General features: G+C 48.9%; 71 protein-coding genes and 1 other annotated feature (1 of these 72 running past the window's edge). Of the genes, 3 read left to right on the forward strand and 68 right to left on the reverse strand.

Translation table 11 applies throughout. From position 1 onward, the window contains the following. Window positions 1-82, reverse strand: the 5' portion of a protein-coding gene (locus NYE70_RS14110; protein WP_211025631.1) for a hypothetical protein. Its footprint begins 128 nt before the window's first position; 82 of the gene's 210 nt are visible here — the first part of the coding sequence; the start codon lies at window positions 80-82; its stop codon lies off the left edge, out of view. 200 nt (window positions 83-282) lie between these two features. Beyond that, window positions 283-897: a stage II sporulation protein M gene (locus NYE70_RS14115; RefSeq protein ID WP_211025629.1), complete on the reverse strand. Its 615-nt coding sequence runs from the start codon at window positions 895-897 to the stop codon at window positions 283-285. Window positions 898-1,023: 126 nt separating this feature from the next. On the opposite strand from NYE70_RS14115, the gene pdaB reads away from it, so the two are divergent. Further along, entirely contained in the window at window positions 1,024-1,833 is an 810-nt protein-coding gene (gene pdaB, locus NYE70_RS14120; protein ID WP_341046450.1) for a polysaccharide deacetylase family sporulation protein PdaB, read from the forward strand. Between the two features lie 52 nt (window positions 1,834-1,885). On the opposite strand, the gene NYE70_RS14125 is transcribed toward pdaB, so the two are convergent. Then, window positions 1,886-2,479: a KinB-signaling pathway activation protein gene (locus tag NYE70_RS14125; protein WP_341046452.1), complete on the reverse strand. Its 594-nt coding sequence runs from the start codon at window positions 2,477-2,479 to the stop codon at window positions 1,886-1,888. A 127-nt stretch (window positions 2,480-2,606) separates the two neighbouring features. Here NYE70_RS14125 and gerD point away from each other — a divergent pair, with 127 nt between their 5' ends. Continuing rightward, window positions 2,607-3,434 (forward strand): spore germination lipoprotein GerD, encoded by an 828-nt coding sequence (gene gerD, locus NYE70_RS14130; RefSeq protein ID WP_211025623.1) that lies wholly within the window; start codon window positions 2,607-2,609, stop codon window positions 3,432-3,434. 62 nt (window positions 3,435-3,496) lie between these two features. Here the strand turns inward: gerD and NYE70_RS14135 are convergent, their stop codons facing one another. The 65 genes from NYE70_RS14135 to NYE70_RS14455 form a co-directional block, all read right to left on the reverse strand. Next, on the reverse strand, window positions 3,497-4,612 hold the full coding sequence (locus NYE70_RS14135) for an Mrp/NBP35 family ATP-binding protein (RefSeq protein ID WP_290407430.1): 1,116 nt from the start codon (window positions 4,610-4,612) through the stop codon (window positions 3,497-3,499). Between the two features lie 60 nt (window positions 4,613-4,672). Beyond that, window positions 4,673-5,443, reverse strand: coding sequence for an N-acetylmuramoyl-L-alanine amidase CwlD (gene cwlD, locus NYE70_RS14140; RefSeq protein ID WP_213656566.1), 771 nt, complete (start codon window positions 5,441-5,443; stop codon window positions 4,673-4,675). A gap of 280 nt (window positions 5,444-5,723) precedes the next feature. Continuing rightward, complete coding sequence (gene sat / locus NYE70_RS14145; protein WP_290407429.1) at window positions 5,724-6,893, reverse strand: sulfate adenylyltransferase; 1,170 nt, start codon at window positions 6,891-6,893, stop codon at window positions 5,724-5,726. Between the two features lie 39 nt (window positions 6,894-6,932). Beyond that, on the reverse strand, window positions 6,933-7,625 hold the full coding sequence (locus NYE70_RS14150; RefSeq protein WP_290407435.1) for a phosphoadenylyl-sulfate reductase: 693 nt from the start codon (window positions 7,623-7,625) through the stop codon (window positions 6,933-6,935). A 261-nt stretch (window positions 7,626-7,886) separates the two neighbouring features. Continuing rightward, a complete protein-coding gene (rpsI, locus tag NYE70_RS14155) occupies window positions 7,887-8,279 on the reverse strand; it encodes a 30S ribosomal protein S9 (RefSeq protein WP_120463601.1) in 393 nt (130 codons plus the stop codon). A gap of 20 nt (window positions 8,280-8,299) precedes the next feature. Then, a complete protein-coding gene (rplM, locus tag NYE70_RS14160) occupies window positions 8,300-8,737 on the reverse strand; it encodes a 50S ribosomal protein L13 (RefSeq protein WP_211025615.1) in 438 nt (145 codons plus the stop codon). Between the two features lie 247 nt (window positions 8,738-8,984). Beyond that, entirely contained in the window at window positions 8,985-9,314 is a 330-nt protein-coding gene (locus tag NYE70_RS14165) for a TFIIB-type zinc ribbon-containing protein (protein ID WP_213656564.1), read from the reverse strand. Window positions 9,315-9,430: 116 nt separating this feature from the next. Then, the gene (truA, locus tag NYE70_RS14170) at window positions 9,431-10,240 is read right to left on the reverse strand and encodes a tRNA pseudouridine(38-40) synthase TruA (RefSeq protein WP_211025639.1); all 810 of its coding nucleotides are present in this window, start codon (window positions 10,238-10,240) and stop codon (window positions 9,431-9,433) included. A gap of 130 nt (window positions 10,241-10,370) precedes the next feature. After that, window positions 10,371-10,736: a 50S ribosomal protein L17 gene (rplQ, locus tag NYE70_RS14175; RefSeq protein WP_211025610.1), complete on the reverse strand. Its 366-nt coding sequence runs from the start codon at window positions 10,734-10,736 to the stop codon at window positions 10,371-10,373. Window positions 10,737-10,771: 35 nt separating this feature from the next. Then, on the reverse strand, window positions 10,772-11,716 hold the full coding sequence (locus tag NYE70_RS14180; protein ID WP_211025608.1) for a DNA-directed RNA polymerase subunit alpha: 945 nt from the start codon (window positions 11,714-11,716) through the stop codon (window positions 10,772-10,774). Window positions 11,717-11,846: 130 nt separating this feature from the next. Next, on the reverse strand, window positions 11,847-12,242 hold the full coding sequence (rpsK, locus tag NYE70_RS14185; RefSeq protein ID WP_091234561.1) for a 30S ribosomal protein S11: 396 nt from the start codon (window positions 12,240-12,242) through the stop codon (window positions 11,847-11,849). 19 nt (window positions 12,243-12,261) lie between these two features. Then, on the reverse strand, window positions 12,262-12,630 hold the full coding sequence (gene rpsM, locus NYE70_RS14190) for a 30S ribosomal protein S13 (RefSeq protein WP_211025606.1): 369 nt from the start codon (window positions 12,628-12,630) through the stop codon (window positions 12,262-12,264). A 20-nt stretch (window positions 12,631-12,650) separates the two neighbouring features. Further along, entirely contained in the window at window positions 12,651-12,764 is a 114-nt protein-coding gene (rpmJ, locus tag NYE70_RS14195; protein ID WP_003333770.1) for a 50S ribosomal protein L36, read from the reverse strand. Window positions 12,765-12,916: 152 nt separating this feature from the next. Next, window positions 12,917-13,132, reverse strand: coding sequence for a translation initiation factor IF-1 (gene infA / locus NYE70_RS14200; RefSeq protein ID WP_006676514.1), 216 nt, complete (start codon window positions 13,130-13,132; stop codon window positions 12,917-12,919). A 2-nt stretch (window positions 13,133-13,134) separates the two neighbouring features. Next, window positions 13,135-13,449 carry a KOW domain-containing RNA-binding protein gene (locus NYE70_RS14205; RefSeq protein WP_211025604.1) on the reverse strand — a complete coding sequence of 105 codons (315 nt, stop codon included), beginning with the start codon at window positions 13,447-13,449 and terminating at the stop codon, window positions 13,135-13,137. 3 nt (window positions 13,450-13,452) lie between these two features. Continuing rightward, entirely contained in the window at window positions 13,453-14,205 is a 753-nt protein-coding gene (map, locus tag NYE70_RS14210) for a type I methionyl aminopeptidase (RefSeq protein WP_341046464.1), read from the reverse strand. 4 nt (window positions 14,206-14,209) lie between these two features. Then, on the reverse strand, window positions 14,210-14,854 hold the full coding sequence (locus tag NYE70_RS14215; protein WP_211025600.1) for an adenylate kinase: 645 nt from the start codon (window positions 14,852-14,854) through the stop codon (window positions 14,210-14,212). 95 nt (window positions 14,855-14,949) lie between these two features. Next, entirely contained in the window at window positions 14,950-16,251 is a 1,302-nt protein-coding gene (secY, locus tag NYE70_RS14220; RefSeq protein ID WP_211025598.1) for a preprotein translocase subunit SecY, read from the reverse strand. After that, on the reverse strand, window positions 16,251-16,691 hold the full coding sequence (gene rplO / locus NYE70_RS14225; RefSeq protein ID WP_211025596.1) for a 50S ribosomal protein L15: 441 nt from the start codon (window positions 16,689-16,691) through the stop codon (window positions 16,251-16,253). Before rplO ends, secY begins: the two co-directional genes overlap by 1 nt. A 108-nt stretch (window positions 16,692-16,799) precedes the next feature. After that, on the reverse strand, window positions 16,800-16,985 hold the full coding sequence (rpmD, locus tag NYE70_RS14230) for a 50S ribosomal protein L30 (RefSeq protein WP_211025594.1): 186 nt from the start codon (window positions 16,983-16,985) through the stop codon (window positions 16,800-16,802). A gap of 12 nt (window positions 16,986-16,997) precedes the next feature. Beyond that, a complete protein-coding gene (rpsE, locus tag NYE70_RS14235) occupies window positions 16,998-17,495 on the reverse strand; it encodes a 30S ribosomal protein S5 (RefSeq protein ID WP_211025591.1) in 498 nt (165 codons plus the stop codon). A 25-nt stretch (window positions 17,496-17,520) separates the two neighbouring features. Beyond that, window positions 17,521-17,889 carry a 50S ribosomal protein L18 gene (gene rplR, locus NYE70_RS14240; protein WP_211025637.1) on the reverse strand — a complete coding sequence of 123 codons (369 nt, stop codon included), beginning with the start codon at window positions 17,887-17,889 and terminating at the stop codon, window positions 17,521-17,523. Between the two features lie 83 nt (window positions 17,890-17,972). Then, window positions 17,973-18,515, reverse strand: coding sequence for a 50S ribosomal protein L6 (gene rplF, locus NYE70_RS14245; protein ID WP_211025589.1), 543 nt, complete (start codon window positions 18,513-18,515; stop codon window positions 17,973-17,975). 30 nt (window positions 18,516-18,545) lie between these two features. Continuing rightward, window positions 18,546-18,944, reverse strand: coding sequence for a 30S ribosomal protein S8 (gene rpsH, locus NYE70_RS14250; protein ID WP_211025587.1), 399 nt, complete (start codon window positions 18,942-18,944; stop codon window positions 18,546-18,548). Between the two features lie 31 nt (window positions 18,945-18,975). Beyond that, window positions 18,976-19,161, reverse strand: coding sequence for a type Z 30S ribosomal protein S14 (locus NYE70_RS14255; protein ID WP_009226651.1), 186 nt, complete (start codon window positions 19,159-19,161; stop codon window positions 18,976-18,978). A gap of 49 nt (window positions 19,162-19,210) precedes the next feature. After that, a complete protein-coding gene (rplE, locus tag NYE70_RS14260; protein ID WP_211025585.1) occupies window positions 19,211-19,750 on the reverse strand; it encodes a 50S ribosomal protein L5 in 540 nt (179 codons plus the stop codon). A 33-nt stretch (window positions 19,751-19,783) separates the two neighbouring features. After that, on the reverse strand, window positions 19,784-20,137 hold the full coding sequence (rplX, locus tag NYE70_RS14265) for a 50S ribosomal protein L24 (protein ID WP_211025583.1): 354 nt from the start codon (window positions 20,135-20,137) through the stop codon (window positions 19,784-19,786). A gap of 39 nt (window positions 20,138-20,176) precedes the next feature. After that, window positions 20,177-20,545, reverse strand: a complete 369-nt coding sequence (rplN, locus tag NYE70_RS14270) for a 50S ribosomal protein L14 (RefSeq protein ID WP_211025581.1) — start codon at window positions 20,543-20,545, stop codon at window positions 20,177-20,179. Window positions 20,546-20,581: 36 nt separating this feature from the next. Further along, window positions 20,582-20,845 carry a 30S ribosomal protein S17 gene (rpsQ, locus tag NYE70_RS14275; RefSeq protein ID WP_211025579.1) on the reverse strand — a complete coding sequence of 88 codons (264 nt, stop codon included), beginning with the start codon at window positions 20,843-20,845 and terminating at the stop codon, window positions 20,582-20,584. A gap of 50 nt (window positions 20,846-20,895) precedes the next feature. Continuing rightward, entirely contained in the window at window positions 20,896-21,096 is a 201-nt protein-coding gene (gene rpmC / locus NYE70_RS14280) for a 50S ribosomal protein L29 (RefSeq protein WP_044482515.1), read from the reverse strand. Then, on the reverse strand, window positions 21,086-21,520 hold the full coding sequence (gene rplP, locus NYE70_RS14285) for a 50S ribosomal protein L16 (RefSeq protein WP_059040326.1): 435 nt from the start codon (window positions 21,518-21,520) through the stop codon (window positions 21,086-21,088). The genes rpmC and rplP overlap by 11 nt, the downstream gene beginning before the upstream one ends. 2 nt (window positions 21,521-21,522) lie before the next feature. Next, entirely contained in the window at window positions 21,523-22,191 is a 669-nt protein-coding gene (gene rpsC / locus NYE70_RS14290) for a 30S ribosomal protein S3 (RefSeq protein ID WP_211025577.1), read from the reverse strand. 13 nt (window positions 22,192-22,204) lie between these two features. Then, a complete protein-coding gene (gene rplV / locus NYE70_RS14295; protein ID WP_211025575.1) occupies window positions 22,205-22,537 on the reverse strand; it encodes a 50S ribosomal protein L22 in 333 nt (110 codons plus the stop codon). Between the two features lie 35 nt (window positions 22,538-22,572). Next, a complete protein-coding gene (gene rpsS, locus NYE70_RS14300) occupies window positions 22,573-22,851 on the reverse strand; it encodes a 30S ribosomal protein S19 (protein WP_211025573.1) in 279 nt (92 codons plus the stop codon). A gap of 76 nt (window positions 22,852-22,927) precedes the next feature. Beyond that, window positions 22,928-23,758: a 50S ribosomal protein L2 gene (gene rplB / locus NYE70_RS14305; protein ID WP_211025571.1), complete on the reverse strand. Its 831-nt coding sequence runs from the start codon at window positions 23,756-23,758 to the stop codon at window positions 22,928-22,930. A 27-nt stretch (window positions 23,759-23,785) separates the two neighbouring features. Continuing rightward, a complete protein-coding gene (rplW, locus tag NYE70_RS14310) occupies window positions 23,786-24,076 on the reverse strand; it encodes a 50S ribosomal protein L23 (RefSeq protein ID WP_211025569.1) in 291 nt (96 codons plus the stop codon). Next, on the reverse strand, window positions 24,076-24,699 hold the full coding sequence (rplD, locus tag NYE70_RS14315) for a 50S ribosomal protein L4 (RefSeq protein WP_211025567.1): 624 nt from the start codon (window positions 24,697-24,699) through the stop codon (window positions 24,076-24,078). The genes rplW and rplD overlap by 1 nt, the downstream gene beginning before the upstream one ends. A 26-nt stretch (window positions 24,700-24,725) precedes the next feature. Continuing rightward, complete coding sequence (rplC, locus tag NYE70_RS14320) at window positions 24,726-25,349, reverse strand: 50S ribosomal protein L3 (RefSeq protein ID WP_213656562.1); 624 nt, start codon at window positions 25,347-25,349, stop codon at window positions 24,726-24,728. 43 nt (window positions 25,350-25,392) lie between these two features. Next, complete coding sequence (gene rpsJ / locus NYE70_RS14325; protein WP_009226637.1) at window positions 25,393-25,701, reverse strand: 30S ribosomal protein S10; 309 nt, start codon at window positions 25,699-25,701, stop codon at window positions 25,393-25,395. A 271-nt stretch (window positions 25,702-25,972) separates the two neighbouring features. Further along, the gene (locus tag NYE70_RS14330; protein ID WP_341046485.1) at window positions 25,973-27,316 is read right to left on the reverse strand and encodes a globin-coupled sensor protein; all 1,344 of its coding nucleotides are present in this window, start codon (window positions 27,314-27,316) and stop codon (window positions 25,973-25,975) included. A 203-nt stretch (window positions 27,317-27,519) separates the two neighbouring features. After that, entirely contained in the window at window positions 27,520-28,710 is a 1,191-nt protein-coding gene (gene tuf / locus NYE70_RS14335; RefSeq protein ID WP_211025561.1) for an elongation factor Tu, read from the reverse strand. 104 nt (window positions 28,711-28,814) lie between these two features. Continuing rightward, entirely contained in the window at window positions 28,815-30,893 is a 2,079-nt protein-coding gene (gene fusA / locus NYE70_RS14340) for an elongation factor G (protein WP_211025559.1), read from the reverse strand. A gap of 44 nt (window positions 30,894-30,937) precedes the next feature. Further along, complete coding sequence (gene rpsG / locus NYE70_RS14345) at window positions 30,938-31,408, reverse strand: 30S ribosomal protein S7 (protein WP_044482526.1); 471 nt, start codon at window positions 31,406-31,408, stop codon at window positions 30,938-30,940. Window positions 31,409-31,474: 66 nt separating this feature from the next. Next, window positions 31,475-31,897: a 30S ribosomal protein S12 gene (rpsL, locus tag NYE70_RS14350; protein ID WP_211025557.1), complete on the reverse strand. Its 423-nt coding sequence runs from the start codon at window positions 31,895-31,897 to the stop codon at window positions 31,475-31,477. A gap of 140 nt (window positions 31,898-32,037) precedes the next feature. Continuing rightward, complete coding sequence (locus tag NYE70_RS14355) at window positions 32,038-32,289, reverse strand: ribosomal L7Ae/L30e/S12e/Gadd45 family protein (RefSeq protein WP_211025555.1); 252 nt, start codon at window positions 32,287-32,289, stop codon at window positions 32,038-32,040. 228 nt (window positions 32,290-32,517) lie between these two features. Further along, window positions 32,518-36,132, reverse strand: a complete 3,615-nt coding sequence (gene rpoC, locus NYE70_RS14360) for a DNA-directed RNA polymerase subunit beta' (RefSeq protein WP_341046489.1) — start codon at window positions 36,130-36,132, stop codon at window positions 32,518-32,520. 84 nt (window positions 36,133-36,216) lie between these two features. Then, a complete protein-coding gene (gene rpoB / locus NYE70_RS14365) occupies window positions 36,217-39,762 on the reverse strand; it encodes a DNA-directed RNA polymerase subunit beta (protein ID WP_211025549.1) in 3,546 nt (1,181 codons plus the stop codon). A gap of 324 nt (window positions 39,763-40,086) precedes the next feature. Further along, window positions 40,087-40,692 (reverse strand): class I SAM-dependent methyltransferase, encoded by a 606-nt coding sequence (locus NYE70_RS14370; protein WP_341046490.1) that lies wholly within the window; start codon window positions 40,690-40,692, stop codon window positions 40,087-40,089. 204 nt (window positions 40,693-40,896) lie between these two features. Further along, window positions 40,897-41,262, reverse strand: a complete 366-nt coding sequence (gene rplL, locus NYE70_RS14375) for a 50S ribosomal protein L7/L12 (protein ID WP_211025545.1) — start codon at window positions 41,260-41,262, stop codon at window positions 40,897-40,899. A gap of 57 nt (window positions 41,263-41,319) precedes the next feature. After that, complete coding sequence (rplJ, locus tag NYE70_RS14380) at window positions 41,320-41,823, reverse strand: 50S ribosomal protein L10 (RefSeq protein ID WP_211025543.1); 504 nt, start codon at window positions 41,821-41,823, stop codon at window positions 41,320-41,322. A gap of 37 nt (window positions 41,824-41,860) precedes the next feature. Further along, window positions 41,861-42,012, reverse strand: a sequence feature (ribosomal protein L10 leader region). Window positions 42,013-42,094: 82 nt separating this feature from the next. Then, window positions 42,095-42,787: a 50S ribosomal protein L1 gene (rplA, locus tag NYE70_RS14385; RefSeq protein ID WP_211025541.1), complete on the reverse strand. Its 693-nt coding sequence runs from the start codon at window positions 42,785-42,787 to the stop codon at window positions 42,095-42,097. A 165-nt stretch (window positions 42,788-42,952) separates the two neighbouring features. Continuing rightward, entirely contained in the window at window positions 42,953-43,378 is a 426-nt protein-coding gene (rplK, locus tag NYE70_RS14390; protein WP_044482537.1) for a 50S ribosomal protein L11, read from the reverse strand. A 71-nt stretch (window positions 43,379-43,449) separates the two neighbouring features. After that, window positions 43,450-43,983, reverse strand: coding sequence for a transcription termination/antitermination protein NusG (nusG, locus tag NYE70_RS14395; RefSeq protein WP_044482538.1), 534 nt, complete (start codon window positions 43,981-43,983; stop codon window positions 43,450-43,452). A gap of 23 nt (window positions 43,984-44,006) precedes the next feature. After that, window positions 44,007-44,198 carry a preprotein translocase subunit SecE gene (gene secE / locus NYE70_RS14400; RefSeq protein ID WP_211025536.1) on the reverse strand — a complete coding sequence of 64 codons (192 nt, stop codon included), beginning with the start codon at window positions 44,196-44,198 and terminating at the stop codon, window positions 44,007-44,009. A 21-nt stretch (window positions 44,199-44,219) separates the two neighbouring features. Next, complete coding sequence (rpmG, locus tag NYE70_RS14405; RefSeq protein ID WP_071784256.1) at window positions 44,220-44,369, reverse strand: 50S ribosomal protein L33; 150 nt, start codon at window positions 44,367-44,369, stop codon at window positions 44,220-44,222. 866 nt (window positions 44,370-45,235) lie between these two features. Next, complete coding sequence (sigH, locus tag NYE70_RS14410) at window positions 45,236-45,889, reverse strand: RNA polymerase sporulation sigma factor SigH (protein WP_373316857.1); 654 nt, start codon at window positions 45,887-45,889, stop codon at window positions 45,236-45,238. A 158-nt stretch (window positions 45,890-46,047) separates the two neighbouring features. Further along, a complete protein-coding gene (locus tag NYE70_RS14415; RefSeq protein ID WP_211025532.1) occupies window positions 46,048-46,569 on the reverse strand; it encodes an NYN domain-containing protein in 522 nt (173 codons plus the stop codon). A gap of 6 nt (window positions 46,570-46,575) precedes the next feature. Then, the gene (rlmB, locus tag NYE70_RS14420; protein WP_213656558.1) at window positions 46,576-47,334 is read right to left on the reverse strand and encodes a 23S rRNA (guanosine(2251)-2'-O)-methyltransferase RlmB; all 759 of its coding nucleotides are present in this window, start codon (window positions 47,332-47,334) and stop codon (window positions 46,576-46,578) included. Window positions 47,335-47,365: 31 nt separating this feature from the next. Beyond that, window positions 47,366-47,920 (reverse strand): Mini-ribonuclease 3, encoded by a 555-nt coding sequence (locus tag NYE70_RS14425; protein WP_341046500.1) that lies wholly within the window; start codon window positions 47,918-47,920, stop codon window positions 47,366-47,368. After that, on the reverse strand, window positions 47,905-49,314 hold the full coding sequence (cysS, locus tag NYE70_RS14430; protein WP_341046502.1) for a cysteine--tRNA ligase: 1,410 nt from the start codon (window positions 49,312-49,314) through the stop codon (window positions 47,905-47,907). Before cysS ends, NYE70_RS14425 begins: the two co-directional genes overlap by 16 nt. Window positions 49,315-49,405: 91 nt before the next feature. After that, window positions 49,406-50,062 carry a serine O-acetyltransferase gene (cysE, locus tag NYE70_RS14435; RefSeq protein ID WP_211025526.1) on the reverse strand — a complete coding sequence of 219 codons (657 nt, stop codon included), beginning with the start codon at window positions 50,060-50,062 and terminating at the stop codon, window positions 49,406-49,408. A gap of 422 nt (window positions 50,063-50,484) precedes the next feature. Continuing rightward, complete coding sequence (gene gltX / locus NYE70_RS14440) at window positions 50,485-51,945, reverse strand: glutamate--tRNA ligase (protein ID WP_341046503.1); 1,461 nt, start codon at window positions 51,943-51,945, stop codon at window positions 50,485-50,487. A gap of 29 nt (window positions 51,946-51,974) precedes the next feature. Next, complete coding sequence (ispF, locus tag NYE70_RS14445) at window positions 51,975-52,463, reverse strand: 2-C-methyl-D-erythritol 2,4-cyclodiphosphate synthase (RefSeq protein WP_341046504.1); 489 nt, start codon at window positions 52,461-52,463, stop codon at window positions 51,975-51,977. Continuing rightward, complete coding sequence (gene ispD, locus NYE70_RS14450; protein ID WP_211025520.1) at window positions 52,460-53,179, reverse strand: 2-C-methyl-D-erythritol 4-phosphate cytidylyltransferase; 720 nt, start codon at window positions 53,177-53,179, stop codon at window positions 52,460-52,462. The genes ispF and ispD overlap by 4 nt, the downstream gene beginning before the upstream one ends. Window positions 53,180-53,274: 95 nt before the next feature. Then, window positions 53,275-54,363: a PIN/TRAM domain-containing protein gene (locus tag NYE70_RS14455; RefSeq protein WP_341046506.1), complete on the reverse strand. Its 1,089-nt coding sequence runs from the start codon at window positions 54,361-54,363 to the stop codon at window positions 53,275-53,277. 205 nt (window positions 54,364-54,568) lie between these two features. On the opposite strand from NYE70_RS14455, the gene NYE70_RS14460 reads away from it, so the two are divergent. Continuing rightward, window positions 54,569-54,964 (forward strand): DUF1573 domain-containing protein, encoded by a 396-nt coding sequence (locus tag NYE70_RS14460; RefSeq protein ID WP_211025516.1) that lies wholly within the window; start codon window positions 54,569-54,571, stop codon window positions 54,962-54,964. Window positions 54,965-55,148 lie beyond the last annotated feature (184 nt).

Consider the following 55,148-nt stretch of genomic DNA (forward strand, 5'->3'; position numbering starts at 1 on the left):
CAAGCAGCATCTCATCCAGCTCCTTGCGAAGAACATAATCGAGCTCTTTGCATTCCTTTTCGTTAAATAACATTCCCAGCATAACATCAACAGCTCCTTTTTCATTTTAAATACGATGTTTACAAGGACTTGGGTTAGGACGTAATCAGGGGCTATTAGATCTGTATACGATCTTTACATATCCTGGGTATTGTTTAACCTTTTACCTGCCTGCATAAACTCGTTCTTTTGGACCGCTTTAATGTTATGCTCACTTTCCGGGAAAATTATGACAACCAAGTCTTAACGAACTAAATGATAAGTAACTGTACTTTCAATAACTGCGGCAACTAGCAAAAATATTACAATCCAAAAAGCCCCGCGCCCCGCCGCACCGAAGAAGCCTCTCCAGTCCACAGTCCGGTCCTCCCTATCTCTTGCTCCTAACTCACCAATTCCTTTCAGCGTGAGATATCCAAACTGAAGTCCATAGGCCGAAGCAATCAGGATTGCAGGAATCTCGATGATCCCATGCGGCAGCAAGCCCAGCACAATCAGATCAAACAGGTTCTCCCCTTGTTCCGCCGCTAAAGCTACTATTAATCCCAGCACCATCCCGTTCATCAGCAGGAAAAAGGCCGGAAGCACTCCAAGAAACGCCCCAAGCAATATAATCGCGACGCTCTTAACCGCATTGTTTATAAATATAAATTTGAAAAAGCTAAGCTCCGGCACCGACGATTGCGACAGCTCGCGGCTATATTCTCGAAGACCTTCCAATTGAGGGGCTACCAGCCTTACAATAGCTTCCGATCCCGCCGCCCCCAGCACAATCCCCACCGTAAATAATGCAAGCGATAAGAAGATCATTTTTTTGTAGCTGACTAAATCCTTGATGAATCGACGTAATGATAACATATCCATAAAGCCTCCCAATTTCTATTCCGATTCTTATCCCACCGGGGTCATAAAGCAAAAAGGTACGAGCATACATTAGTACAAGCGGGTCACATTTCAATCTCAGACGAGAGGGGCAACCATCGCATGAACAATTTCTTCTATGTCCTGAACGGGAAGAAAATCAAAAGGTTTTTCTTTGTTTTCGCCGCAGCTTTATTTGCAGCAGGTGTGATTTATGTGGAACAAGGCCATGTTACCGTCTTTTCCGAAGAGAGCAGCCCGACAGCTATTTATAGTGTGTCCACAGAGAAAAAGGTCATCGCCTTAACCTTCGACGTCAGTTGGGGAGATAAACGCGCGGAGCCGATTCTAAATGTACTGAAGGACAAAGGAGTGCTGAAAGCTACCTTCTTCCTCTCCTCCCCTTGGAGCAAAAGCCACCCCGAACTTGTGAAGGCCATTCAACAACAAGGTTATGAAATCGGCAGTCATGGTCACAAGCATACCAACTACAGCGAATTGAGCGAAGAAGAAATTTCTAAGCAACTGACTTCGGCCCATACTATTTTAACCGATCTTACCGGAAAAGCACCAAACCTGCTCCGGCTGCCTAACGGGGACTTCGACAAGCGGGTGTTAAAAATCGCCGACAACCTCGGTTACAAAGTAATTCAATGGGATACCGACTCCCAAGACTGGATGAATAAAGGAACCGAAACGATCGTAAAACGCGTGGTCGGAAAAGCACACCCTGGAGACATCGTGCTGCTGCACGCCAGCGATTCCGCAAAACAAACCCACGAAGCACTTCCAGTAATCATCGACGAGCTGCGAAAAAAAGGATATGAGTTTGTGTCGGTATCGGATTTGCTGCAGGAAGCCGGACTTCAAGGAAGCCAAGTTCGTGATCAAGCCTGGCTCCAAGAGCAGATGGATACGGCAGCCGGAATGTAATTCAGGAATAGAGGGAAAATAAAAAGCCCGGTGCGGTTACCGGGCTTTTTTCTCATGCGGTTTGCGTTCTTGGTTTCAATACTCGGTGCAGGATTAAAATCTGGTAAGCGTTGCATGCGATTAACGGAGCGACGATCCAGGCGGTAGCCTGATCGACGCCAATCTTCAGTACCCCGACGGTTTCAACGATCGTCACTGCGATCATAAAAAACAGAGTCGGGATCCAGGCCGATCGGTTGGTCATTTTAGACTTAAAGTAAGCTACGACACAGGCGATCAGTAGCAGCAAGATGCCAAGCACCAAGTCGGATGTTCCTTTTCCTTCCCGCCCTACAAAAGTACGGAAGAATAATAGCTCCAATAAAGCCAGGGCGGCAAGAATGAGCTGAATATACTGCCAAGTCGTACGCGAAAAGACGCCTGTTCCTATGTAATTGATCATCATATAAGCGAAGAATCCCATTTGGGAATATACGCTGACCATGATGCCGACGCCGAGCAAAATGCCGACATTCACCAGTAAATCGGCGGTTCCATTCAGTTCCATCGTGTTCGTCCACTGCAATAGCAAGCCGACGACCAGGGACCCGATGGCTCCAACTACCAAGGTTGTCCAAAATAAAAACAGCCAGTTTTTTAAATTCAACCACGTCACCCCCACTATCGAAACATTTTACCAACGATCCCGCTAAAAAACCATTGTTTTCGGTTGGATAAATCTTTTTTTACGGCCGCATACTAAGCACAGCGACAAGCACAAGGAGGAAGGAACCATGAAACGGCTGGGTTATCGATGGTTTGTATGCATTTTATGTTTATTTACTCTTCCGCTGGCGGCCTGCGGTTCTGAACAAAGCGCTTCCTCTTCTCAAGGTGGAGGCGGCTATAAAGACACGAAATCGATGGTTATCGACATCTTGAAGACCGATGACGGCAAGAAGGCCATATATGAAGCATTAAGCGGAAGCAGCGGCGGTGGCCAGGGAGGCAGCAGTTCCGGGTCCGGGTCAAGCTCCGACTCCGGCTCCGATTCGGAAAGTGAAAGCGGGTCCGGTGGATCCGGCGAATCGGGTGGATCCGGCGGTTCTGGAGGAGGAAGCGGGGGCGGAGGCTTCGGCATCAAAATGATTCTTCCCGGTCAATCGTCGGAACAAATCCGTATGGCAGTCAAGGAAACCATCACAGCACCCGAGTATAAAAAAGAACTGGAAAAAATCATGACCGACCCGCAATTTGCCGGGGATTTTGCCAAAGCAGTGAATTCACAGAGCAAGCAGATGCATATGGAGCTTATAAAAGATCCGACTTATCAAAAGTCGGTCAGCGAAATCATGAAATCACCTGAAGTCATGAAGATGTTCCTCGACCTCACCAAAACATCCGATTTCCGGAAACAATCCATGACTGTCATGCAGGAGGCTATGCAAAGCCCGTTGTTCAAGATGGAAGTCATGGAACTTCTCAAAACCGTGGTTCAGGAGCAGCTTCAACCTAAAGTGGAGAAGTCCCCTAAAGCCGGCGAAGGAGAAGGTGGCCAGGAGGGCGGGAACCAGGAAGGTGGAGGAGGAGGCCAAGGCAGCGGAGGAGGAGGTTCTTCTTAGAGCGTTCCCTTCGGATAAAAGATCTTAAATCGACCTACATCAAGAAAGACTGACCCCTGGGGTCAGTCTTTTGTGCATCGTTCTATGATTTGTAACGCAACATCTTTGTACATCTGTCCTACAGGCGTGTCAGCCTTATAAACGGACGGTGAGAAGTCCGGTTCCGAAGGATGGTTGTCCGGCGCACTAACCGGGATTTGAGCCAAAAGTCCGGTATGCAGTGTCTCCGCCAGTCTTCCGCCGCCGCCGCGTCCAAAGATGTAATCCTTCTGTCCGCAGGAAGTACATTCGTAGTAAGCCATATTCTCAACTACCCCAAGCACTTCATGCTCGGTCTTTATTGCCATAGCACCAGCACGCGCAGCGACGAAAGCCGCGGTAGCATGAGGCGTAGTTACTATGATTTCCCGGCTTTGTGGGATCATCTGATGCACGTCGAGTGCGATGTCCCCTGTACCCGGCGGCAAATCAAGCAACATGTAGTCCAGCTCGCCCCAAGTCACATCGTTGAAAAATTGACGGAGCATTTTTCCGAGCATCGGACCGCGCCAAATGACGGGATTGTTATCCTGGATAAAGAATCCCATGGACATCACTTTGACCCCGAACCGTTCCACCGGAATGATCGAGCCCTCTTCTATCGATGGAGCGGTTTCAATTCCCATCATATCCGGTACGCTAAAGCCATAAATGTCAGCATCAATCAAACCTACCCGCTTACCAAGTCTGGCCAGGGCTACCGCAAGATTGACGGTCACGGTCGATTTACCGACGCCCCCTTTGCCGCTCGCGATCGCTATAAAATTCACGCCGGCTTGAGGATCCAATATTGGAAGGTGCTCCAAACCGGCTCCGCGTCCCTTAAACGACGCGCTCCCCTCTTCCGGTTCAGAAACCGGGGAGTTTGCCGGATAACCTGCTAGATCCCGCTCGTGTTCCGAAGCTTCCCGAAAACGGAGATGTACATCCTCTATGCCCGCTTCCGCCAAGCGAAACCGTATTTCTTCGGCTGTCTTTTGCTGCTGGTCTCCATCCTTCTCCAGACATACGACGGTAAGAGACACCCGGTCCTCTTTGATCATGATGTCCCGGATCCACTGCAGCTCAATCAGACTCCGTTGTAATGCCGGCTCAGCCACCGGCCGTAAAACCGCCTCAAGTTGCTCCTTCGTTATCAATGACAGCACCTCGACTTTAGTGATATCGTGAATATATCCAATATGACAATTATTATATCACTACTTGTCGATATCTGCTGTCTTTCCACTTCCTTCTCCAGAGCTATACCTCAGAATACCTTGATAAATGGATGCAGCCACTTTGCGCTGATAACGATCATCGCCAAGCAACCCGGATTCTTCAGGGTGAGATAAGAACCCCACCTCCACAAGCGCTGCCGGAATCTTCAGTGCCTCCAGCACGTAAACCGGCTTGTCTGATTGTTTGGCTACCCGATCCGTATTCTCCAGATTTCGCTTCAGTTCCTGTTGAATCAGATCCGCCAGATTAGCGCTGTTCCCGTTATTCAGGTAATAAAAAGTTTGCGCACCCCGCCAGCGAGGAGAAGGAACACTGTTCATATGGATACTCACAAACAGCTTGGCCTGCTGCTCTTCAATGAACCGGACGCGCTGTTTCAAGTCCTCCGTCTTCCTCTTCTTATATCCCTTAGTATCGGCCCCGGCCAAATCCCGATCTTCCTCCCGGGTCATGACGACAATAGCTCCGGCCTGCTGTAAATAATCGCGTAAATAGAGCGCGACTGCCAGGTTGATATCCTTCTCGATAATCCCTTGTTTGCTCACGGCCCCTCCGTCCGGACCGCCATGTCCGGCATCCAGCACAATCGTCTGTCCGGCAAGCGGCAGGCTCCAATAATTCCAAACCTTTGCCGTCGGAATCTCATAAATCGCCAGACCTGCAAGCATCCCTAATAACGCGATGCCGACCACCGCCTTTTTAATATGGCTGAGAGAGATCCATACCGTAACCTTATCTCTGGAGCCCATAAAAAAGCCACCTCCGTCCCGTAATGACATTAATCATCATATGGGACGAGGTGGACAAATATGACCATCAACTTTTGATCACGATGTAACACAAGAAGCGTAATCGACATCGAATCTTGAATTCAGCTGCTCCTTCCGGTGCTCACGTAGGTTCTGCCTACGCTCCGCTCCTCACTCACATCTTCATCCAACCTTCTCGGTGCTGAAAAGCCGACTTTTGATCACGATGTAACACAAGAAGCGTAATCGACATCGAATCTTGAATTCAGCTGCTCTTGTATTAGATAACTACTTGATGGCTCATGCCTTCGATTAAGACTCTGGCTACTTCAGGACGCGTAAATTCAGGCGGCGGGCAAATTCCCTCGCGGAGCAATCCTCTCACCTTTGTCCCCGACAGAGTCATATGATCTTCCTTCGGGTGAGGGCATGTCTTACTGGATGCCATATTTCCGCACTTCGTGCAGAAAAAGCTATGCTCAAAGAACAGAGGCGAAATCCCCAGTTCTTCCGCAGTAAAGTTCGAGAAAATCTCTTGCGCTTCATAGGTACCGTAATAATCACCTACGCCGGCGTGGTCGCGCCCGACAATAAAGTGCGTGCAGCCATAATTTTTACGTACCATCGCATGGAAAATCGCTTCTCTCGGTCCCGCATAACGCATTGCAGCAGGGAATACGCCAAGGAAGGTACGATCTTGCGGATAATAATTTTCCAGAAGGACGAGATAACTCTTCATTCTTACGTCAGCCGGAACATCATCCGATTTGGTCTCCCCCACGAGAGGATTGAGGAACAACCCGTCCACGATTTCCAGTGCGCTCTTCTGAATATATTCATGGGCGCGGTGAACCGGATTACGCGTTTGAAAACCGACGACACGGTTCCAGCCTTTCTCAGCAAAGATGCGGCGGGTCTCCGCCGGATCATAATAAAACTCGCCAAAACGTTCAGGCTTAGGACGGTTCAGCACCGTGACCTCGCCCCCGACATAAATAGGCGAACGGCTATAAAGCTTCTTTACCCCCGGATGCTCTAAATCATCCGTTTTAAATACATTCAGGGCCTCTTCCTTTTGGTCCACCTTATAAATGCTGCCTACATTCAAAAGGCCGTAAATGATCCCGTCCTGCTCTCCTACAAGCGCAACCTTCTCCCCAATTACCAAGCGCTCGGATTCTTCCTCACTAACGGACAACGTAATCGGAATACTCCATACCGTGCCATCAGCCAGTCGAATATTATGCACGACCGAGCGATAGTCTTCCTCGTTCAAAAAACCGGTAAGCGGCGAAAATGCCCCGACGCCGATCAAATCGAGATCCGAAATGGTCCATGTGTTAATTGAAATGGATTGCAGTTCCTTAGCCTGTGTCAGCAAGCGTTCCCGTTCTTCGCCAGCCGCCAGCCGGTTTACCAGGCTTCCGCCATGCGGTAAAATCGCCGTCATTTTCATCTCTCCTCATTTATGCAAAGCATTCATTATATTTTATTTATGAAGTCCACATTCCGTTTTTTCAGAACCTGCCCAACGTCCTGCACGAGGGTCTTCGCCCGGCATTACCTGACGGGTGCAATATTCGCAGCCGATACTCGGGTAATTACGATCATGCAAAGGATTATAGATGACATCATTCTCACGGATATAATTCCAAACATCCTCGTTAGTCCAGCTTGCCAGCGGATTGAATTTCACCAAACCGAATTTTCCGTCATACTCGATCTTCTTCGCATTGGCACGCGTCGGTGCCTGATCCCGTCGGATCCCTGTAATCCATGCCTCATATTGAGATAAAATCCGGGTCAAAGGCTCCACTTTACGGATGTTGCAGCAGGCATTGGGATCGGTCTTCCACAGTTCTTCCCCATGCCGTAATGCCTGTTCCTCAGGTGTAATCACAGGAGATACCCGTACAAACTCCAAACCATACTTGGATGCCATGGCATCTCTAGTCTCGTAGGTTTCTTTAAAGTGAAAGTCCGTGTCGAGGTAAAAAACATCCGTAGATGGACTTACCTTCTGCAGCATATCAACCAGCACTACATCTTCCGCACCAAAGCTGCAGGCAAAAGTAATGTTTGGAAATGTTTCGACCGCCCATTTAATAATTTCTTGGGGTGTTGCCGATTCCAGCTCCTCCGCTTTCGTCGTAATCAGTTTTTCTTTCTCCAGCAAATTCATCATCATTCGCCCCTCCGCTTGTAAAGAAAATAAACGATTCAACATGACATCAATATAATACCGACTAAACAGATTTGAATTATAGTTTAAAGTATAGGGCATTCTTCTGATAAGTCAATAAAAAAGACCCAATTTCCCGGAAGAAAGTTAGGTCTGAGCGTGAATTCAGCTTGTTTATCGATGGAGCGAGTTGGACAAAAAACGAAAAAGCCCTTGGCCGATAAAGGCCAAGGGCTGTAATTCCTTGTTGAACAAGAAATATTAACGTTTCGAGAACTGTGGTGCGCGACGAGCGGCTTTAAGACCGTATTTTTTACGTTCTTTCATCCGTGGGTCACGAGTCAGGAAGCCTGCTTTTTTGAGCGCAGGACGGAATTCAGGGTCTGCTTTAAGCAATGCACGGGAAATACCGTGACGGATTGCGCCAGCTTGACCGGAGATACCGCCGCCATGAGCGATTACGATTACATCGTAGCTGCCCAGCGTCTCAGTCAAATTCAGAGGTTGTTTAACGATCAGTTTGAGGGTTTCCAAACCGAAATATTCATTGATATCGCGTTTATTGATGACAATGCGTCCTTCACCCGGTACAAGGCGAACACGAGCTACCGAATGTTTACGACGACCTGTCCCATAGTATTGTACTTGTGCCATGAAACTGTCCTCCCTTTTAATTATCCGCGAAGTTCGTAAACTTCAGGTTTTTGTGCTGCATGTGGATGCTCTGTGCCGGCATAGACTTTCAGTCTCAGCTTCATTTTCTCGCCTTGACGAGTTTTAGGCAGCATGCCGTGTACAGCAGATTCGATTACACGTTCTGGTTTAGTTCTCAAGAGATCCTTAGCAACTGTCACTTTCAGACCGCCTGGATGCAGGGAGTGACGATAGTATTTCTTGTTTTCCATCTTCTTACCAGTCAAAGCAATTTTCTCAGCGTTGATAACAACAACGAAGTCGCCGCCGTCAACGTGTGGAGTGAATTGTGGTTTGTGTTTGCCGCGGATCAGAGCAGCGGCTTCGCTTGCCAAACGGCCCAGCGTTTTGCCTTCGGCATCAATGATATGCCAGTTGCGCTCAACTTCACTTGGCTTCGCCATATAGGTGGTACGCATGAAAAGATCCTCCTTCATTCTCGTTCGAAATGGTTCTTAGAAGCGTAAAACGATCTGGCCTTCGGGTTCCGTGACCGCTTCCCGCCATTTATCTGTCATCGTTTTATTTGCTTATTTAATGTTGTAAAGCTTTGTTAGATGGTCTTCTCAACTGGGGGCTGTGGGATAGCCGTTAAGAAAACACAACTTTTATTTTACAGGATCGGTGGTACATGTGCAAGTATTTTTTCATAAGCAATACGAAGTTTTAATCGAAAAGATCTCCGAATACATCCAGGACGGATTTCTTCTTCTTATGCTTATAATGACCCTGCGGATATCCCTGCTTGTAGCCTTGCTGCTGAATTCTCGGATCCGGGTTACGATAATCTTTCTCTCTTTGTTCATATGCATGTCCATCGTCATGGCGATCATACCATTCATTGAACGCAGGCCGGATCTCCCGGATCTCGCTCATCAGCTTCTCCAGTTCTCCACGATCTAACCAGACACCCTTGCAATCCGGACACACATCGATCAAAACACCGTCTTTCTCGACTTCTCTCATACGAACATCATTGCAAACTGGACACTTCATTGGGTATTCGCCCTCCTAAGGTTCGTTTATAGAGTTTAATTCCTCTAATAATTTTTGCACTTCTGTTTTGTTACGTATGAAAACAATGGCGGTTTCGTTAAAAAGACATATCTTCCCTATGATAATGTGTTATCCGATACTGCAGGAAAATCCCGAAGCTCATTATACTCCACTTTCCACAGCATTAAGCCTTTACTTTCGGCCGTCGGGCCGGCAGCAGCCCGGTTTTTAGCCTCCAGAATGCGGCCCATCTCCTCAGGAAGACGTTTCCCTTCTCCTACCTGCAGCAGCGTCCCCACTATGATTCTCACCATATGCTGCAGAAAGCCATTGCCGGTAATATAGATATGGATAATCCCCTGCTCATGAGATCCGGCCCCCTCTTTACCGGGGTCTACCTCGATCCTGGCCTCATAAATCGTTCTTACATGACTTTGCTTGGTCGAATGTCGGGAAGCGAATGACGTATAATCATGGGTTCCAATTAAATAAGCCAAACCCTCCCTCATCGCCATAACATCGAGGTAACCGGGATGATGCAGTTGATACGGCTGCTCGAACACATCAAAGACCCTGTTTCCGTTAATTGAATACCGATACGTTTTGCGTTTGGCAGAGCGTCTGGAGTGAAACTCTAGAGGCACCTCCACTGCATCGGTGATCCGAATATCGTAAGGAAGACGTCCGTTCAAAGCGTGACGCCATCTTTCTACCGGAATTTGCGAAGACGTTTGAAAGTGAAAGGTTTGCCCACGTGCATGGACTCCGGCATCCGTCCGTCCTGATCCATGGATTTTCACTTCTTCCCCCGTTAACTGACGGATAGCGGCTTCGAGCTGATCTTGTACCGTGTTCCCATCAGGCTGCGTCTGAAATCCAAAATATCGGGTCCCATCATAACTGAGGGTCATCAGTAAATTGCGCAACATGCAGCCCTCCTTCCAGCCTAATAAAAGTTTCACTCCCGTCAAACCCAAAAGAAAAACTCTCCTAAGCCAAGCCTAATGCGGCGAGCCGTCAGAGAGTTTCACTGTGGTTGGGGAGCTTCCCCGAAAATTAAGCCCGGTCTACCAGTTCCAAGTAAACCATAGGGGCAGAGTCACCGCGGCGCGGTCCCAGTTTCATGATACGAGTGTATCCGCCTGGACGCTCGGAATAGCGAGTAGCCAGCTCCGAGAACAGCTTTTGGATTGCGTCAGTTTCACCATCGATCGATTCGCGGCGAACATAAGCAGCAACTTGACGACGGGCATGCAGATCTCCACGCTTAGCTTTGGTGATCAGCTTCTCGGCGATAGAACGAACTTCTTTCGCCTTAGCCTCAGTCGTTTGGATGCGTTCGTATAAGAACAGGTCCGTTACCAGATCGCGGAACAAAGCTTTACGCGCACTGGAATCGCGGCCCAACTTTTGGTATGCCATGAGTTTTCCCTCCTTCGCTAGAACGATTAAACAGTCTATTCTTCCGTACGTAGGCCCAAACCAAGCTCTTCGAGCTTCTCTTGCACTTCTTCCAAAGATTTGCGTCCGAGGTTCCGGACTTTCATCATATCTTCTTCAGTTTTGGTAGTGAGCTCTTGTACCGTGTTGATACCGGCACGTTTGAGGCAGTTATAGGAACGGACGGAGAGATCGAGCTCTTCAATCGTCATTTCAAGCACTTTCTCTTTTTTGTCTTCTTCCTTTTCGACCATGATTTCCGCGTCCTTCGCTTCGTCCGTGAGACCCACGAACAGGAAGAGATGCTCAGTCAAAATCTTAGCACCGAGACTAACCGCTTCTTCAGGTCTAATGCTGCCATCGGTCCATACTTCAAGCGTGAGCTTGTCATAATTGGTCACTTGGCCAACACGTGTATTCTCTACAACGTAATTGACGCGAGCAATCGGGGTATAGATCGAGTCAACGGGAATGACACCAATTGGTTGATCATCACGTTTGTTCTTATCTGCCTGAACATAACCGCGACCGCGGCCGGCATAGATGCGCATGTGGAGTCTCGAACCCGGTTCAAGCGTTGCAATATGCAAATCCGGATTCAGAATTTCTACGTCGCTGTCGGCACGGATATCACCTGCAGTGATGACCCCTTCGCCTTCCGCATCGATTTCGAGAATTTTCTCTTCATCGGAGTGGATTTTGAGCGAAAGTGCCTTCAGATTCAGGATGATTTCCGTGACGTCTTCCATTACGCCCGGAATAGTCGCGAATTCATGCAGAACACCATCGATTTGGACCGAGGTTACCGCAGCACCCGGCAGAGAAGAGAGCAAAATCCGGCGAAGCGAGTTGCCCAGTGTTGTGCCATATCCACGCTCAAGTGGTTCTACTACAAATTTCCCATAGGTGCCTTCATCGTTAACGTCTACGGTCTCGATTTTCGGCTTTTCGATTTCTATCACGAAATTACCCCTCCTTCAAAACGTCGTTCCTTAGAAACTGTCATGTTTTCTGAAGTCTATCATGTAGTATGCCTAAACAACCATTGTTACCAACATATGCTGTTGTTATACCACACTAGAGGCGGCTTCATTATACACGACGGCGTTTCGGAGGACGGCAACCGTTATGAGGAATCGGAGTTACGTCTTTAATCATGTTAACTTCGAGGCCTGCAGCTTGCAAGGAGCGGATAGCGGCTTCACGACCGGCTCCAGGACCTTTAACCATAACTTCGACGCTCTTCATGCCATGTTCCATAGCTGCTTTTGCAGCCGATTCCGCTGCCATTTGAGCGGCGAACGGAGTGGATTTACGGGAACCTTTGAATCCAAGGCCGCCGGAGCTTGCCCAGGAAATTGCGTTGCCGTGCGGATCCGTAATTGTAACGATCGTATTGTTGAAGGTGGAGCGGATATGTGCCACACCAGTTTCAATATTTTTGCGGTCACGACGTTTAGTACGTACGACTTTTTTTGGTTTAGCCATTGTCTGTTATCCCCCCTTCTTATTTCTTCTTGTTCGCTACAGTACGACGAGGACCCTTACGAGTACGGGCATTCGTTTTAGTACGTTGTCCACGAACCGGCAATCCACGACGATGACGAACACCGCGGTAGCAGCCGATTTCAATCAGACGCTTAATATTTAAGGAAATTTCACGACGAAGGTCACCTTCAACCTTGACCGTCTTGTCGATCGTTTCGCGTAGTTTGCTAACCTCATCTTCCGTCAAGTCACGAACACGAGTGTTCGCACTGATGCCTGTTTCAGACAGGATTTTCTGAGAAGTCGTTTTACCGATTCCGAAAATGTAAGTTAAGGCGATCTCAACGCGTTTATCACGTGGCAAATCCACACCAGCTATACGTGCCATTTTACGCTACACCCCCTTCTTTAACCTTGTTTTTGTTTGTGTTTCGGATTTTCGCAAATCACCATTACATTGCCTTTGCGACGAATGACTTTGCATTTTTCGCAAATTGGCTTCACAGAAGGTCTTACCTTCATGTTGATTACCTCCCTAAAGTTTTGCGAAGCAAAACTCTCTTCGTAGGATGAATATGAACTAAGTTTTACGGATGTAAAACGAACTTCCCAAAGTGCTTAAATTACTCAACCTGAATATCATAACATAAAACTGTTCCAAATGGTATTGGAATCTATTTGCGGTACGTAATACGACCTTTACTTAGGTCATAAGGTGACAATTGAACAACCACTTTGTCTCCCGTCAGGATCCGGATAAAGTGCATCCGCAATTTCCCGGAAACATGCGCGAGAATTTGATGACCGTTCTCAAGCTCTACTCTAAAAGTAGCATTAGGCAACGGTTCGATAACCGTACCTTCAACTTCAATAACATCTTCCTTGGCCACTGTCATTCTCCTTTCTCTTCGGCGTTTGAGTTGGCGGATTCCATATATACGTTCACTGCATAGCGCAATTTCCCGTTCGTTACCCGACCGCTTTCTTGCAAACTATGAACTACTTCGCTGCTGATCATCGGCTGAAGCTCGAGATGCTGCAAATTTTTCCGTTTAGGCTGGTCAAACTTTCGTTTGTCTCCATCCGCAATAAGTACGAATCTTTCATCCACAATCCCGATGATCACATAAACGGTACCTGCGTCTCTACCCCTCAGTGTTTTCACGATTTGGCCAACTTGAGGCTCTGGATGGTGTTTCACCTTCATCACCTACGCATCCAGCTTCGTGAGAATTTCCAGTCCGTCAGCGGTAACTGCCACCGTATGCTCAAAATGAGCGCACAAGGAGCCGTCAACGGTAACGACTGTCCAATCATCTTCCAACGTTCTCACATACCGCGTACCGGCGTTGACCATCGGTTCGATCGCCAGCACCATGCCGGGTTTCAACCGCGGCCCACGATCCGGTGTGCCGTAATTCGGAATTTGCGGTTCTTCATGAAGCTCTGTTCCTATGCCGTGACCGACATATTCCCGAACCACCGAGAATCCCGCATCTTCGATAAACTGCTGGATCGCATGCGAAATGGTGTACAAGCGTACATCAGGTTTGACAAGTGCAAGGCCTGCATAGAGAGATCCTTCGGTAACATCCAGAAGCCGTTTGGCTTCATCGGATATAGTCCCGACCGGATAAGTCCAAGCCGAATCACCGTGGTAACCGCGATATTCGGCGCCAATGTCAAGGGTGATGATGTCGCCTTCGTTCAATTTGCGTTTGCCGGGAAATCCATGTACCAATTCTTCGTTGACCGAAGCGCAAATGCTGTAAGGAAAACCGTTATAACCTTTGAAAGACGGCACAGCGTTTTGACTGCGAATGAACTTGTCGGCGATTTGATCGAGTTCCCCCGTCGTAATTCCAGGCTCAATCGATTGAGCTATGAGCCTATGCGTTTCCGCTACGATTCGCCCCGCTTCTCTCATGAAGCCCAGTTCACTTTCGGATTTACAAATGATCATTAAGCTAACCTCGCAGTATGGATACGATCTCTGACGAAACCGTTCCGATTTCCTGTTCTCCATCTACTTGACGCAGCAGGCCCTTATCTTCATAGAACGTGAGGAGAGGTGCCGTTTTGTTGATATATTCGTCCAGCCGAGTTCCTACGCTCTCTTCGTTATCGTCGGAGCGCTGGTACAGCTCGCCGCCGCACTTATCACAAACACCTTCCTGAACAGGAGGATTAAAGATCACATGATAAGTGGATCCGCAAGACTTACAAATGCGACGTCCCGTAAGACGCGCCAGCAACTTGTTCCGGTCCACTTTCAGGTTGATGACATGATCCAGTTTTTTATCTAATCCGCTAAGCAGATCCTCCAGCGCTTCCGCTTGCGAAAGGGTTCTTGGAAAACCGTCCAATAAGAAACCTTTTTCGCAATCGGACTGCTGCAGACGTTCGCGGACGATACCGACCGTTACATCATCAGGCACCAGAAGGCCTTGATCCATGTATTCCTTCGCCTTGATTCCAACAGGAGTACCCTGTTTGATTGCAAGACGGAACGCATCACCGGTGGAGATGTGAGGAATGCCGAATTCGTTTACGATGACCTCTGCTTGTGTTCCTTTTCCTGCTCCAGGAGGTCCCATGAATAGAATGTTCATGTCTATCACTCCCTCCAAGAATGAATCAACTATAAGAAACAGAACAATAGGCGCCAGGTGAGTTCAGAATCGAGCTCGTACCTGGAACCTATCGCTTACTTATTGATAAAGCCTTTATAGTGGCGTTTGATCAATTGGCTTTCGATTGTCTTCATCGTATCCAGTGCAACACCGATTACGATCAGGATCGAAGTACCCCCGATTTGAACGCTTTGTGGCAGTCCGGCCAATGCACCAAGGCCCATTGGAAGGATCGAGATCAACGCAAGGAAAATAGCACCCGTCATCGTCAAACGGGTCAAAACCCGAGTGAGATAAGTCGCTGTCGTTTTCCCTGGACGGATCCCCGGAATGTATCCGCCGTTCTTCTTCATGTTGTCAGCCATCTGCTGCGGGTTCATCTGTACGAAAGTATAGAAGAATGTGAAACCGATGATCATGACGACATAAAGCACCATGCCGAGCGGGGCGCTGGTTGCCAGGTTCTTAGTAATCCATTGTGCCCAAGCATGCGTCGACCAAAAGCTGGCGAGCACAGCAGGGAACTGAAGCAAGGAAACCGCAAAGATTACCGGAATTACACCCGCTGCGTTAATTTTGAGCGGAATATGTGTATTCTGGCCACCGTACATTTTGTTACCTACAACCCGTTTAGCGTATTGTACCGGAATCTTCCGGATCGCTTGTTGAATGTAGATAACACCAATAACGATCAAAACACATACAAGCACGATTGCAATCGACTTCACCACGTTCATGAAGGCTTGACCTTCCACGATGAACTCGGATTTGGAAATCGTTTGGATCTGCGAAGGAATCCCCGCAACGATCCCGGCAAAGATAATCAGTGAAATTCCGTTACCGATTCCTTTTTCCGTGATCTGTTCGCCCAGCCACATCAAGAAGGACGTACCTGCTGTCAAAACAATTGCAATCACCAGATAGTCCGCAAAGCTTGCATTTGGCACCATCTCGACATTGTACATCCGGTTAAAACCGACCGACGTAGCGAATGCCTGGATTATCGCCAAAATCACCGTACCATAACGGGTAACCTGAGCCATCTTCTTCTTACCGTGCTCGCCTTGTTTCGCCCATTCCGCGAATTTCGGAATGACGTCCATGGAGAGCAACTGAACAATAATGGAGGCCGTAATGTACGGCATAATCCCGAGCGCAAAGATCGAGAAGTTCTTGAGTGCGCCGCCCGAGAAGGTGTTCAAAAGCCCGAACAGATTATTCGCCGCATTACTATCCATTGATTCAAACACCGAAGTATCTACACCCGGAACCGGAACAAACGAACCGATCCGATAGATAAGGAAGATAAACAGTGTGAAGAGAATACGGTTGCGCAGGTCTTGAACATGCCAAATGTTCTTAATGGTTTTAAACATTAGATCACCTCGGTTTTACCGCCGGCAGCCTCGATTTTCTCTACCGCAGATTGAGAGAACTTATTCGCTTTAACTGTCAGTTTGACAGTAACTTCACCGTTGCCAAGAACCTTGATTCCGCTTTTTGCGTTCTTCACGATTCCTTGTTCAAACAACAGTTCAGGAGTTACTTCCGTACCCGCTTCAAAGCTGTTCAGTTCTTCGATGTTCACAATCGCGTACTCTTTCCGCGTCGGATTGTTAAATCCGCGTTTTGGCAAGCGACGATACAACGGGTTTTGTCCGCCTTCGAAGCCCGGACGTACACCACCGCCGGAACGAGCGTTTTGACCTTTGTGACCACGCGTAGATGTTTTACCCATACCGCTACCTGTACCGCGACCTACGCGTTTGCGTTCTTGGCGGGATCCAGGAGCTGGGGAGAGCTCATGTAACTTCATCGTTCGTTGCACCTCCTTATTTATTGTTTGGCATTTGAGCGTGCCGATAATCCGGTTCTCGGATTATCTAGGCGGGCTCAATGCGACGATTCGCAGCTAGTGCTAGGATTATTCGGCGATTTCTTGAACCGCAACCAAGTGGCTTACTTGATTAACCATACCACGAATGGCAGGGCTATCGTTGTGAACCACGGATTGGTTAATTTTGCGAAGTCCCAAAGTTTTTACGGTAGTACGTTGGTTCTCCGGACGACCGATCAAACTACGCACGAGGGTAATTTGCAGTTTAGCCATGAGATTCCCTCCTTAACCGAGAAGTTCTTCGACGGATTTACCGCGTAATTTCGCAACATCCTCAGCACGCTTCAGGCGGGACAAGCCCTCTAAAGTCGCATTGACCATGTTGATGGAATTCGAAGAACCTAAAGATTTTGTCAAAATGTCGCCAACGCCTGCAAGTTCAAGTACGGCACGAACAGGACCGCCAGCGATAACCCCGGTACCTTCCGATGCTGGTTTCAAAAGCACACGGCCAGCACCGAAATGACCAACTACTTGGTGAGGGATCGACGTTCCTACGAGTGGAACATGCACAAGATTTTTCTTAGCATCTTCAATTCCTTTGCGAATCGCATCTGGAACTTCGCCTGCTTTGCCGATACCGGCGCCAACCCAGCCTTTGCCGTCGCCGACAACCACGAGTGCGCTGAAACTAAAACGGCGTCCGCCTTTAACTACTTTAGCTACGCGGTTAATGTTTACAACTCTTTCAGTCAGTTCTAAAGTGTTCGGATCTACACGCAAGTCGTTAACCTCCTTTTAAAATATTTTAGAATTCAAGGCCTGCTTCGCGCGCTGCATCAGCCAGCGCTTGAATACGTCCATGGTACAGATATCCACCGCGGTCGAATACAATGCCTTTTACGCCTTTTTCTTGGGCGCGTTTTGCAACCAGTTCACCGACTTTACGTGCAGATTCCACGTTACCGCCGTTGCTGATTTCGCTGCTCAATTCTTTATCGATGGTCGAAGCAGATGCGATCGTTACGCCAGCTACATCGTCAATCAGTTGAGCATAGATATGTTTGGAAGAACGGTATACGTTAAGTCTTGGACGTTCAGCCGTTCCTTGGATTTTTTTCCGCACACGCAAATGTCTTTTCAGACGGGCTTTATTTTTATCGCCTTTTGTAATCATGACTTCCATTTCACTCCCTTCGGTTTACCTTCACAAGCCGTTCAATTCAAGACGCTAGGAGGATTAGCCCGCTAAGAAGAAGTTTATTTCTTCTTACCGGCTTTACCTTCCTTACGAATAATGCGTTCGCCTTCGTACTTAATCCCTTTACCTTTGTAAGGCTCAGGCTCGCGAACAGCACGAATATTCGCAGCATATTCGCCTACGCGTTCTTTGTTAATCCCGCTTACGATGATTTTCGTATTCGAAGGAACTTCGAATGCGATACCTGGTTCCGGAGTGATTTCAACCGGGTGGGAATAACCCACGTTCAGAACGAGTTTCTCGCCGGATTTGCTTGCGCGGTATCCAACGCCAACCAGTTCGAGGGTTTTTGTGAATCCTTCGGTAACCCCGCTCACCATGTTGCTTACTACACTGCGTGTAGTGCCATGCAGGGAGCGATGCAATTTATTGTCGGAAGGACGTTCAACCACGATTTCATTGTCTTGAACGGTTACCTTCATATCCTTGTGAAGCTCACGAGTCAAAGTGCCTTTCGGCCCTTTCACTGTAATGACGCTATGATCAAGTGTGACATCCACACCACTTGGTACTGTAATTGGTTTGCGACCAATACGAGACATTTGCTGCACCTCCTTGTTTTGTGACGTTAATTACCAAACGTAGCAGACAACTTCGCCGCCGGCTTTCGCCTGACGAGCTTCTTTATCGGTCATAACTCCCTTAGAAGTGGAGATAATCGCGATACCCAAACCGCCGAGGACACGAGGAACTTCGTTGCTCTTCGTGTAAACGCGAAGGCCTGGCTTACTGATTCTTTTCAACCCCGAGATAACGCGCTCGTTGTTAGGGCCGTATTTCAAGAAAATACGGATGATCCCTTGTTTATTATCATCGATATATTCTGCATCACGGATAAAACCTTCACGCTTCAAGATCTCAGCGATTTGTTTTTTGATCGTGGACGCAGGCAGTTCTACTGTTTCGTGGCGAACAGTGTTCGCGTTACGAATACGAGTAAGCATATCTGCAATTGGATCTGACATAGTCATACGTGTAAACCTCCTTCCCGTTGTTGATGGATTACCAGCTTGCTTTTTTCACGCCAGGAATCTGGCCTTTATAAGCTAATTCACGGAAGCAAATTCTGCAAATTTTGTACTTCTGCAATACCGAGTGTGGACGACCGCAACGCTCACAACGGGTGTATGCCCGTACTTTGAATTTCGGTGTGCGTTGTTGTTTAACTTTCATCGAAGTTTTTGCCACTTAGCCTGACACCTCCTAAATAGTTTCGGAGAAAAGAAACGAATCGTTCTTACTTCGCAAATGGCATTCCGAGACCGGCCAGCAATTCGCGGGACTCTTCATCGGATTTTGCCGTAGTTACGATAACGATATCCATACCGCGCACTTTATCTACTTGGTCATACTCGATTTCAGGGAAGATCAATTGTTCCTTGAGGCCGAGTGTATAGTTACCGCGTCCGTCGAATGCTTTCGTCGATACGCCGTGGAAGTCACGGACACGCGGAAGCGTTACGTTGAACAGTTTGTCGAGGAAATGGTACATGCGCTCGCCGCGAAGAGTAACCTTCACGCCGATCGGCATGTTCTCACGGAGTTTGAAACCTGCGATAGATTTCTTAGCGCGAGTGATAACCGGCTTTTGACCTGCAATCAGCTGCATATCGCTTACTGCGGAGTCCAGTACCTTCGAGTTAGCTACTGCGTCACCTACACCCATGTTGATGACAACCTTCTCGATTTTTGGCACTTGCATTACTGTTGTATAGTTGAATTTTTGAATCAAAGCAGGTGTTACTTCGTTCAAAAAGCGTTCTTTCAATCTTGCCATGAATCATGTACCTCCTTTCTTTACATTCCTGGATTAGTCGATTACTTCACCGGATTTTCTTGCTACACGAACCTTTTTACCGTTGTCCAATACTTTGTAACCGATACGAGTTACTTTTCCGCTCTTAGGATCAACGTGCATAACGTTCGATGCATGAATCGGAGCTTCCTTCTCGATGATGCCGCCTTGTGGGTTCAGCTGATTAGGTTTTTGATGTTTCTTCACCATATTCACGCCTTCTACCAGCACGCGGTTTTCACGAGGATAAGCGGCGATGACGCGGCCTTTTTTGCCTTTGTCTTTACCGGAGATCACGATGACCGTATCGTCCTTTTTGACATGCAGCTTATTGTTATGGGATTCCAGAACTTTTTTCAGTCTAGGCATTCTTTACACCTCCTGTATATCGGGGTTGGGGTTTTCCAATTAGATAACTTCCGGAGCCAAGGAAACGATTTTCATGAAGTCCTTGTCGCGAAGTTCGCGTGCGACTGGTCCGAAAATACGAGTACCGCGTGGGCTCTTGTCATCCTTAACTACAACCGCTGCGTTCTCATCGAATGCGATGTAAGAACCGTCTTTACGACGAACCGAACGTTTCGTACGAACGACAACCGCTCTGACTACATCACCCTTTTTGACAACGCCGCCTGGTGTTGCTTGTTTCACAGAACAAACGATCAAATCACCGATTTGCGCTGTGCGACGACCAGTACCGCCCAAAACGCGGATACACATCAATTCCTTCGCGCCGGAGTTGTCAGCAACATGCAAACGTGTAAATGGTTGAATCATGGTAATGTCCTCCTTTCAGTCTAAGCTTCCCTGCTATTAGATAATAATCGCTTTTTCAACGACTTCAACGAGTCTCCAGCGTTTGTCTTTAGACAATGGACGAGTTTCGGAAATTTTAACCGTATCACCGATTTTCGCAGTGTTGTTCTCGTCATGCGCTTTAAATTTCTTAGTGTATTTAATGCGCTTGTGGTACAAGTCATGCTTCTTGTAGGTTTCAACAGCTACAACGATGGTTTTATCCATTTTGTCGCTGACAACTTTACCGATTTGCACTTTACGGCTATTGCGTTCTTCCATGGTTAGCCTCCTTCCTGGACTTAGGCGCTTCGCATTCACAATGCGCAATATTAACTAATGATCCCGAGTTCTCTTTCACGTAATACGGTTTTAGCACGAGCTATTTCCTTACGCACGTCACGAATCCGAGTCGGGTTGTCAAGCTGGCCAGTGGCCAATTGAAAACGGAGGTTAAAGAGCTCTTCTTTAAATCCTGCCACTTTTTGTTCAATCTCAGCAGTGGTTAAGTTGCGAAGTTCATTAGCTTTCATTTGCTTCACCACCCAATTCTTCACGTTTCACAAACTTCGTTTTGATCGGCAGTTTGTGGGCGGCAAGACGCATAGCTTCACGCGCGATTTCCTCCGATACACCGGCAAGCTCAAACATGATTTTGCCAGGTTTCACAACTGCGACCCATTTTTCTACGTTACCTTTACCGCTACCCATCCGGACTTCAAGAGGCTTTTGAGTAATCGGTTTGTCAGGGAAAATTTTGATCCATACTTTACCGCCCCGTTTGATGTAACGCGTCATTGCAATACGCGCTGCTTCAATTTGACGGTTTGTAATCCAAGTTGGCTCAAGAGCTTGCAGGCCGTATTCACCGAAGTTCAATTCAGTGCCGCCTTTAGCTTGGCCTCTCATATTACCGCGTTGTTGCTTGCGGTGTTTAACACGTTTAGGTACCAACATGATTAGTTGCCTCCTTCCTGAACAGCTTGTTGTTTCTTAGCCGTAGGAAGAACCTCTCCACGATAGATCCATACTTTTACGCCGATACGTCCATAAGTCGTATGAGCTTCTGCCGTACCGTAGTCGATGTCGGCGCGGAGTGTATGAAGTGGAACAGTTCCTTCACTGTAGCCTTCCGAACGAGCAATTTCAGCACCGCCGAGACGACCGCTGACTGCTGTTTTAATCCCTTTCGCTCCCGAACGCATAGTTCTTTGGATCGCTTGTTTGAGCGCACGACGGAAAGAAACGCGACGTTCCAATTGTTGTGCGATGCTCTCAGCGACAAGAATCGCGTCAAGATCAGGGTGTTTGATTTCAGAAATGTTGATGTGAACTTTTTTGCCGCCTGCGATTTTAGTGATTTCATTGCGCAGGTTTTCAACCTCCGAACCACCTTTACCAATTACCATACCTGGTTTGGCAGTATGAATCGTAACGTTCACGCGGTTAGCCGCTCTCTCGATTTCAATGCGAGATACTGCGGAGTCTTTCAGTTTATTTTTCAGGTGTTCACGAATTTTAACGTCTTCAAGCAAAAGATCACCGAAATCCTTGCCTGCGTACCATTTGGATTCCCAATCACGGATAATCCCTACTCGTAATCCGACCGGATTTACCTTTTGGCCCACACGTTTTCCCTCCTTATTTTTCGGATACCACCAATGTGATGTGGCTGGTGCGTTTGTTGATCCGGCTTGCGCGTCCCATTGCACGAGGACGGAAACGTTTCATAGTCGGACCTTGGTTTACGTAAGCTTGCGAAATAACCAATTTATTAACATCCAGAGAATAGTTATGTTCAGCATTGGCAATCGCCGAGTTCAAAAGCTTCTCCACAACCGGGGAAGCCGCCTTTGGAGTATGGCGGAGAATCGCGATAGCTTCGCCAACTTGCTTGCCGCGGATCAAGTCAACAACGAGTTGAACTTTACGCGGGGCAATGCGGATAGACCTTGCATGTGCTTTTGCTTCCATGTGTGTTACCTCCTCTCAAACGAAGAACTTATCGATTAACGTCTCGTTTTCTTATCGTCGTCCGTATGACCTTTGTAGGTACGGGTTGGAGCAAACTCGCCCAGTTTATGTCCTACCATATCCTCGGTTACATATACCGGTACATGTTTGCGGCCGTCATATACGCCGAACGTGTGGCCAATGAATTGCGGGAAGATTGTAGAACGACGGGACCAAGTTTTGATCACGACTTTCTTGTTAGAACCGTTCACTTCTTCCACTTTCTTGAGCAGGTATCCATCGATAAATGGCCCTTTTTTAAGACTGCGACTCATTTCTTTATCCTCCCTTCGTTACGCTGCTTGTTTCGATCTTTCATCCACTACCGCGAAGTGATCCGCAGAGTGCGGATTACTTCGTACGGCGGCGAACGATATATTTATCAGACGCTTTGTCCTTTTTACGCGTTTTGTAGCCAAGGGTTGGTTTGCCCCAAGGAGACAATGGCGATTTACGACCGATCGGAGCGCGACCTTCACCACCACCGTGTGGGTGATCGTTAGGGTTCATGACGACACCGCGCACTTCAGGACGTTGTCCGAGCCAGCGGCTACGGCCTGCTTTACCAATCTTCACGAGTTCGTGGTCTCCGTTGCCTACAGCGCCGATAGTAGCGCGGCAAACCTTGAGAACTTTACGAACTTCACCGGAAGAAAGGCGGATCGTTACGTATTTTTCTTCTTTACCAAGCAATTGTGCTTCTGTACCAGCTGCGCGAACGAGTTGTCCGCCTTTGCCTGGCTTCAGCTCAATGTTGTGGATAACTGTACCTACTGGAATGTTTTCGAGCGGCATAGCGTTACCGATTTTGATATCGGAGCCAACGCCGGATTCGATCATGTCGCCTACTTTCAAGCCTTTAGGAGCCAGAATGTAGCGTTTTTCACCATCGGCATAGTGGATCAAAGCGATGTTGGAAGTCCGGTTCGGGTCGTACTCGATCGTAGCAACTTTACCTGGAATTCCGTCTTTGTTCCGTTTGAAGTCGATAATCCGGTATTTACGTTTGTGTCCGCCGCCATGGTGACGAACCGTAATTTTACCTTGGTTGTTGCGGCCAGCCGTTTTGCTCAGCGGAGCCAACAACGATTTTTCCGGTGTATCTGTAGTGATTTCTTCGAACGTAGACACGGACATGCCGCGTCTTGCCGGAGATGTCGGTTTATACTTTTTGATAGGCACTAGATTTCCCTCCTTACTTTAACGATTTTATACCGATTCAAAGAACTCAAGCGGTTTGCTGCCTTCCGCCAAAGTAACGAACGCTTTCTTCCATTCCGGAGTATATCCGAAGTGACGTCCGTAACGTTTTGGCTTAGCAGGAACACGCAGGGTATTCACATTGCTCACTTTAACACCAAAGATCGCTTCCACAGCTTTTTTGATTTCGGTCTTGTTGGCTTTGATATCCACTTCGAATACATATTTCAATTCGTTCATGTAATCAGCCGTACGTTCCGTAATCACCGGGCGCTTGATAATATCACGAGGATCTTTCATTACGCGAGCACCTCCTCTACCTTCTGAACTGCTTCCTTCGTAATGATCAGTTTGTCGTGCGTCAGCACGTCAAGAACATTAATGCCGTCGGCCGCTACGAATTTCACACCAGGAATGTTGCGAGCGGAAAGCGCTACGTTGTCATCATAAGAAGGAGCTACAACGAGAGCTTTACGATCTACTTTCAGGTTGTTCAAAATCGCTGCGAATTCTTTTGTCTTAGGTGCGCTCAGGCTCAATGCATCAAGAACGATGATATCCTGATCGATCACTTTCGAAGACAAAGCCGATTTAATCGCCAAACGACGTACTTTCTTCGGCAATTTATAAGAATAGCTGCGCGGAGTTGGTCCGAATACCACACCGCCGCCTACCCATTGCGGGGAGCGAATGGAGCCTTGACGAGCACGGCCCGTTCCTTTTTGTTTCCAAGGTTTACGACCGCCGCCGCGAACTTCGGAGCGTCCTTTTACTTTATGGGTACCAAAACGCAGGGAAGCGCGTTGCATAACGACTGCTTCATGCAGAACATGTGTATTTGGCTCGATGCCGAATACCGCGTCGTTCAGTTCAACTTCGCCTACTTGGCTACCGCTGACATTAAAAAGTGCTACTTTTGGCATTTGTTGTTCCTCCTTTCTTCAGTCAATTATTTCTTAAGAGTTTGTTTGATTTTTACGAAGCTGTTTTTAGGACCTGGGATCGAGCCTTTAACGAGCAAAACATTACGTTCAGCGTCCACTCTGATCACTTCAAGGTTCTGAATAGTAACTGTTTCGTTACCCATATGTCCTGGAAGGCGTTTGCCTTTAGGAACGCGGTTCGCTTGAATGGAACCCATGGAACCTGGTCTACGATGATAACGGGAACCGTGCGCCATAGGGCCGCGGCTTTGTCCCCAGCGTTTGATAACGCCTTGGAACCCTTTACCTTTCGAAATACCAGTTACGTCAACAAATTCGCCTTCTGCAAACATATCGACTTTGACCTCTTGGCCAACTTCATATCCTGCAAGATCAACACCGCGAATTTCGCGAACGTAGCGCTTAGGCGTTGCGTTTGCCTTTTTAGCATGACCTGCTTCAGGCTTAGTAGTTCTAGATTCTTTCTTATCGGAGTAACCGATTTGAATGGCTTCGTAGCCGTCGTTCTCCAGATCTTTCTTTTGCAGAACAACGTTACCGCTCGCCTCAATAACCGTTACAGGAATAACATTCCCTTCCGGAGTAAACACTTGAGTCATTCCAAGCTTTTTCCCTAAGATACCTTTCATGTTGACACCTCTTTTCCTTTCCTATTCCAATGCTTATTGGGTATTACAATTTGATTTCGATATCTACACCGGACGGCAGGTCCAAGCGCATCAAGGCATCCACAGTTTGTGGAGTCGGATTAACAATGTCGATCAGACGTTTATGCGTCCGTTGTTCGAATTGTTCCCGCGAATCCTTGTACTTGTGTACCGCACGGAGAATAGTAATTACTTGTTTCTCAGTTGGCAACGGAATCGGCCCGGATACACCAGCACCCGAACGTTTTGCTGTTTCAACAATTTTCTCTGCGGATTGATCAAGAATTCTGTGGTCGTAAGCTTTCAAACGAATACGAATTTTTTGCTTTGCCATTTTAGTCCCTCCTTCTATCGCCCAATTTGGTATCGGACATACTCCGTGAAAATTTTCCGACCACCCTCCCATGGCAAAGGGGCCGGGTGTGTCAGTAACCTCTCACATCATCGCAACGTCACAGAACAACATTCATTATTATATAGAAAAGGCGGGCGCTTTGCAAGCTTTTATACAAAAGTTTTTATTGTGGTTTTTCATGGGTATTTACTCCCCGTTCTAATATTCAAAAAAGGCGCATTTCTCAAGGAAATACGCCATTTAACTTCTATTATAAATTCAGGGAAATTCGGTTCAGGCGTTCCGCCGACTCTGCGACTGTGGCCGTAGATGATCCGATTCCTTCTATAGTAGTAATCAATTCGCGGATTTGTTCTTCTAACAATATAATATCCTCCGCACTATTCTTCATCGAGTTCAAGATATGGATAAACATGTCTCCGCTTTCCTTCGATTGCGCTTTCCCTTGTTCCGCCAATCCCCGAACTTCCTCTACAGCATGTACGACTCGGGTCGAGATTTCTGCAGATTGATGGGCGAGATCCGCAATTTGAACCACCGTACTTTTCGCTTCTTCCGATAGCTTGTTCACTTCCCGGGCAACAACCGCAAACCCTAACCCCTGTTCACCAGCTCTTGCCGCTTCTATAGATGCGTTCAACGAGAGAAGTTTGATCCGGCTTGCAATGTCCTCTACGGCACTCACAACTTTATTAATTTGTGCAGAGGATTGTCCAAGATGCTTCAGCGATTCTTCCATAGAGCTGGTCTTTATATGAATGACTCCGATGTGCTCCTGTAGAAGCTGCAAAATGTCTCTTCCCTCTTCAGCCTGTTCTCTTGTATTTGAGGCGGTCTTTGAAGAATTCCGGATGGACATACTCACCTCATTGCTACTGGTTACCAGCTCTTCAACGGCTGCGTTCGTTCCTAAGCTTAAATCTTCAAGCTCCTCACTAAAAGTGGTGATTTTGCTTTTTAACTCATTTTTCACCAGTTCATATTGTTGTTCTTTCTCAAGGATGTTCTCCTTTTCATAAGCTTCCAACACCAGCTGCTGTTCTAGGTTTAACAGCTTTGTCGTTGTCCTCACCATTTGCAAAAGAAGCTGTTCGTCTTTAACTTCCTGGTAAATTGTCTGCAAAAACGCATTTTGCAGATTTTGAAATGCCGATAGATACCATTTTGGCTCCAATCCGACGCGCTTATGGACTTTAGCGATTTTTAGCCGTTTCATAATAAATGCTTGATCGACATTCCCACTGAACATATCAAGCAGATGTTCTCTTAGGGTTTCCTTCAGTTTTTCAACCGTGCTGTGTTCTTTAATGATTTCCTCTAGCTTGGATACATCCAGCACCGACTGATAAAAAGAATCCACAATCCAGTCGATCTTTCTAGAGATCATAGGTCTCATATGATGGAGCAGCTGAATATCCCCTTCATGAAAATCAATCATTCTCAATTGCTCATTTATCTCGGTCTGTCCGTCGATAACAAGCTGGTTTTCGTCCCATACCCAATCCGGTTTGACAACGGAAGCGGAATAATTGTAATGGTTGGCTTGTGCAGAGGGGGATGATGGGCGGCTTAGAAAAGATAAGGGGCATTTCATCGAGTGTTTATCCTCTCTTTGGGGATGTCTGATGATCTTAATGAGAGAATTATAACTGTGCTAAAAATCACTGTAAAGATAAATTTCTACATTATTCGACATATTTATTGCACTAAATGTCGAATTGGACGATTTTATCAACTGTAATATAAAAAAAGATCCGTCCCCTAAGGAACGGATCTCTCAAGCAATAAATTGCTTTATTATTTGCTGATTTTAACAACGGCACCGGATCCAACTGTACGGCCGCCTTCACGAATGGAGAAACGAGTTCCTTCTTCGATAGCGATCGGGTTGATCAGTTGAACAGTAACTTCGATGTTGTCACCAGGCATAACCATTTCAGTACCTTCTGGCAGGTTGATAACACCTGTTACGTCAGTTGTACGGAAATAGAATTGTGGACGGTAGCCAGTGAAGAAAGGCTTATGACGTCCGCCTTCTTCTTTAGTCAATACGTATACTTGAGCGGAAAACTCAGTATGCGGATTAACGGAAGCTGGCTTTGCCAATACTTGGCCGCGTTCGATTTGAGCACGGTCTACACCGCGGAGCAATGCGCCGATGTTGTCGCCCGCTTCAGCGGAATCGAGCAATTTACGGAACATTTCAACGCCTGTAACAACCGATTTCTTAGTTTCTTCGCGGATACCCACGATTTCGATTTCGTCGCCGACTTTAACAGTACCGCGCTCTACACGACCTGTAGCAACAGTACCACGGCCAGTGATGGAGAACACGTCTTCGACAGGCATCAGGAACGGTTTGTCCACTGGACGCTCTGGAAGCGGAATGTACTCGTCGATGATTTCGAACATTTCAACGATTTTCTTAGCCCAGTCACCAGTAGGGTTTTGAAGAGCTTCACGAGCGGAACCTTGGATGATTGGAGTGTCATCGCCAGGGAACTCATATTCGTTAAGCAGGTCGCGAACTTCCATTTCAACGAGTTCGATCAATTCAGCGTCTTCAACCATGTCGCATTTGTTCAAGAATACAACGATGTAAGGAACGCCTACGTTACGGGACAACAGGATGTGCTCGCGAGTTTGCGGCATTGGGCCGTCAGCTGCGGATACAACCAGAATCGCTCCGTCCATTTGTGCAGCGCCAGTGATCATGTTTTTAACATAGTCGGCGTGCCCTGGGCAGTCAACGTGTGCATAGTGGCGGTTAGGAGTTTCATACTCAACGTGGGACGTCGAGATTGTGATACCGCGCTCGCGCTCTTCTGGAGCTTTGTCGATTTGGTCGAATGCTACAGCAGCACCGCCATATGTGGTAGACAATACAGTCGTGATGGCTGCAGTCAGAGTTGTTTTACCATGGTCGACGTGACCGATAGTACCGATGTTAACATGCGGTTTTGTACGTTCGTATTTAGCCTTTGCCATTTTAAACATTTCCTCCTTAAAATATGGATTGTTATGTTGGACTAACCAGGGAATCCATCCCCTAAACAGGTTCCAAAGATTCCCCGGTCAGTAGGTACTGAAATTTATTCTCCGCCCTTGTTCTTGGACACGATTTCTTCAGCGATAGTCTTAGGAACTTCTTCATAGTGAGAAAGCTCCATCGAGAATACGCCGCGTCCTTGTGTACCGGAACGCAGGGTAGTCGAGTAACCGAACATTTCGGAGAGAGGTACTTTAGCACGGATAATTTGCGCGCCCCCACGGGAATCCATACCTTCGATCCGTCCGCGGCGGGAGTTCAGCATACCCATAACGTCGCCCATGTACTCCTCAGGAACCGTTACTTCAACTTTCATGATTGGCTCAAGCAGAACTGCTTGGCACTTTTCCTTGGCTGCTTTAAGCGCCATGGAACCGGCAATCTTAAACGCCATTTCACTGGAGTCAACGTCATGGTAAGAACCATCAACGATGGTTGCTTTAACGTCTACCAATGGGAAGCCTGCAAGGACACCATTCTTCATGGCTTCTTCAATACCTTGCTGAGCAGGCGCGATGTATTCTCTAGGTACGGAACCACCGACGATCTTGCTCTCGAACTGGTTACCGCTACCTGCTTCCAGAGGTTCGAACTCAACCCAAACGTGACCGTATTGACCACGACCACCGGATTGGCGGACGAATTTACCTTCAACGCGAGCCGGAGCTTTGAACGTTTCACGGTAAGCAACCTGAGGTTTACCTACGTTAGTCTCAACTTTGAATTCGCGGCGCATCCGGTCGATGATGATATCCAGGTGAAGCTCACCCATACCAGCAAGGATCGTTTGACCCGTTTCTTCGTCCGTATGAGCACGGAGCGTAGGATCTTCTTCAGTCAATTTACCGAGAGCAACGCCCATTTTGTCTTGGTCGGCTTTCGTTTTAGGCTCAACCGCGATTTCGATAACCGGATCAGGGAAGTTCATGGATTCGAGAATAACCGGAGCCTTCTCATCACACAGTGTATCACCTGTTCCCGTATCTTTCAAACCTACGGCTGCCGCAATATCACCGGAATAAACTTCGGTGATTTCTTTACGGGTGTTGGCATGCATTTGCAGGATACGTCCGATCCGCTCACGTTTGTTCTTTGTTGCATTCAGCACATACGAACCGGATTGCAAAATACCGGAGTACACGCGGAAGAACGTCAGTTTACCCACGTAAGGGTCAGTCATAATTTTAAATGCCAATGCGGAGAACGGCTCTTCGTCGGAAGAGTGACGTTCCACTTCGGTACCGTCATCCAAGTGACCTTTGATGGCCGGGATATCGATTGGAGCCGGCAGATAATCTACAACAGCGTCCAATACGAGCTGGATCCCTTTGTTACGGTAAGAAGAACCGCACACTACAGGGAAAATTTTAACTTCTACTACACCTTTACGAAGAGCTGCTTTCAGTTCTTCAACAGTGATTTCTTCACCTTCAAGGTATTTCATAGTCAATTCTTCGTCCAACTCGGCAACCTTTTCTACCAGTTCCGCGCGAAGTTCTTCAACTTTTGCTTGGTACTCGGCAGGAATTTCGGTTTCTTCGATGTTTTGGCCCAAGTCGTCTTTGTACATATACGCTTTTTGCTCAACGATGTCGATAATTCCGACAAAGTCGCTTTCTGCACCGATTGGCAGTTGGATCGCAACCGCATTCGCTTGCAGACGTTCGCGCATATCATTGACAACGTTCAGGTAGTCCGCACCGATGATATCCATTTTGTTTACATAAGCGATCCGAGGAACGCTATATTTGTCAGCCTGTCTCCAAACAGTTTCTGACTGAGGCTCAACGCCTTCCTTCGCACTGAAAACGCCTACTGCCCCGTCCAATACACGTAGGGAACGTTCAACTTCTACAGTGAAGTCAACGTGTCCCGGGGTATCGATGATATTTACGCGGTGACCCTTCCAGGAAGCGGTAGTAGCAGCGGACGTAATCGTAATCCCGCGCTCCTGCTCTTGCTCCATCCAGTCCATTGTTGCAGCACCCTCGTGAACTTCCCCGATTTTGTGCGTAATGCCTGTATAGAACAAAATACGTTCCGTTGTAGTTGTCTTACCGGCGTCAATATGCGCCATGATCCCGATGTTACGTGTATTTTTCAAGGAGAACTCTCTTGTCATGAATTAGTCTCCCTTCAAAATATTTTATTAAGTTTAACCGAATCCTACCAGCGGTAGTGTGCGAACGCTTTGTTCGCTTCGGCCATTTTGTGCGTATCTTCGCGTTTCTTAACGGAAGCGCCTGTGTTGTTGGATGCGTCGATGATCTCAGCAGCCAAACGCTCTTCCATCGTTTTCTCACCGCGGTTGCGGGAGTAGTTTACGAGCCAACGTAATCCCAAGGATGTACGTCTTTCTGGCTTAACTTCGATAGGTACTTGGTAGTTGGCACCGCCCACACGGCGAGCTTTAACTTCCAATACAGGCATGATATTTTTCAAAGCTGCTTCAAATACTTCCATTGGGTCATTACCCGTACGTTCTTGAATCAGGTTGAACGCATTGTACAGAATGCTTTGAGCAACTCCACGTTTACCGTCGAGCATGATGCGGTTGATCAGACGAGTAACAAGCTTGCTGTTATACACCGGATCTGGCAACACATCTCTCTTTGTAACTGGACCTTTGCGTGGCATAGTTATCCCCCTTTCAGTATTAATCCAAACCTCTTGTCGGTTCAATAAGCTGACTTAATGATCAACTTAGGATTTTTTTGCTTTCGGACGTTTAGCGCCGTATTTCGAACGGGCTTGCATCCGGTTGTTTACACCAGCGGTGTCCAAAGCTCCACGTACGATATGATAACGTACCCCTGGAAGGTCCTTGACCCGGCCGCCACGAATCAAAACTACGCTGTGCTCTTGCAGGTTATGACCGATACCTGGAATGTACGCCGTTACCTCAATGCGGTTCGTCAAACGAACACGGGCATATTTACGAAGTGCGGAGTTCGGTTTCTTAGGAGTCATAGTACCTACACGAGTGCACACTCCACGTTTTTGCGGGGAGCTCAGATCAGTAGCCTCACGCTTCAGGGCGTTAAACCCTCTTTGCAATGCTGGCGACTTCGATTTGTACACTTTGTCTTGACGTCCTTTACGGACTAGTTGGTTAATTGTTGGCATGTTGTTGCCACCCCCTTCCTCAATTCTCATGATCCTTCACAAACCTTTTTTAAGCCCACAGACCCAGGCGGTTCATTAAAGAACAAATGAAAAGTTTTTGCCGGAGGGATAACCCCTTTTAGCAAAAACGTTCCTATCAACTATTGTCTTACAATCGCAGCCATTGCCGCACCGACTTCAATCCCGCAAGCTTTGCCGAGGTTGGTCATCGTATCAACCAGTGTTACTTTAACGTTTCGCTGATTGCATAAAGCAATGATCTTTGACGTAAGGCGCGGATCTGCATCTTCAGCCACATAGACTTCTTCGGCTCGTCCAAGTTCCACCATTCTCATAGTTTGCTTGCTGCCGATTTTAACATGAGCGTCCTGTAGACCTTTATCATTAGACATAATTACCGTCCTCCAAAGCACAGGAATATCCGTACTCACGCACTTTGATATATTAGCATTCCAGCTAGGCGATGTCAAGCAATGATTTGAAAGTTTTTAGTTGAAAAACAAACATTGATTGCTTTGATCTCATAAAGAAGAAGCAGAAATCCATCATCATAGAATACATATGAAAAACAACGGCGCGGAACGGGTTTTACCCGAACCGCACCTGTTGTTTAATCCAACCTATTCTACAGAGACTGGCTCCAGACCTTCTTCAACCGTGTCGTCACCAGCCGGTTCAACAAACTGAATGCTCCGGTAACGGTTCATCCCCGTACCCGCAGGAATCAGTTTACCGATAATGACGTTCTCCTTCAAGCCGAGGAGTTTATCCACTTTGCCTTTGATAGCGGCATCGGTAAGCACCCGTGTCGTTTCCTGGAAGGAAGCGGCGGACAGGAAGGAGTCCGTTTCGAGCGATGCCTTGGTGATCCCGAGCAATACCGGTTTAGCCACAGCAGGCTCTTTGCCGGACAGGATTGCATCCTTGTTGGCAACCTCGTATTCATAAATATCGACGAATGCACCAGGCAAGAGCGGCGTATCACCGGCATCTACGATGCGGATTTTACGCAGCATCTGTCTGACCATAACTTCGATATGCTTGTCGTTGATTTCTACGCCCTGGTTCCGGTAAACGCGCTGAACTTCCTGAAGGATGTAGTTCTGCACGCCGCGGATACCCTTGATGCGCAAAATTTCTTTAGGGTCAATGGAACCGTCGGTCAACTCGTCGCCCGCTTCGATTTCCTGGCCTTCGCTTACGCGCAGACGGGAACCGTAGGTAACGGAATAAACCTTCGTTTCCGCTTCGCCTTGAACCTCGATTTCACGACGGTCCTTAGCTTCACGGATTTCCTTGATGACGCCGTCGATTTCACTGATCGTGGCTTGACCTTTTGGATTCCGGGCTTCAAAGAGCTCCTGAATACGCGGCAAACCTTGAGTGATATCGTCACCCGCAACGCCCCCGGTATGGAACGTACGCATGGTGAGCTGGGTTCCTGGTTCACCGATGGATTGGGCGGCGATAATGCCGACCGCTTCACCGATTTCCACGTGTTTGCCGGTCGCGAGGTTACGGCCATAGCACTTCTTACAAACGCCATGGCGTGCGCGACAGCTGAGCACGGAACGGATTTGCAGTTTCCCTACACCGGCATCGACGATTTCATGCGCTCTGTCGGAATCAATGAGTTCGTTGCGATGAACGATAATTTCACCCGTTTTCGGATGTTTGATCGTTTCAAAGCTATAACGTCCTTCGATCCGGTCGTACAGATCCTCGATAACCTCTTTACCGTCCTGGATAACGCTGACCATAAAGCCTTTATCCGTACCGCAATCTTCTTCGCGGACGATAACGTCCTGGGCTACGTCTACCAGACGACGAGTCAGGTAACCGGAGTCGGCTGTCCGAAGCGCTGTATCCGCCAAACCTTTCCGCGCGCCGTGCGTCGAAAGGAAGTACTCGAGGACGGTCAGACCTTCGCGGAAATTCGATTTGATTGGGAGTTCGATGATCCGACCCGACGGGTTGGCCATCAGACCCCGCATCCCACCGAGCTGGGTGATCTGCGATTTGTTACCGCGCGCCTTGGAATCCACCATGAGCATGATGGAATTGTAACGGTCCATCGATTTCATGAGCACTTCGGTAATTTGATCCTTCGCTTTGGACCAGATATCGATAACACGGTCATAACGTTCTTCGTTCGTAATGAGACCCCGGCGGTACTGTGTCGTAATCACTTGTACCTTGTCATCCGATTCGCGAAGGATAGACTGTTTCTCATCCGGTACGATAACGTCCGAGACAGCGATACTTACGCCGGCCCGAGTCGAATATGTGAAACCGGTTTGTTTGATTCTGTCCAAAATGATCGAAGTTTCTGTGGTGTGATAGATTTCAAAGCAACGGCCGATAATTTCGCCGAGATACTCTTTACCTACGCCACCTGCTTGTTTAGCATTCATAATCCGTTCCCAAACGTTCGCGCCTTTGTCATGGATGAAGTAATCATCAGGCGTGCCTTGGAACAGGTTGACTCTAGACGGTTCGTTAATATACGGGAAGCTCGAAGGGAAGATATCGTTGAAAATAATTTTCCCTACGGTCGTAATGAGCAGCGCATTTTGTTGTGCTTCCGTAAATCCGGTCTTGCCGAGCGCCTTAGCAGGAATGGCTACGCGTGCATGCAATTCCGCGGTTCCACGCTGATAAGCGGAGAACGCTTCGTTTACGGAGCCGAGAATCATCCCAGCGCCTTTGGCTTCCTTGTTATCCATTGTCAGATAATAAGATCCGAGAACCATATCCTGAGAAGGAGTAACGACAGGCTTGCCGTCTTTAGGGTTCAGGATGTTGCCGGACGCCAGCATCAGAATACGGGCTTCCGCTTGAGCTTCTGCGGACAACGGTACGTGAACGGCCATTTGGTCACCGTCAAAGTCGGCGTTATAAGCCGTACATACGAGCGGGTGAAGCCGGATGGCGCGGCCTTCGACCAGAATCGGTTCGAACGCCTGGATCCCGAGTCTGTGAAGCGTAGGGGCGCGGTTCAGCAGAACCGGATGCTCCTTAATGACTTCTTCGAGCACATCCCATACCTCAGGGCTGACGCGTTCCACTTTGCGCTTAGCGCTCTTGATATTGTGAGCAAGACCTTTGTTGACCAGTTCTTTCATCACGAAAGGTTTAAACAGCTCGAGAGCCATTTCTTTCGGAAGACCGCACTGATACATCTTCAGGTAAGGACCTACGACGATAACGGAACGGCCGGAATAGTCGACCCGTTTACCGAGCAAGTTTTGCCGGAAGCGGCCTTGTTTACCTTTCAGCATATGGCTGAGGGATTTCAAAGGACGGTTACCCGGTCCAGTTACCGGACGGCCGCGGCGACCATTATCGATCAGGGCGTCGACGGCTTCTTGCAGCATCCGTTTTTCGTTCTGCACGATAATGTCCGGCGCGCCCAGATCAAGCAGGCGTTTCAGACGGTTGTTCCGGTTAATAACCCGGCGGTACAAATCGTTAAGGTCAGACGTTGCGAAACGTCCGCCATCCAACTGTACCATCGGACGAAGTTCCGGAGGAATAACCGGAAGCACGTCGAGAATCATCCATTCCGGCTCATTGCCGGAGCTCTTGAACGCTTCGATGACTTCCAGGCGTTTGATCGCCCTGTTGCGGCGTTGGCCTTGGGCCGTGCGCAGCTCTTCTTTCAAAAATTCCAATTCCTTGTCGATATCGAGATCCTGGAGCAGCTTTTTGACCGCTTCAGCACCCATGCCGGCTTGGAATCCGTAGCCATACTTTTCACGGTAGCTGCGATATTCCTTCTCGGACAGAAGCTGCTTTTTCTCCAGTGGAGTTTCACCTGGATCTGTAACCACATAGGATGCAAAATAAATGATCTCTTCCAGGGAGCGCGGCGACATATCGAGCGCAAGGCCCATCCGGCTCGGGATCCCTTTAAAGTACCAAATATGCGATACAGGTGCGGCCAATTCAATATGACCCATCCGCTCGCGGCGAACCTTCGCTCTTGTTACTTCGACGCCGCAGCGATCGCAGACAACGCCTTTGTAACGTACGCGTTTATATTTACCGCAATGACATTCCCAGTCTTTGGTCGGGCCGAAAATTTTCTCGCAAAACAGCCCTTCCTTTTCCGGTTTCAATGTACGGTAGTTAATCGTTTCCGGTTTCTTAACTTCTCCGCGGGACCAAGAACGAATTTTATCTGGGGAAGCAAGCCCAATTTTCATAAACTCGAAGTTGTTGACGTCCAACAAGGAGCATCCCTCCTTAACCAAGTCCTGATATTGACAATCTCCGGTTATCAATCATCTTCGGGCGGCTTACGCCGCCCTAGATGCTTATTCTACTCCGACTTCCGCACCTTCCAGGTTCAGACTCAGTTTGTCCCCGGACGCATCGTCTTCGTCGTCGATTTCCTTCATCTCGATCTCTTCTTCGTTTTCGGTGAGGATCTTGACGTCCATACCCAAACTTTGAAGTTCCTTGATCAAGACCTTAAACGATTCCGGTACACCAGGTTCCGGTACGTTCTCGCCTTTGACGATCGATTCGTAGGTTTTCACCCGGCCGACCACATCATCCGACTTGACGGTCAAAATTTCTTGCAGTGTATAAGCAGCGCCGTAGGCTTCGAGCGCCCAAACTTCCATCTCCCCGAAACGCTGTCCGCCGAACTGTGCTTTACCACCGAGCGGCTGCTGCGTAACGAGCGAGTAAGGACCTGTCGAGCGGGCATGGATTTTATCATCAACCATGTGCGCCAGTTTGATCATGTGCATGACGCCGACGGTAACTTCGCGTTCGAATTGCTCACCTGTACGACCGTCGTATAGAACGGTTTTACCATTGCGCTGCATTCCGGCTTCTTCCATCGTGTCGAACACGTCGTACTCGTTCGCACCGTCGAATACCGGAGTAGCCACATGGATACCGAGCTTCAGAGCTGCCATACCAAGGTGAATTTCCAACACCTGACCGATGTTCATCCGGGATGGAACCCCGAGTGGGTTCAGTACAACCTGTACAGGTGTACCGTCCGGCATGAACGGCATATCTTCCTCTGGCAGAATACGGGCTACGACCCCTTTGTTACCATGACGGCCGGCCATTTTATCGCCTTCGGAAATTTTACGTTTTTGGGCAATATATACCCGAACAAGTTGATTAACGCCCGGTGGCAACTCGTCGCCATTCTCACGAGTAAACACCTTAACGTCGACAACAATACCGTCGGTACCATGCGGTACACGCAGGGATGTGTCACGTACTTCGCGTGCTTTCTCGCCGAAGATGGCGTGCAGAAGGCGTTCTTCTGCTGTAAGTTCCGTTACGCCCTTCGGAGTAACTTTACCGACCAGGATATCGCCTGCGCCGATTTCCGCACCGACACGGATGATGCCGCGCTCGTCAAGATTGCGAAGCGCTTCTTCACCGACATTCGGAATATCGCGGGTAATCTCTTCAGGACCCAGCTTCGTATCGCGGGCTTCGGATTCGTATTCCTCGATATGGATCGAGGTGTACACATCCTCTTTCACGAGTTTCTCACTAAGCAGGATCGCATCCTCGTAGTTGTAGCCTTCCCAAGTCATAAAGGCAACGACTACGTTCCGGCCAAGAGCCAATTCGCCCATTTCTGTCGATGGCCCGTCCGCGAGAATGTCACCCTTCTTGATAACATCGCCGCGTTTGACGATCGGACGCTGGTTAATGCATGTTCCTTGGTTCGAACGCATAAATTTGTGTAATTTATGTTTAACAAGGTCGCCTTTTACTTCCTTGCCATCCACTTTCTCGACGCGGCGCAGCCAAATTTCGTTTGCTGCGGAACGCTCGATGATCCCGTCGTATTTCGAAACGATACATACACCGGAGTCTTTGGCCGATTTATGCTCCATCCCTGTTCCGACAAGCGGAGCCTTAGGAATGAGAAGCGGAACCGCCTGACGCTGCATGTTCGAACCCATCAGTGCACGGTTCGAGTCATCGTTCTCCAAGAAAGGAATCAGTGCGGTCGCGACGGACACAACCTGCTTAGGCGATACGTCCATATAGTCAACGCGGTCGCTCGGCATGGTCAAAATGTTGTCGGACTGCTTGTTATAACGAACGATAACATTCTCATCGCGGAACGTGTTGTCATCATTCAACACCGCGTTCGCCTGTGCAATGATGTAGTTATCCTCTTCATCGGCAGTCAGGTAAGCGATTTGATCGGTAACCTTGCCCGTATTCGGGTCAACCCAACGGTACGGAGCTTCGATGAAGCCATACTCGTTGACGCGAGCGAACGTCGACAAGGAGTTGATCAAACCGATGTTCGGTCCTTCCGGCGTCTCGATTGGACACATACGGCCATAGTGGGAATGATGGACGTCACGAACTTCAAAGCCCGCGCGTTCCCGCGTCAAACCACCAGGTCCGAGTGCGGACAGACGGCGTTTATTCGTAAGTTCAGCAAGCGGGTTCGTCTGGTCCATAAACTGCGACAACTGCGAACTGCCGAAGAACTCCTTAATCGATGCGATAACAGGACGAATATTGATCAGCGCTTGCGGCGTAATCACGTTCGCATCCTGGATCGACATTCTTTCGCGCACGACGCGTTCCATCCGGGACAAACCGATACGGAACTGGTTCTGCAGCAATTCGCCTACGGAACGCAGTCTACGGTTACCGAGATGGTCAATATCGTCCGTGCTTCCGACGCCGTGCAACAGGTTCAGGAAGTAGCTGATCGACGAAATGATATCAGCCGGCGTAATATGCTTCACCGATTTATCGATATTGCGGTTCGCGATCACCTTAACAACCTTGCCGTCTTCGATCGGAGAGAAAATATCGATCGTTTGCAAAGGCACGTCGTTAGCATCAAGAACACCGTTGGCCACATGATAGTTTTTGAAACCTACCGAGTTTTCCAAGAACGGCAAGATTTGATCAAGCAAACGGCGGTCCACCATCTGACCGGCTTCGGCGATAATTTCACCGGTGTTCGTGTCGATGAGAGACTCAGCCAAACGTTGGTTGAACAAACGATTCTTGATGTGGAGCTTTTTATTGATTTTATAACGGCCTACATTGGCCAGGTCATAACGCTTAGGATCAAAGAAACGCGCCACAAGCAAACTCTTAGCATTATCAAGAGTCGGCGGCTCACCCGGACGAAGACGCTCATAGATTTCAATGAGAGCTTTTTCCGTAGAGTCGGTGTTGTCTTTATCCAGCGTGTTGCGAATATATTCATCGTTGCCGAGCAAATCGAGAATCTCAGCATCCGTACCGAATCCAAGCGCACGAAGCAACACGGTTACCGGAATCTTACGAGTACGGTCGATCCGGACATAAACGATATCCTTCGCATCCGTCTCCAGTTCCAACCATGCACCGCGGTTTGGAATTACTGTTGCGGTATAAGTTTTCTTTCCGTTCTTATCCACTTTTGTGCTGAAATAGACGCTAGGAGAGCGAACCAACTGAGTGACAATTACCCGTTCCGCACCATTAATAATGAATGTGCCGGTTTCCGTCATCAGCGGGAAATCTCCCATGAATACTTCCTGCTCTTTGACTTCGCCGGTTTCCTTATTAATGAGCCGGACTTTAACCCGAAGCGGCGCCGCATACGTAACATCACGTTCCTTAGCGTCGTCTACTGTATACTTCGGTTCTCCAAGACTGTAATCGATAAATTCCAACACCAGATTTCCGGTGAAATCCTGAATCGGCGAGATATCCTGGAACATTTCCCGAAGGCCTTCTTCCAAGAACCACTCGTAGGATTTCTGTTGGATTTCGATCAGGTTCGGAACTTCGAGTACCTCGTTAATTCGTGCATAACTTCGCCGAGTGCGTCGACCATATTGAACAAGATGTCCTGCCAACTTATACCCACCCCTCATGTCTACTCACTTAAAAATTCATTGCGAACCCGTGTTTGTACCCTTATAATAGGACCATACGGATTCATCCACAAATAAAGAAAAGCCCTTATCGAATGCTTTCGAAAAAAGAGCATCATTATCCGTGTCATTTCCAGCCTGATGTCCCCGTATTCAGTAGATTTACCCGAAATGTACATATTATACGTAAAACGATATTGATTTTATGCATCGTTTCACAAAAGTATTGACATTTCAGCAAGGTAAAGCCACAGAGGGCATCCTAATACTGACATTTTATAATAATAACACAACCACTTTTTCAAGTCAAACTATTTTTTTGGTTGCCTTGTAAATCCGATACCCCTTGTCCTTCGTCACTTCTTCCACGCTATCAAATAAAGACTCCAGCTTCAGCTTAGCCGACAGCGCCCCTTGCTTTTTCTGAATAACAATCCATAGAGAACCTCCAGGCCTCAATCTTTCATGAGCCCCTTCAAAAATCGCATGTACCGTCTCTTTGCCTGCCCGAATCGGTGGATTTGTCAGCACTACATCAAAATCCCGATCTCCTAGCTCCGCAAATAAATCGCTTTGGAGAACCGTTACATTCAAGATCCGGTTAGCCGCAGCATTTTCGCGAGCCAGTTCGACCGCACGGCTATTGACGTCGATCATAGTTACATGGCCTTGATCAGCCATGCGGGCAGCCGAAAGACCGATCGGTCCATAGCCGCAACCTACGTCAAGCACGTCTGCGTTTGCGGGAATTTCCATAGCTTCTATCAAAGTTCTGCTCCCGAAATCCACGCCGCCTTTGGAGAATACCCCGGCATCGCTGACAAAACGGAAATTCTGCCCCCGGAGCGTTGCGTCCCACATTTTCCGGTCATGTGCAACAGAAGGCTGATTCGTATAATAGTGATCTGGCATTTTACCGGTGACCTCCGTTGATCAGTTAATTGTTTTTGGGACTGGGGATCCTTTGCGAACGGACTCCTCGCCACGAAGTTCACCTAGGCAGATGCACGCGAGCAAGAGAGCACCAGACCCAAAAGCGTTTGTCCGAAACTTACGCAGGTTATAAACAAACCCCTTGAATGAATTCAAGGGGTTTGTCATTAGATAGAAGAGAAATTACTTCACTTCTACAGATGCGCCTGCTTCTTCCAATTTCGCTTTTACTGCTTCTGCTTCTTCTTTGCCCACTTTTTCTTTCAGTGGTTTTGGAGCGTTGTCAACCAGGTCTTTTGCTTCTTTCAAGCCGAGACCAGTGATTTCGCGAACCACTTTGATAACGTTGATTTTGGACGCGCCTGCATTGTTCAGGATTACGTCGAATTCAGTTTGCTCAGCTGCTTCAGCTGCGCCGCCGCCGCCACCAGCTACAACTACAGGAGCTGCAGCAGTTACGCCGAATTCTTCTTCGATAGCTTTAACAAGATCGTTCAGTTCAAGAACGGTCATAGCTTTGATTTCTTCCAAAATTGTTTCTTTAGACATGGTAGAACCTCCATTATTTTAATTTGATAATTTTAGATAGCTTGATTCAGAAGCAGCTTACGCGCTTGCTTCTTCTTTGTCTGCAACGGCTTTGACTGCCAGTGCGAAGTTGCGAACTGGAGCTTGAAGCACGCTGAGGAGCATCGAAAGGAGACCTTCGCGGGACGGAAGATCCGCCAACGCTTTGATTTGGTCAACGCCGACTACACGGCCTTCAACCACGCCACCTTTTACTTTCAACGCTTCGTTCTTCTTCGCGAAATCGCTAAGAATTTTAGCCGGAGCTACTGCGTCTTCAGCACTGAATGCGATAGCCGTAGGGCCAGTCAGCACTTCGTTCAGTTCAGAAAGTTCAGCAGCTTCTGTTGCGCGGCGAACGAGCGTATTCTTCAATACTTGGAATTCTACGCCAGCTTCACGAAGCTGTTTGCGCAATTCCGTAACTTGGGCAACATTCAGACCGCGGTAATCCGCTACTACAGTCGTTGCGCTCTCGCGCAATTTCGCAGTTACGGCTTCAACGGCTTCTTGTTTTGCTTGAATCACTTTTGCGTTTGCCAACCTGTACACCTCCTGATAGATTTACTCGGCCTTCTTCATTTCCATGAAAAAAGCCTCCGCAGAATCACGAAGGCCTGACGAATCATTAACCACAGATGAACTGCGGTAAATTGAAATTCTATCACAACACCTCGGTAGGAAATTAAGCACTAAGGCACCTACTGTCTACGGTAAGCATATTCAAATTGAATTGTCGTATCAAAAACAACTTGTTTAGTTTACCAAGAGATTCACTCGATGTCAATCCCATTACTCACCGAGGCGAGAGGTATTATCTGTAAACAGTTGTATTAACACGAGCGCTAGGGCCCATCGTCGAAGAAATCGCGATGTTTTTCAAATACACGCCCTTGGCAGCAGCCGGTTTAGCCCGGTTCAATGCGTCGATGAGAGCTTTGAGGTTCTCATTGAGTTGTTCGGAAGAGAAAGATACTTTTCCGATTGGCGCATGGATTTGACCTGCTTTGTCCAGACGGTACTCGATTTTACCCGCTTTGATTTCTTGAACGGCTTTAGCTACGTCAAACGTAACTGTACCTGCTTTAGGGTTAGGCATGAGGCCTTTACCACCGAGCAGACGGCCGAGTTTACCAACTTCACTCATCATATCCGGTGTCGCTACGCAGACATCGAATTCGAACCAGCCTTGTTGGATTTTGTTGATCATGTCTTGATCGCCTACGAAGTCAGCGCCGGCAGCTTCCGCTTCCTTAACTTTCTCGCCTTTGGCGAATACCAGAACGCGTTGCGTTTTACCCGTGCCATGAGGCAGGACAACGACACCACGAACGGCTTGGTCTTGTTTACGAGGGTCTACGCCCAAACGAACTGCTGCTTCAACGGTTTCGTCGAATTTTGCAGTCGCTGCCTTTTTCACCAGTTCAACGGCTTCTGAAGGCTCATATGTCGCTTCGCTGTCGATCAGCTTAGCGGCTTCAAGGTATTTTTTACCGTGTTTAGCCATGAAATTGTTCCTCCTTTGTGGTATTAGCGGAATATCCTCCCACTGTTCTCTGAAAAGATGAGCTACCCGAAGGTGAGCTTATTTTTTCAGAGGCAACTTCCGTTGCAAAAGTCTTGATGTCGTTTCTAGGTTGTTTAGCAACTCAGTTGTTTTACGCCCCAAGAATTAGTCTTGGATCGTGATGCCCATGCTACGAGCAGTACCTTCTACCATGCGCATTGCCGATTCAACGGAAGCTGCGTTAAGGTCAGGCATTTTTTGCTCCGCGATTTGACGAACAACGTCGCGTTTCACGGTAGCCACTTTTTTCTTGTTTGGTTCGCCGGAACCCTTCTCGATCTTCGCAGCAACGCGAAGCAGAACAGCTGCCGGAGGAGTTTTGGTGATGAATGTAAAAGAACGGTCTTCAAACACCGAAATCTCAACTGGAATGATCAAACCTGCTTGATCGGCAGTACGAGCGTTGAATTCTTTACAGAATGCCATGATGTTGACACCTGCTTGACCCAAAGCTGGACCTACCGGAGGCGCAGGATTCGCTTTCCCTGCAGGAATTTGCAGTTTTACCACTTTGATAACCTTTTTCGCCATGTAAAACACCTCCTTGCCCTAATAGTGGTAGACGGAGCGCAATGCCCCTCCCACGTGAAACCCTAAGAAACCTATATCTTTTCCACTTGAGTGTAATCCAGTTCAAGCGGGGTTTCTCGTCCAAACATGTTGACGTGAACCTTGAGCTTGCTCTTGTCGACCAGAATTTCTTCGATGGATCCGACAAAATTGGCAAACGGGCCAACCTTGATGCGTACGGATTCTTTCAAGTCGAACTCGATAACCGGTTTCGGTTCTTCCATGCCCATATGCTGCAAAATCTGTTCCACTTCTTCAGGGAGCAGAGGCGTAGGTTTGGAACCCGATCCCGTGGAGCCGACAAATCCAGTAACGCCCGGCGTGTTGCGAACAACATACCAAGAGTCGTCGGTTTGGATCATTTCCACCAAGACATATCCCGGGTAAACTTTACGCATGACGGTCTTCTTCTTACCGTCTTTGTTTACCACTTCTTCTTCCATAGGAACAAGAACGCGGAAAATCTTGTCTTCCATGCCCATGGACTCGACGCGCTTCTCCAAATTGGCTTTGACCTTGTTCTCATACCCGGAATAGGTATGAACTACGTACCATCTTTTTTCCATATCAAGCCACCTATGGACCCTTCTTAAATTATCGCTTCGATCACAGCAGAGATGCCGATATCAAGTACCCAAAAATAAATCGCGACAACTGCAATTGTACCCAGCACAATCAGCGTATAATTGGTCAGCTCTTTACGATTAGGCCAGCGAACCTTTTTAAGCTCTGCCCAGCTTTCAGAGAAAAAAGAGATCAACGACTTGAAACTTCGTTTCATGCGCGACTACACCTCCAAAGACTATCTGGTTTCGCGATGAGGAACTTGCTCGTTGCAAAACTTGCAAAATTTCTTCATCTCCATGCGGTCGGGGTGGTTACGCTTGTTTTTCGTTGTCGTGTAGTTTCTTTGTTTGCAGTTCGTACAAGCCAACGTAATAATTACCCGCATGATGTGCACCTCCCGAAGACATTCCTTTATGAGAAAGTCTTATTGTTTAAACCTAAAAATGAAAAACACAAATTTAGGCCTACCTAAAACACTTTATCACATGGCCCTACCCGTGTCAACGAGCGAGACAAGCTTCTCTCTTCGTTAAATTGAGGTAATTCCTGAATGACTCTTGAATCTGGAAATTGTCAGCTGGAGCAGGTTCTGGATTCGAATGCGTATCTTTCTAGTATGGCACAGCTTTTAATAGGTTAAACGCAAACACGGCTTCTTTTCAAACGTGTAGTCGTACTCCAGAAATATGCAGGGCACCGAATTGCGAATTACACCGGCTGATGCTACTTCTGGAGGTAAGCCGCCTCGCCTGGACTACCTGATGGCGGGATGGTTTGGTCGATCAATATAATGATAATGCGCGCGCGGAAAATACTTTTTAACGGACACAGGAGACCTTAAGTCACCCAAAACACCATGTTTTCCATTCTAACGGACACAGTTGCTCTTAACTCCACTATTTTCTTACGAAAACAGCAATTCATCCTGCTTTAAGGGCCGTGGTGTCCGTTAGTTTCCTAAACGTTACATTTAACGTGGAATAAGGTCTCTCGTGTCCGTTAGAAGTTAGCGATTGGAAAAGGAGTACACAAGCTTACAAACACAGAAGCACTAATAAACAAATACTGAAATACGCAATACGCAATACACAATACGCATAACGCAATACAAAATACGCAATACGCACACACCATACACCATACACAAGCCTCAAATATGCAAGCTCAAATTCAAACACCCATTAAAACAGCAAAAAAGGGCGACGGCTGATCCGTCCTCCCTCTATGTTCCGTATAAATTCAACTATAAGTTCAAATGCCTCCGTCGCGCACTTCCAGATAACGTTCCAGTTTACGCTTCACTCGTTGCAGCGCATTGTCGATGGATTTCACATGCCGATTTAAATCGACCGCAATTTCCTGATAGGAGCGCCCATCCAGGTACAGCATCAACACCTTGCGTTCCAGGTCACTGAGTATTTCAGACATTTTATCTTCAAGTCCGACAAATTCCTCTTGATTAATGATCAATTCTTCCGGATCGCATACCCGGGAGCCGCAAATGACATCCAAGAGCGTCCGATCGGAATCCTCATCATAAATTGGCTTGTCCAATGAGACGTAAGAATTGAGCGGAATATGCTTCTGGCGGGTCGCCGTCTTGATTGCCGTTATAATCTGACGTGTAATGCACAGCTCGGCAAACGCTTTGAACGAAGCGAGCTTATCCCCCCGAAAGTCCCGGATCGATTTATAAAGGCCGATCATGCCTTCCTGAATAATATCCTCACGGTCGGCACCGATCAGGAAATAGGATCTAGCTTTGGCACGCACAAAACTGCGGTACTTGTTAATCAAGTACTCAAGCGCTTCACTGTCACCGTTGCGGACGGCTTCGACAATGTCTTCGTCATTTTGGACCTCATAATCTAGCCTTATCCACGTCTCCAGGTTGACACTCACCACAAATCCCTCCGGCTGCAACGCACGGTGCCCCGTCACTCAGTCAAGTAATACGAACAGTATATATGATGGCGCATATTAGCGTCAACCGAAAAAGTACCAAAAGATGTAAAGTCGAACTTTGTCAAGAGTATTTGGGAGCAAAACCACAGAATGCACTTTCATTCCCTGCGCCACCGTTCGAACATTTTTCTCACTTCCGGACTCAGCTTTCCGTCAATCGTGTTCCTGCTGGAGTTGCTGCTGCGTTCCTGCAATCTCACCTGGATTTCCTTCTCGCTTTGCTCCACTTGGGTCAGCAATTCGCGCGCCGAAACCCGTAGCGCTCCCTGCCCGAATATGACATGCTGCTCCACCATATCGCTTGTAGCGACATAAATCTGCCTGCGGCGATTCGTCAATTCCCCGACCAGACGTTCAATGCATTCATCCGCCGTCTCTTTTTCTTTAGTGAAATGGATATCGACTTTATATTGGGCGAATGACTTGCCGAGTCCGGGTACCCGGTAAGCATCAAAGACGACGATCACCTTTCTCCCCGAAAAGGCTTGGTAGTCGGCCAGCCTGGCCAACAAACGGTCCCGGGCCTCCTCCAGATCGTTCTTGGACAAGGAGGCGAGCTCGGGCCACCCGCCGATCATATTGTATCCGTCTACCAGGAGACAATCGCGCGTGTCGCGCATAGAACTCTAGCCCTCGGCGCGGCGTCTGCGAAGCACTTCATACATCACAACGCCCGCGGCAACCGAGGCGTTCAAGGAATTCAGCTGTCCGTTCATCGGAAGCTTCAGCAGCACATCGCAGGTCTCCCGGACCAGGCGGCCCATTCCCTTATTTTCATTCCCGATCACGATCGCCACCGGACCGGTAAAAATATTGCCGCTGCTGCCGCTATAAATTTCATCCTTAGCGGCGACATCGGTACCGACGACCCAGACGCCGCCTTCCTTAAGCTGCTCCATCGTCTGTACCAGATTTGTCACTCGGGCTACAGGGACATATTCGACCGCTCCGGCCGAGGTTTTGGACACGGTCGCGGTGACTGCGGCGGAACGTCGTTTAGGGATGATCACCCCATGAACTCCCGTGCACTCCGCAGTCCGCAAGATCGAACCCAGATTATGCGGATCCTCGATTTCGTCCAGCACGAGCAGGAACGGCGCTTCACCCCGTTCGGCAGCTCTTGCAAGCAGATCTTCAACCTCAACGTAGGCGTATGGCGCCGCCTGGGCTACAACGCCCTGATGCTGCAAACCCGGGGCCATTTGGTCCAGCTTCCGCTTGTCCACGAATTGAACGATAATTCCCCGGTTTTTGGCCTCCGTCACTATCGGTTGAGTCAGATGTTTTTGGGCGCCTTCGGCTACCCATATTTTATTGATCGTGCGTCCGGCTCTGAGCGCTTCAAGCAGCGAGTGCTTCCCGGCGATCCATTCTTGGTCCTCCATATAATCCTCCTGGGTTTATAAATTCAGGGATCTAAATCCCTTCAAGTTCATGATCATATTGTTCGAAGCCTTGCGCAATCAAGCTGCGCAAGCGGTCATGCGCCCCGTTATAGTACAGAAAGCCGATCAGGCTTTCGAACGCGGTAGCATGACGGTAATCCAGCACATTCGCATTTTTGGGAATGGTGCCGGATTTGGCGTTGCGGCCTTGCCGGACAACGTCCCGCTCTTCCTCGGTCAGCTGCGGCTCCAGCAGGGCCAGCAGCCCGGCCTGGGCTTTGGCGGAGACGTATTTCGTCGACAGCCGATGCAGGTGGTGCGGCCGGAGATTCGGCCGGGCGATCACATGCTGGCGGACGGCGACCTCGAAGACGGCATCGCCGATGTACGCGAGCGCGAGCGGCGGCAGGAGCCGGGCCGGCTTGGACGGCGGCTCCGGGAACCAGAGCGCCGCAGGAGCCGCGCCAGGCGCAGCGGCAGCGCCCTCAGGCGCCCGCCCGGGCAAGCCGGCGGGCTCTTCGGCGTTCTGCCCGCTGCGCGGCAACGGGCTGCCGTTTGCTTCCGGGCCCGTCATTTGCGCCGCCATCTCATGCCTTGCGGCGTATCTTCCAGCAGGATGCCCTGCTCCTGCAGCAGATCGCGGATCTCGTCGGCACGGGCCCAGTTCTTCGACTTCCGCGCTTCCGTACGCTCTTCGATCAGCGCCTCGATCTCCTCGTCGAGCAGCTCCTGCTCTTCTTCGGCGGCAATCCGCAGCACGCCGTTCATCTCCTCGAACAGGGTCAGCGCCGCTTCCAGATCGGCGTGAGACACCTCACTGCCCTGCAGCAGGCCGTTCACTTCACTTACCCACTCAAACACCGCCGTAATCGCATCCGGCGTATTGAAATCGTCTTGCATTTTCGTATGGAATGCAGTGCGAATGTCCTGGAGCTTCAGCTCCCATTCCTTCGTCACCGCCGTACCTTCCCCGCTTCCAGCCGACTCCTGCAGCCGGTAACGCAAATTGCCCAGCGCGTTGGAGATCCGCTCCACGCCGCGCTCCGCCTGCATCATCGATTCGTCCGTAAAATTCAGCGGATTGCGGTAATGGGTCGTCAGCATGAAATACCGGATCGCTTCACGCTTGTACTTGGACCGGAGATCCTTCACCAGCACCCCGTTTCCGAGCGACTTCGACATCTTTTCCCCGCCGATGTTAATATAACCGTTATGCATCCAATAGCTCGCCAGCGGCTTGCCCGTAACTGCTTCGGACTGGGCTACCTCGCACTCATGGTGCGGGAACTGCAAATCCTGGCCGCCCCCGTGAATGTCCAGCGTATCCCCTAGCAGATGGCGGGACATAGCCGAGCACTCGATATGCCATCCAGGCCGTCCTGGACCCCATGGGCTATCCCAGTGGATTTCACCCGGCTTGGCGGCTTTCCACAGCACGAAATCCTCCGGATTCTCTTTCCGCTCATCCACATCGATCCGGATTCCGAACTGAAGCTCTCCGATATTTTGACCCGACAGCTTGCCGTAGCCTTCGAATTTTCCCGTCCGGAAAAAGACGTCCCCGCCCTTCTCGTAAGCATAGCCTTTGCTTTCCAGGTCACGGATAAACTCGATGATGATGTCCATATTTTCAGTGACCCGGGGATTGGACGTTGCGCGAGGAATGCCGAGCCCTTCCAGATCCTCGTAATATGCGTCGATAAACATCGAGGCTACCTCCGGTACCGACAGGTCCATTTCCTCCGCTTTGCGGATCAACTTGTCGTCGACATCTGTGAAATTGACTACGAAATTCACATCATATTTCTGATTCTCCAAATAGCTGCGCACGACATCGAAAAAAATCATCGGACGTGCGTTTCCAATATGAATATAACCGTATACGGTAGGTCCGCATACATAAACCGAAGCCTTCCCCGGCTCCTGGGTCACGAATTGTTCCTTCATTCGGGTAAGCGTGTTGTAAATTTGCAGCGCCATACTCTCGATCCTTTCACATTTAAGGTTCTGTTCTATTTTAACCGTGAATCATTCTAACATAGACAGTTTATTGCAGATTGATTTTATTGTTCTACTCCGCTGTCTGCTTTTCCGGCAGTTCTTTTCTCAGGCTTTGTACTTCGCTTTGCAGTTGCTCGATCTCCTGCTGAAGCGAACGCATCGCATCGACTACCGGATCCGGCAACTGATGGCTCAAACGATCCAAACGTTTCCCGCCCTGGCGGACCACTTTACCCGGAATGCCGACTACCGTGCTGCCCGCAGGCACTTCTTTGAGGACTACAGAGTTTGCTCCAATATTGCATTGATCCCCTATCGTAAAAGAACCCAATATTTTCGCCCCCGACCCGATGACGACGTTATTGCCGATCGTCGGATGCCGTTTGCCCTTCTCCTTCCCGCTGCCGCCCAGCGTAACGCCTTGATAAATGACAACATCATCGCCGATTTCGCAGGTTTCCCCGATCACCACGCCCATCCCGTGGTCGATGAACAACCGGTTACCGATCCGTGCTCCGGGATGAATTTCGATGCCGGTAAAAAAGCGGCTGACCTGCGAGACGATCCGAGCCAGCGTAAACCAGCGCCGCCGGTAAAAAACATGAGCGACCCGATGGCTCCATATCGCATGCAAACCGGAATAGGTAAAAACCACCTCGAACCAGCTTCTGGCAGCCGGGTCATTCTCAAACACCGCCTGAATATCGGACCTCATTCTTTTGAACATAAGCGTTATCCCCCTCTATCTGCTGCTTACGCCTCACTACGGTCAATGGATGCCAAGTTGCCTGATGAATATGCCAAAAAAGCGCCCCCGCAGCTTTCGCTGCAGAGACGCCTGATGCGTGGTTCCACTCTGCTTCGGATACAAGCCGGCCTTAAAGCCTTGGCTTAATCCCTCATGAGGTCCTTAACGCGGACGATACGGCAGAATCTAACGGGCCTGACGGCCTCGCTCGAATCTGCGGCTCCCGGGTGCATTTCCGCCGCGCGTATTGAGATAACTCTCAGCCACAAAGCGGGTGTACCCGCTTACCGGTTATCTTCTCTGGACAATACTGACGCTATAACGTACTTCTCCCGTTCTATGCCGATGCCTCTATCTTACATGATAGTCCACAAAACTGACAATAAATGATTTAAAACTACCTAAGCGCTGCGGATTTGCGACTTCAGCCGGTCGATAACGCGATCGCGGCCGAGCAGGTAAATGGTCTGGTTCAAATCCCGGCCATGGGTTTGACCGGTCAACGCGACGCGGATCGGCATAAAGAGCCCTTTCCCTTTTACGCCGGTTTCTTTCTGTACTTCCTTGATCAGGACGGCCATTTGCTCCGGCGTGAATTCCGCCGCGGCTTCCACCTTGCCGAGGAAGGCGCTCAGCACGTCCGGTACTTGCGGCTCGGCCAGGATCGCGGCCGACTCTGCATCCAGCTCCAGATGCGTGCGGAAGAACAGGTCCGACAATTCAACGATGTCGGATGCCGCCGTCATTTGCTCCTGGTACAAAGCGACAAGCGTCTTGGCCCAAGCTTGCTGTTCCGGCGTCAATTCCTCAGGCAGACGGGACGCCGCCTGCAAATGCGGAATCGCAAGCGCGGCGATGAGATCCGGGTCGGCATTTTTAATATAATGATTATTCAAGTGAGCCAATTTATGCTTATCGAAAACCGCAGGACTGCGCGACAGCCGGTTCGCATCGAAAATCGAAATCAGCTCGTCCTTCGAGAAAATCTCCTCTTCCCCTTCGGGCGACCAGCCCAGAAGAGCGATGAAGTTAAACAAAGCTTCTGGCAAATAGCCGAGCTTATCGTATTGTTCGATGAACTGAATGACGGATTCGTCGCGTTTGCTCAGCTTCTTATGGTTGTCACCGACGATCAGGGTCATATGACCGAAACGCGGCGGCTCCCAGCCGAAAGCTTCATAGATCATCAATTGACGCGGCGTATTCGACACATGGTCTTCTCCGCGCAGCACATGGCTGATTTTCATGAGATGATCGTCGAGCGCTACGGCGAAATTGTAGGTTGGGATGCCGTCTTTTTTCACAATGACAAAATCGCCGCTGACGTCGGATTCGAACGTGATCGGCCCTTTAACAAGATCGTCGAAGGTGTAGGTGCGGCCTTCCGGTACCCGGAAACGAATGCTTGCCACACGGCCTTCAGCTTCAAACGCAGCGCATTGCTCCGGCGTCAAATCGCGGTGTTTGCCGGAATAACGCGGCATTTCCCCACGCGCAGTTTGCTCCTCGCGCTCTTGCTCCAGCTCTTCCTCCGTGCAATAGCACCGGTAAGCCAAACCGCGGTCTAGCAGGTCCTGCCAATAAGTCCGGTAGATGTCCAGCCGTTCCGTCTGACGGTACGGCCCATACTCCCCGCCCACGTCGACGCTTTCGTCCCAATCCATGCCCAGCCATTTGAGATAGGTGAGCTGGCTTTCTTCTCCGCCGGCCACATTCCGTTTTACGTCGGTATCCTCGATACGGATGATGAATTTACCTCCGTGATGTCTGGCAAACAAATAATTGAACAACGCCGTTCTGGCGTTACCGATATGTAAATGCCCTGTAGGACTCGGCGCATAACGCACTCGAACCTCTGTCATAGTAATCCCCTCCAGATTTAAAATAACGCCTAAGATGATAGCACATCCGAGAGCAGGCATACAATACATTGCGATGCAATGCCCTCGCCGCGGCCCGTAAACCCTAGATGCTCAGTCGTCGTCGCCTTCACATTAACCCGCTGCGGATCGGCTTCGAGCGCTTCGGCAATTACCTTGACCATCTGCGGAATGTACTGCGCCATTTTTGGAGCCTGCGCGATGATTGTCGCATCGAGATTGCCGAGGCGATATCCTCTCTCCTTCGCCATTGCCCAGACCCGACGCAGCAGCACCAGGCTGTCCGCATCCTTAAAGGCCGGATCCGTATCCGGGAAGTGCCGGCCGATATCTCCCAGTGCCAGCGCGCCCAGAATGGCGTCGCTCACAGCATGGAGTAACACGTCTGCATCGGAATGCCCGAGCAATCCCTTTTCGTAAGGAAGGGTCACCCCTCCAATGATACAAGGTCTTCCCTCCACCAACTGATGCACATCAAATCCTTGTCCAACTGCGATCATAGTTTGTCCTCTCCCCTGAATTCCTTCTTATTCGCGATAATTTCGGCAAAGTCCAAATCCTCAGGCGTAGTAATCTTAATGTTGCTGTACCCGCCTTCCGTCACTTTAACGGGAATGCCCAGCCGTTCAACAAGCATCGCGTCATCTGTACCGATAAAGCCTGCGGTCTCGGCATCTTCATGAGCCCGCAGCAGATCGGAACGGCGAAAAGCCTGCGGAGTCTGAATCGCCCACAAGCTGCGGCGGTCCGGCGTCGCTGTCACCCGTCCTTGCCCGTCGACCTGCTTCACCGTATCCTTCACCGGAACGGCGAGAATGGATGCCCCATGCTCTACGGCCGCCTCATAACAGGACGTCACCTGCCCGCTCGTGACAAAAGGGCGGACGCCGTCATGCACCAGTACCCAGGGTGTCCCGATGTTAAGCAGGCCCCGGTATACCGAATGCTGACGCTCGGCGCCGCCCGGTATTACTTTCACTTGTTTCGCAATGCCGTACTCGGCGATCCAGGCGCGGCATCGATCCACATCCTGCTCCCCGGTGACGAGCACAATTTCACCTATCAACGGATGGCGGTCAAACACTTCCAGCGTATGAACGATAATCGGCTTTCCCTTCAAAGAGAGAAACTGTTTGCTCTCCTTCGTGCCCATTCTCGTTCCCCGACCGGCTGCCACCACGATAACCCCGACTTCCGGGGCGGATTCCGTTTTCATGATCTCTTGCCTCACCTGCCAGATAGTAAGCGGGACTCTGCGGTCGTTCGATACACCGTCTTTAGTTCCCGCATTTATCTCCCATCATACCGAATTTACTGGGCTTTTTCCAACAGTTTCGGTTTGGCGAAGATCATCCGGCCCGCGGACGTTTGCAGTACGCTCGTTACCAACACCTCAGTGATGGTGCCGATGAAGTCACGGCCGCCTTCAACGACGATCATCGTACCGTCATCCAGATAGGCGACGCCTTGTCCGTGTTCCTTCCCGTCCTTGATCACCTGCACCATGATTTCCTCGCCCGGAAGCACGACCGGCTTGACCGCATTGGCGAGATCATTGATGTTCAGCACGGAGACGCCCTGTAATTCACACACCTTGTTCAGGTTGAAATCATTGGTTACGACTTTACCCTGCAGCACCTTGGCCAACTTGACCAGCTTGCTGTCGACTTCGGAGATCTCTTCGAAATCCCCTTCGTAAATCATCACCTTCACATCGAGTTCTTTCTGGATTTTGTTCAAAATATCCAGTCCCCGCCGTCCGCGGTTCCGTTTCAGCAAGTCGGACGAATCGGCGATATGCTGAAGCTCCTCCAGCACGAATTCCGGGATGACGATCGTTCCCTCGATAAAGCCTGTTTTGCAAATGTCGGCGATACGCCCGTCAATGATCACGCTGGTATCCAAAATCTTATGTTCCTCAAGCCGCCGCTCTTCCTCCGGATTCCCGCTGCCCCATTTTCCTGAAATCCATAAGGAAGACAGCTCCTCTTTTTTCTCCAACCCGACGTATAGGCCCATGTAACCGAGCAGCATGGAAATCGCAAACTGGGCAAAGCCTTCCAGGGTTCCAAACCAGGACAAAACGGGATAGACCATTAAAGAAAGAAGAAGTCCTGCAGTCAGTCCGGCCGCTCCCGCCGCCAAGTCCTTCATCGGGATTTGTGTCAGCGCCGTGATCCATTGTCTCACCTTTACAGAGACGACATCGGCCGCAAGCGAGAAGAAAAACAAAAACAGGCACGCTCCCGCCGCCGCCAGTATAAATTGGGCCAACAGAGGACTCATCCCTTCAAACCAGCTCTTGAGCGGCTGAGGGAACATTCCCGCTACGCCCTCCATGGTATAACCGAACCATGCACCGCAAAGTCCGGATACGATCAGTAAACTCTTTTTCAGCATGACGCTCTTCACCTCCTGATTATGTATCATCAATATCCAGTATGATCCAATTTTTGGTGACGTAATCGGAGGGGAAGCAATTTTTTTGTCGGCCTCTAAAGAATTAAATTCGGAAGGAACCCGCTGTGAGCGGGATTTCAGGTTGATAAGTAGGGAAAGGGTGGCATATAATGAACTCAATTCATAATATTGAGGTGGATGGAAAATGAGCGCACCGAGCCTTCAATCTTTTCAAGATCAAGTTTCTGAACTGTTGCTCCGTCACCGCAGTCTGCTGGATGTCATGTCTAAAATGGGACAAACTAATGCCGCTGCAGTCCGCACCGTGACCAAGGCGGTTACCGAATGCGGATGTGTGGAGCTTCATGCCACCAAACAGGAATTTGAACCCGGCATGAGCCTGGAGCAGGCCAAGGAAAGAATTAATGAGCACGTCCGGGGAGAACTCTGCGAAAACTGCCGGGATGCAATCAGCAATGAACTTGGACGCAGCTTGTTCTATACTTCCGCGCTTTGCAACCTGCTCGGCATCGAGCTCGACGAAGTGCTGGAAAAAGAATCGCAAAAATGCTCTACCCTGGGCTTATTCAATATGTCCTAAGATTAGGAACTTAAGATCGCAAAAAAAGGCATCGCTTTCCGCACAATTGCAGAAGGCAATGCCTTTTTCTTTGGTTGTTATTAGTATGAGTTCAAAAAGACAGGTTTTCAGGACCGAGAAGGTTGGATGAAGATAGGGACTGAGTAGCGGAGCGTACATTAGGTACGTGAGCAACGGAAGGCCC

It is taken from the genome of Paenibacillus sp. FSL R5-0407 (genome assembly GCF_038009185.1).
In the GTDB taxonomy this organism is placed as follows: Bacteria; Bacillota; Bacilli; order Paenibacillales; family Paenibacillaceae; genus Fontibacillus; species Fontibacillus vini.

Bases quoted from the DNA above. Each gene is read 5' to 3' on its own strand.
- rplE (WP_211025585.1), bottom strand. From the start codon at position 19,750: ATGGCAAGATTGAAAGAACGCTTTTTGAACGAAGTAACACCTGCTTTG.
- ispD (WP_211025520.1), bottom strand. From the start codon at position 53,179: ATGAAAACGGAATCCGCCCCGGAAGTCGGGGTTATCGTGGTGGCAGCC.
- secY (WP_211025598.1), bottom strand. From the start codon at position 16,251: ATGTTTAAAACCATTAAGAACATTTGGCATGTTCAAGACCTGCGCAAC.
- NYE70_RS14425 (WP_341046500.1), bottom strand. From the start codon at position 47,920: ATGGCGGCGCAAATGACGGGCCCGGAAGCAAACGGCAGCCCGTTGCCG.
- NYE70_RS14415 (WP_211025532.1), bottom strand. From the start codon at position 46,569: ATGCGCGACACGCGCGATTGTCTCCTGGTAGACGGATACAATATGATC.
- rplC (WP_213656562.1), bottom strand. From the start codon at position 25,349: ATGAAAGGTATCTTAGGGAAAAAGCTTGGAATGACTCAAGTGTTTACT.
- rplD (WP_211025567.1), bottom strand. From the start codon at position 24,699: ATGCCAAAAGTAGCACTTTTTAATGTCAGCGGTAGCCAAGTAGGCGAA.
- rplV (WP_211025575.1), bottom strand. From the start codon at position 22,537: ATGGAAGCAAAAGCACATGCAAGGTCTATCCGCATTGCCCCGCGTAAA.
- rpmJ (WP_003333770.1), bottom strand. From the start codon at position 12,764: ATGAAGGTAAGACCTTCTGTGAAGCCAATTTGCGAAAAATGCAAAGTC.
- rplP (WP_059040326.1), bottom strand. From the start codon at position 21,520: ATGTTGGTACCTAAACGTGTTAAACACCGCAAGCAACAACGCGGTAAT.
- rpmG (WP_071784256.1), bottom strand. From the start codon at position 44,369: ATGCGGGTAATTATTACGTTGGCTTGTACGAACTGCAAACAAAGAAAC.
- rpsI (WP_120463601.1), bottom strand. From the start codon at position 8,279: ATGGCACAAGTACAATACTATGGGACAGGTCGTCGTAAACATTCGGTA.
- tuf (WP_211025561.1), bottom strand. From the start codon at position 28,710: ATGGCAAAGGCTAAATACGAACGTACAAAACCGCATGTTAACATCGGT.
- rplQ (WP_211025610.1), bottom strand. From the start codon at position 10,736: ATGGCATACCAAAAGTTGGGCCGCGATTCCAGTGCGCGTAAAGCTTTG.
- nusG (WP_044482538.1), bottom strand. From the start codon at position 43,983: ATGGAAAAAAGATGGTACGTAGTTCATACCTATTCCGGGTATGAGAAC.
- rplW (WP_211025569.1), bottom strand. From the start codon at position 24,076: ATGAAAGATCCTCGTGATATTATCAAGCGCCCGGTGATTACGGAACGT.
- NYE70_RS14205 (WP_211025604.1), bottom strand. From the start codon at position 13,449: ATGAAGGTGAAACACCATCCAGAGCCTCAAGTTGGCCAAATCGTGAAA.
- rplR (WP_211025637.1), bottom strand. From the start codon at position 17,889: ATGATTACAAAAGGCGATAAAAATAAAGCCCGTCTGAAAAGACATTTG.
- rpsM (WP_211025606.1), bottom strand. From the start codon at position 12,630: ATGGCACGTATAGCTGGTGTGGATTTGCCACGTGATAAACGCGTTGAG.
- NYE70_RS14330 (WP_341046485.1), bottom strand. From the start codon at position 27,316: ATGAAATGCCCCTTATCTTTTCTAAGCCGCCCATCATCCCCCTCTGCA.
- rplM (WP_211025615.1), bottom strand. From the start codon at position 8,737: ATGCGTACCACCTATATGGCGAAGCCAAGTGAAGTTGAGCGCAACTGG.
- NYE70_RS14455 (WP_341046506.1), bottom strand. From the start codon at position 54,363: ATGCTGAAAAAGAGTTTACTGATCGTATCCGGACTTTGCGGTGCATGG.
- rpsG (WP_044482526.1), bottom strand. From the start codon at position 31,408: ATGCCACGCAAAGGTCCAGTTACAAAGAGAGATGTGTTGCCAGATCCG.
- gerD (WP_211025623.1), top strand. From the start codon at position 2,607: ATGAAACGGCTGGGTTATCGATGGTTTGTATGCATTTTATGTTTATTT.
- rplK (WP_044482537.1), bottom strand. From the start codon at position 43,378: ATGGCGAAAAAGGTTATCAAAGTGGTAAAACTGCAAATTCCTGCAGGG.
- cysS (WP_341046502.1), bottom strand. From the start codon at position 49,314: ATGGCGCTGCAAATTTACAACACGCTTACCCGAATGAAGGAACAATTC.
- rplN (WP_211025581.1), bottom strand. From the start codon at position 20,545: ATGATTCAACCATTTACACGTTTGCATGTTGCTGACAACTCCGGCGCG.
- rpsH (WP_211025587.1), bottom strand. From the start codon at position 18,944: ATGACTATGTCAGATCCAATTGCAGATATGCTTACTCGTATTCGTAAC.
- rpsJ (WP_009226637.1), bottom strand. From the start codon at position 25,701: ATGGCAAAGCAAAAAATTCGTATTCGTTTGAAAGCTTACGACCACAGA.
- NYE70_RS14370 (WP_341046490.1), bottom strand. From the start codon at position 40,692: ATGCCAGATCACTATTATACGAATCAGCCTTCTGTTGCACATGACCGG.
- NYE70_RS14460 (WP_211025516.1), top strand. From the start codon at position 54,569: ATGAGCGCACCGAGCCTTCAATCTTTTCAAGATCAAGTTTCTGAACTG.
- rpmD (WP_211025594.1), bottom strand. From the start codon at position 16,985: ATGGCTAAACTGCAAATTACCCTCGTGCGTAGTTTGATCGGTCGTCCG.
- rplL (WP_211025545.1), bottom strand. From the start codon at position 41,262: ATGTCTAAAGAAACAATTTTGGAAGAAATCAAAGCTATGACCGTTCTT.
- NYE70_RS14215 (WP_211025600.1), bottom strand. From the start codon at position 14,854: ATGAACATTCTATTCATGGGACCTCCTGGAGCAGGAAAAGGAACACAA.
- rpsS (WP_211025573.1), bottom strand. From the start codon at position 22,851: ATGAGTCGCAGTCTTAAAAAAGGGCCATTTATCGATGGATACCTGCTC.
- pdaB (WP_341046450.1), top strand. From the start codon at position 1,024: ATGAACAATTTCTTCTATGTCCTGAACGGGAAGAAAATCAAAAGGTTT.
- rpsQ (WP_211025579.1), bottom strand. From the start codon at position 20,845: ATGGAAGAACGCAATAGCCGTAAAGTGCAAATCGGTAAAGTTGTCAGC.
- rpmC (WP_044482515.1), bottom strand. From the start codon at position 21,096: ATGAAAGCTAATGAACTTCGCAACTTAACCACTGCTGAGATTGAACAA.
- sat (WP_290407429.1), bottom strand. From the start codon at position 6,893: ATGACGGCGATTTTACCGCATGGCGGAAGCCTGGTAAACCGGCTGGCG.
- NYE70_RS14115 (WP_211025629.1), bottom strand. From the start codon at position 897: ATGTTATCATTACGTCGATTCATCAAGGATTTAGTCAGCTACAAAAAA.
- rpsL (WP_211025557.1), bottom strand. From the start codon at position 31,897: ATGCCAACAATTAACCAACTAGTCCGTAAAGGACGTCAAGACAAAGTG.
- fusA (WP_211025559.1), bottom strand. From the start codon at position 30,893: ATGACAAGAGAGTTCTCCTTGAAAAATACACGTAACATCGGGATCATG.
- secE (WP_211025536.1), bottom strand. From the start codon at position 44,198: ATGAAACGAAGTTTCAAGTCGTTGATCTCTTTTTTCTCTGAAAGCTGG.
- NYE70_RS14355 (WP_211025555.1), bottom strand. From the start codon at position 32,289: ATGTCTAATGATAAAGGTCTACAGGACGCTCATGTTAAAATCGGCAGC.
- rplA (WP_211025541.1), bottom strand. From the start codon at position 42,787: ATGGCTAAACACGGTAAAAAATACCTTGAAGCCGCTAAGCTGATCGAC.
- ispF (WP_341046504.1), bottom strand. From the start codon at position 52,463: ATGATCGCAGTTGGACAAGGATTTGATGTGCATCAGTTGGTGGAGGGA.
- cwlD (WP_213656566.1), bottom strand. From the start codon at position 5,443: ATGGGCTCCAGAGATAAGGTTACGGTATGGATCTCTCTCAGCCATATT.
- map (WP_341046464.1), bottom strand. From the start codon at position 14,205: ATGATCATTTGTAAATCCGAAAGTGAACTGGGCTTCATGAGAGAAGCG.
- gltX (WP_341046503.1), bottom strand. From the start codon at position 51,945: ATGACAGAGGTTCGAGTGCGTTATGCGCCGAGTCCTACAGGGCATTTA.
- rlmB (WP_213656558.1), bottom strand. From the start codon at position 47,334: ATGGAGGACCAAGAATGGATCGCCGGGAAGCACTCGCTGCTTGAAGCG.
- rplF (WP_211025589.1), bottom strand. From the start codon at position 18,515: ATGTCTCGTATTGGTCGCAAACCAATTACAGTACCAAGTGGTGTGGAT.
- rplX (WP_211025583.1), bottom strand. From the start codon at position 20,137: ATGCCTAGACTGAAAAAAGTTCTGGAATCCCATAACAATAAGCTGCAT.
- cysE (WP_211025526.1), bottom strand. From the start codon at position 50,062: ATGTTCAAAAGAATGAGGTCCGATATTCAGGCGGTGTTTGAGAATGAC.
- rplO (WP_211025596.1), bottom strand. From the start codon at position 16,691: ATGAAGTTACATGAGCTCTCCCCAGCTCCTGGATCCCGCCAAGAACGC.
- rpsK (WP_091234561.1), bottom strand. From the start codon at position 12,242: ATGGCTAAACCAAAAAAAGTCGTACGTACTAAACGTCGTGACCGCAAA.
- NYE70_RS14150 (WP_290407435.1), bottom strand. From the start codon at position 7,625: ATGAATTTGCTGGAGAAAGAAAAACTGATTACGACGAAAGCGGAGGAG.
- NYE70_RS14165 (WP_213656564.1), bottom strand. From the start codon at position 9,314: ATGAAGTGTCCAGTTTGCAATGATGTTCGTATGAGAGAAGTCGAGAAA.